A 57,671-nucleotide genomic window follows, 5' to 3' on the forward strand; every position below is an offset into this window, starting at 1 on the left:
TCTTTTATTTCTGGAATAGCATCTGCTACAAATTCCTGATAAAACACCGTAATTGGCTTGTCATTAAAAACGGTTTCTATACTAAAATCATTATTACTTAAAGGTGAAAAATTAAGTTGTTTTTTAATGGTTTTAGAATTCGTACCATTAGATAAATGAATATGTAAATAATTATTATCCGAAATAATAACATTCGACGATGTTCCTTCACGCACTCGCATAATACCTCCATAAGAAACATAACGTGTAATACCTGCACCTAATAAAATAATTACAAATGCTAAATGAAACAGTAATAGTGCCCATTTATCTAGACGCCATAGCTTGTATTTATAAATATTCATAATAAAACAAACTCCCAACCCTAACATAACAAGTTCAAACCACCAAGCATCATAAATCATTTTCCATGCCGTAGTCGTACCAAAATCGTTTTCTATAAAAGTAGCTACAGCCATAGAAACCCCGAATATAAATAAGAGTAAAACTGCTAAAATGGGAGATGCAAATAGGCGTAAAAGTTTATTCATTTTAATTATTTAGGAGATTAAATAGATAAGAGGTTATCTAAAAAATCGTTTTTAATATCATGACAAGAAGTAAACTTTAAATCTAATTATCTAGTAAAAAGATAACTTCGCTCTCGTATATAATGACATTATATTTGACTTTTAAACAACCTCCTAACTTTAGTATTTTTGTTATTTATTTTCTACAGAAGACACTGTTTTAATATCCATTTTATCTTCTCGCGCTTTAGCTTCTTCTAACCATTTTGGCAATAAGGTTTTCTTGAATTCTTCTTTTTCTGCCTCTAATTTTTCAATATCTAAACCTATAAACTTTTGAGCTTTCTCTTTTGTTGAAATATCTGGCATTTCTATAGGCTTATTGTGTCCTAAATCAGCTAACAAACGTGCCAATTTAACGCGTGATTCTTGAACAATTACTAATCCACTACCAATAACTCTGGCTGTTTCAACTGGTGAGTGAAAAGATGCTCCATGCGAAGCTGCAGAGTAATCCCAACGCCATTGTCCATGACGAATGTCTGTTAAAATAGGTTTCATTTGAGCTTCTGTAGCTCCTAGATCCCAACATTTTTTAGCTTCTAAATGTGCTTTTACTAAAAGATCTTCTAATTTTAAACGGTTTTCGGTTGCTTTACGTTGTCTTTCATAAACATTAGCTATAAGTTTACTTGACTCTTCTCTATGGCATACTTGACAAGCATTAGATGTATTATTTAAAGGTGATTGGATATGATGATCTGTAAATTTCTGTCCACCTTCACTCTTATATGGCATATGGCAATCTGCACAAGATACACCACGATCTGCATGTACTCCAGTTTTGAAAGTTTCATATCCTGGATGCTGAGCCTTTAGCATAGGCGTTCTGCTTAACTTGTGAGTCCAATCTGAAAACTCTAAATTATCATAATAATTCTCCATATCTTCTACAGTCATACCATCTTTCCATGGAAATACTAAATACGGTGTCCCTTCTTTCCCTGGTAACTTTTTATCAAAATAATATTCGACATGACATTGTGCACAAACCAGAGAACGCATTTCATTATGTGTCGCTTGGTTAATATCTTTCCCCATAGCATCAAAGGCTTCTACTAAAGCAGGTCTTGTAATACGAAGCTTCATCGTTTCCGGATTATGGCAATCTGCACAGCCAATAGAATTTACAATCTGCTCGCCTTTATCTGCCCATTTTCCGCTATAAAACTCGGCAATACCAATCTCATTCATTAAACGTGGTACATCTGGACTTTTACAAGTCCAACAAGTTGCTGGCATTGATCCATCCCCTTTTCCTTTTGGTCCTCCTGTTCTTAATGTGTTATGAATATCTTCTACAGCATAAGCATGTCCTCTACCTTGGTTATAATCTTTAGAAAACCCATAACCTGCAAATAAAACAACTAAACGTGGATCATCCTCTAAAATATCTCGCATTGCAGATCCGCCTTGGTATGATTTAAATGTTGTATCTAATGTCTGTAAAGACGATTGATATTCTAATGGAAAATTTTCTCCCCAAACGTCATTTCTAGGTTCATTCTCGATAATATCTACATGAGGCACATATTTGTACTTTGCTTCAGACTTTCTATTAACTATACTAGAAGCTAAAAGCCCTAGTAGAAAGACAACGATAATGGTTACTATAAATAATACTTTGTTTTTCATATTAAGTGAATGATTAATTTTATTAGTCTTTAATTTCTTTATCTAGCCAAGAAGGTATTACGAGTTCATCTTCTTTATCTGTTGGTAATGGTGCTATGTTATATTTTATCGTACTTAAACCATGTATTTTACCATGAGGTACTTGCTTATGACAACTCCAACATTGCCGCTCTGTTCTATTCTCTCTATGATCTTCTAACCAACCATCATATTTTACTTGAGTCACTTGTTGTACATGGCAACGAATACAATTGTTTTGTACCACTTCTTGAGAAGCTTCTTGCATTTCAATAACGTCTGGTTCTGCTCGTGCTGTAAAAATAGTAGCATGATACAGCCCATCTTTTGCTTTAAAATAATATTTATTAAAGGTATTATCGTGAGGTACATGACAATCGTTACATTTTGCCCACTCACGATGAGAACTATGCATCCAACTATTATAAACAGGTGTCATAACATGGCAATTTACACAGGCTTGTGGATCATCAGACAGATAAGAGACTATTTTAGATTCTCTAGCCATAAACAAACCTAAACCAATAACAACAGCGATAAAAAATACTGCAGTTGTTCTCCATCTAGACTTTTTTTCAGGTAATATTCGTCGTTTTACTTCCAATAGTTTTATTTATCAAATTAATATTCTATATCTTCTAATATATATTATAGTATACAAATTGCTTAAGCGAAATTAGTATTTGCCCTTCTTGAAAAATATGACAATTATCATATAAATAATTTATTCTTAAATTATTTATATGTTTTATACCATTGATTTCTAAAAGTATTTTAAAGCTTTGTTATCTTTATAACCTAAATTCTAATTAATAAATAAATTTTAAGAGAACTAAACCTCTGAAAGCGATTTATTATCGCCTCTAAACTTCCAGTGATTTTCTGTTTAGCTTATTACTATTGTAAAAAAGCAACCAAAAAGTTAATAAATACCTTTTTAAAAAACCATCAAAATATTCCTCTATCATATCAAAAAAGGAAATAATTATCATTCTATATTTTTATACTTAAAACACATGAAAAATACTTCCTGCAGTACTATTTATGATAATAAATTTACTAATTCATTTATTTAACAGGAAACAGTTGTTGTAAGTCTTTAATCATTAAAACCTATATACATGATTAAAAACTTATTTATATTTCTAAAACTATGTTAACTTTTTATTGATCACAATTCAAAAAATAAAACCGCCCTATCAACTATATATAAAAAGAAGAGTTTTTGATTCAATAAAAAAAATAATTGATGGTCAATAGGATAAGAACAATATCATTTATAATGTTACTATTTTATTTAATAAAAATACAAGCTCAAAATAGAAAGTATATTTTAACTAAAACCTAAAATTTAATAATGCCATATATTACAAGCGCATTAACAAAAGGTGATAAAATTTTAATCAATTAAAAGAAATTGTTATAGAAAGTTCTTAGTCTCTAAACAAAAGTTTCAAATACAGAAAGATATAAAGTATATTATTATTGATTCTAAATTATATTCTGAATTAAAAATTATAAAAGAAAATGTAAAAATACTTTTCAAATAATACGATTTTTCTTTGAGATCTTAATTATTTAAACAAACTCCAATAAACAAAAGTAGTTTTTAACTCTTACCAGTTGTATCTTGAATTCTCTATAAACTGCCCTTTTCTTATTATAGATTTATTCTAAGACATAGAAAGTACTCGAATCGACTAAAAGTCAATATTTTTACTAGAATTAAAAAAGGTTAAATCACTTCAATAAATAATGCTATTTCACTTTTGAATTTAATATAAAAAACACTCTTTTTATAAATTAGATTCAAAAGTGAAATAGCAATAGAACAAATAATAAATTATAAAATTTATTGTTTAATAACCTTTACATTAAAGTTATCGTTAATATTTAAAATATATAAGCCTTTATTTATTTCTTCTATATCTATCTCTGTTTGAGTTCCAGATTTAATAATTTGCCCTGTAATATTGTATAATTTCCAAGTCAACCTATCTCCTTTAGATAAATTAGTTATCGTTATTAAGCCTCTTGTTGGATTTGGATATACTTTTATTTTAGTATTATTAATATCTAAATCACCTTTACTAAGTCTAAGATCTGAACCATTAGTAGCTCCTGGGGTTGGTGCTGAAAAAGTAATATATTCTGTATCTCCATCAAATGTTGCTCCATAAGAGGTATCTGTATCTATATCTATAAAAGAAATTTGTTGTATTAAAGTGGTGGCATCTGGTGATGTTAATAATACTTCATCTGTTCCTTTTAATTTAAAATCTAAATGATTTGCTCCTTGGCTTAATTCTTTATCTGCCCATAATAATAAATAACCTTTACCTGCAACCGTTGTTTTACTAGCATCAGTATCTGTAATTTTCCATTTTAAAGGTTCGGCAGTGTCGTCAGAAATATAATAACCTGCTAAATTAACGGCTGTATTTTCTGGATTGTAAATTTCTATCCAATCGTCATATTCTCCATTTTCATCTGCAATAGTCGCATCGTTTTTCCCTTGTATTTCATTAATAACTATATTAGTTGACCCTATTGCTATTGGCTCAAAAACAGCTTTAATACTAGCATTTGTGGAAAAAACAGGTGCTATTTCAGCATCGGTACCAGAAACATCGCCTTCCCACCTTACAAACTTATATCCTGGTAAAGCTTCTGCAGAAAAACGAATAGGAATATTTTTAAAATAAGTTCCTGTAAAAGTTTCTTTTATAGATTTCACATTGTGTACTCTTACTAGCCCTTTATTTATATCTGAACTTTCATAAGTTACCTGTATAGGATCCTCTAATCCATATTCATTTTTAATTCTAGTGAAAATGGCTGCGTCTAACCTTCCTTCAACATCTTTCCTGAGTGCATTTACATTATTTTTCCATTCTGTTACATTAGCAAAGGGCGGTATATTAGATCTATTATAATCCTGATCTATTGCTAATTGAGAATTTATAATAGCATGCGCAGGTATCTCACTTTCTAATTCACTTTCCATCGTATTTATTATAGAAATAGTGCGTTCCTTATTATAAATATGGTTTAAAGTAGCGGCAATGAATTGTAATGCTTCATTTTTATACGGTTCATGCCTTCTCATTTCAGAAGGAACAATAGATGATACTGACATTGGACCTACTAATGGAACATGTTCTTCTCCAAACAAACCGAAAGTAGCATCATAATCATGCATATAATAATGGTTTTCATGTGCCGTTTTTCCAGATAAATCTTTCCAACTTCCAAACCCATATTCATTAAGATCAGCATAACTAATTAAAAATTGTACGTTTACATGATCGTTAAAATTTAATTTATTTTCTAATTCTGTCCTGTCTGTTGTAAAACCGTAGATAATTTGATCTCTACCACTTTTTTCAAACTCATTCTTTTTTAATCCAAAATTATGCTTTACATAATCGCTATCATCATCTTCTCTAACGTTAATAATACCTTGATATCTAGCGTTTACATATAATACGGCTGGTCGATATCCTTCAAAAGGGAAATCTGCTAAATTATCTTGTCCTAATAATCTTGACATAAAGGCATCTCTCATATGAGTTTCAGACCAATCTTGACTTGCATTTCTTAATAAAAAACTATCAAATTTACCTATATTTTTATTGGGATACATTTTATAATCAAAATCATCATCGCCATATATCTTATCTGCTTTTATTTTGCCATTTAATTGTGGTTGACTTAGAGAGGTCTTTCCTGATGCTCTAAAATTTGCATATTGATTTATCACAACTCTTCCATCCGTTTCTATAAAACTAAATGCAACCCGACCATCAATAACCTCTTTATTTCTATGGTTAAAAGATGAGTTATCGGATGTTAACAATACTAAAGGGAGATCGTGAGAAGCTCCTATAATATAAGATCTATTTTCAATAATACTAAATTCTGAAATTGATTTTATTGCAATCGCTTTTAATATTGTATTCTCATTAATACTTATAGGTGTAGTATATACCAAAGAAGATGTGCTTGGTATTGTGCCATCTATAGTATAATAAATTTCACCTTCTCCTGTGTTTGTTATTTCTACAGTTTGTCCTGAAGCATAAAGTCCTGATGCTACACTAATTTTTATATCTGAATCTAATAATTTAAATGCAGTAGTATCTAGATTTTCAGCATTAGGCGTTGGGGCATTCATAAAAGAAAAAGAACCATCATTAAGACGTGCATAAGAAATATCATTCTGCATTGGAGGATATTCTATTTTATGTATTTCAGAACCATCTACATTAGAAAGTATAACGCTTTCTCCTAAAGGTGAAAGTTTAAAATTTGTGTTTAAATGGGTACCAGCTGCAGCTGAAGTTTTATTAATATTATCCCCTCCTGCATGTATTAATAAAAATCCATTTGCTGAAATAACTGTGCCTAGTGGAAAAGTCCATTTTTCTATATCATCACTATCATTACTTAAAAAATAATTTCCAATATCAATTTCTGAAGCCGTTGTGTTTTTTAATTCAATCCAATTTAAATAAGTGTCAAGCGGGAAAGGTCCGACGTAAGTTCTAAAATTTTTTGCTTGAACTTCATTTATAACTATATTTTGAGAATATAGTGTTGTTGTTACTAATGCTAATAATAAAAATATTTTTTTCATTTGCTTCTTTTTAGAGATCATAGTTATAAAACAATTTAATATGGAAATTTCCTACCCTCTCTTAAAACAACTTAAAATGATCTAAATTTTTTATTCTTTTTTATTAAACTTATATCTTTATAAATACCAGTCAATTATAACGGTTTTATCTTTAAAAGTATTCACAAAATAATAGTGATTTTTTTACTTTTTATTTTTAATAAAAAGTGGAGTGGCTTCTTATAGCAATTATAATTTAAAACAAGCTTAAGAATTTTTATATAAAATTCAGATTTTACAATGTTGATTATATTATTGTTAATTTGTGTTTTTACCGTTTGATTTAACCAATGTTTAAGATCTTTGATATTTTCAAATGTTCTGTTTTTTAAATCGTTCTTTTAAATATTGCCATACTTTTTCGCAAGGATTTAATTCCGGGATATATGGCGGTATTCTAATAAGCTTAATATTGTCTGGAATATTTATATTTTTAGTAGAATGAAAACTGTATAATTCTTTCTAATTAGACTTACCAGAATATTTGCCTAAACACAACAATTGGGCTTTATCCAAAATTTGTATAATTATTTTAAAACAATGACAAAAAAAAATCCTCAACAAAGAAATGTTGAGGATTAATTAAACACTGAGTTAATATCAGTATCAAAAAAGGCAACGACCTACTCTCCCACAAATGCAGTACCATCGGCGCTAATGGGCTTAACTTCTCTGTTCGGAATGGTAAGAGGTGAGCCCCATCGCTATAACCACCTTAAGTTATAGCTATGGTAATAAGTGATTAACTTATCACTACAGCGTTCATCTTTACGATGAACAAATATCTTAACATATTGAAAAACACCCGTAGGTGACATACTTAAAAATTTTATAATATAACTTTTTGTAAACTTTTAAAAAAACAGGCGTACAATAAGCCTATGGGTTATTAGTACTACTCGGCTATGACATTACTGCCTTTACACCTATAGCCTATCAACGTGGTAATCTCCCACGACCCTTTAAAGAAATCTCATCTTGTGGTGGGTTTCGCGCTTATATGCTTTCAGCGCTTATCCCTTCCCAACGTAGCTACTCTGCAATGCTGCTGGCGCAACAACAGATACACCAGAGGTTAGTCCAACTCGGTCCTCTCGTACTAGAGTCAGATCCACTCAAATTTCTAACGCCCACTGTAGATAGAGACCGAACTGTCTCACGACGTTCTGAACCCAGCTCGCGTGCCACTTTAATGGGCGAACAGCCCAACCCTTGGGACCTTCTCCAGCCCCAGGATGTGACGAGCCGACATCGAGGTGCCAAACCCCCCCGTCGATATGAGCTCTTGGGGGAGATCAGCCTGTTATCCCCGGCGTACCTTTTATCCTTTGAGCGATGGCCCTTCCATGCGGAACCACCGGATCACTATGCTCTACTTTCGTACCTGATCGACTTGTAGGTCTCTCAGTCAAGCTCCCTTATGCCATTGCACTCTACGCACGATTACCAACCGTGCTGAGGGAACCTTTAGAAGCCTCCGTTACTCTTTTGGAGGCGACCACCCCAGTCAAACTACCCACCAAGCACTGTCCCTTCATTTGAAGGTTAGACTCTAGATAAGCAAAGGGTGGTATTTCAACAATGACTCCACAACGCCTAGCGACGCCACTTCAAAGTCTCCCACCTATCCTACACATTACTTATCCAAAACCAATACTAAGCTATAGTAAAGGTGCACGGGGTCTTTTCGTCCCACAGCGGGTAATCGGCATCTTCACCGATACTACAATTTCACCGAGCTCATGGCTGAGACAGTGTCCAGATCGTTGCACCATTCGTGCAGGTCGGAACTTACCCGACAAGGAATTTCGCTACCTTAGGACCGTTATAGTTACGGCCGCCGTTTACTGGGGCTTCATTTCAGATCTTCGCTAAAAGCTAAACCCTCCACTTAACCTTCCAGCACCGGGCAGGTGTCAGGCCATATACGTCATCTTTCAATTTAGCATAGCCCTGTGTTTTTGATAAACAGTCGCCTGGACCTTTTCACTGCGGCCACCCCAAAGGGTGGCGACTCTTCTCCCGAAGTTACGAGTCTATTTTGCCTAATTCCTTAGCCATGAATCTCTCGAGCACCTTAGAATTCTCATCCCAACTACCTGTGTCGGTTTAGGGTACGGGCTGCTTCACTCGCTTTTCTTGGAAGTCGCTTCTCTGGATTATCACCTTGACCGAAGTCGCAGTGTACTATCGGGGTATTACTACTCCCTTCAACGTACTATTCCGTCAGTACGCACCAAATTTACGCCTCCGTCACTTTTAGTGTGAGCAGGTACAGGAATATTAACCTGTTGGCCATCCACTACCCCTTTCGGGTTCGCGTTAGGTCCCGACTAACCCTCAGCTGATTAGCATAGCTGAGGAAACCTTAGTCTTTCGGTGTGCGGGTTTCTCGCCCGCATTATCGTTACTTATGCCTACATTTTCTTTTGTAGATTCTCCAGAATACCTCACAGTAATCCTTCGACGACACTACAATGCTCCCCTACCACAATTAATTGTCCATAGCTTCGGTAATATGTTTATGCCCGATTATTATCCATGCCGAACCGCTCGACTAGTGAGCTGTTACGCACTCTTTAAATGAATGGCTGCTTCCAAGCCAACATCCTAGCTGTCAAAGCAGTTCAACCGCGTTATTTCAACTTAACATATATTTGGGGACCTTAGCTGATGGTCTGGGTTCTTTCCCTCTCGGACATGGACCTTAGCACCCATGCCCTCACTGCTGATAAACATTTTATAGCATTCGGAGTTTGTCAGGAATTGGTAGGCGGTGAAGCCCCCGCATCCAATCAGTAGCTCTACCTCTATAAAACTATTAATCAACGCTGCACCTAAATGCATTTCGGGGAGTACGAGCTATTTCCGAGTTTGATTGGCCTTTCACCCCTACCCACAGGTCATCGGAACACTTTTCAACGTATATCCGTTCGGTCCTCCACTGTATGTTACTACAGCTTCAACCTGCCCATGGGTAGATCACACGGTTTCGCGTCTACCACTACTAACTAAGCGCCCTATTCAGACTCGCTTTCGCTACGGATCCGTGACTTAATCACTTAACCTTGCTAGCAACGGTAACTCGTAGGCTCATTATGCAAAAGGCACGCCGTCACAGATCTAGTCCGCTCCGACCGCTTGTAAGCGTATGGTTTCAGGTTCTATTTCACTCCCTTATTCAGGGTTCTTTTCACCTTTCCCTCACGGTACTAGTTCACTATCGGTCTCTCAGGAGTATTTAGCCTTATCGGATGGTCCCGACTGTTTCATACAGGATTACTCGTGTCCCGCACTACTCAGGATTACACTAGATTCACACGCTTTACTTATACGGGACTATCACCCTATATTGTTACTTTTTCCAAAGTATTCTAATTCATTGTGCTTCAAATATCGTGGTCCTACAACCCCACTATTGCCGTAACAATAATGGTTTGGGCTAATCCGCGTTCGCTCGCCACTACTAACGGAATCACTTTTGTTTTCTTCTCCTCCGGGTACTTAGATGTTTCAGTTCTCCGGGTTTGCTCCTATTACTAGGTGACATATCTTCAATATGCCGGGTTGCCCCATTCGGATATCTGCGGATCTAATCATGTGTGCTGATCCCCGCAGCTTTTCGCAGCTTATCACGTCCTTCTTCGCCTCTGAGAGCCTAGGCATTCCCCATACGCCCTTATTTAGCTTATTGTACTTTTTGCTTTTTTAATGAGTTACTATAATTTATATAAAAATCTTATATAAACTATCTGTGATTAATTAGAAATCGCTCGTGATTCTAATTAATCCTTTATATTATTTATTATTAGATCAATCTAATCTTAAATTTTTATGTATCTTTTTTCAATATGTCAATGAACTTCTTTCCTTATATGGAATCGTGGAGAATATCGGAGTCGAACCGATGACCTCCTGCGTGCAAGGCAGGCGCTCTAGCCAGCTGAGCTAATCCCCCATTGTAATTCTTCGTTTAGAATCCTTAATGTGAATTTAGAATTCTCAGTTCTAGAATTTCCTCTTTTTTTTAGTAGTCTCAGGCAGACTCGAACTGCCGACCTCTACATTATCAGTGTAGCGCTCTAACCAGCTGAGCTATGAGACTCTACTATTTTATATTCTTAAATTAACAGCTGCGAGAATAAACTATTTATCATTATAGTTATAATACTTCTTAATCGTCTTTCTCTAGAAAGGAGGTGTTCCAGCCGCACCTTCCGGTACGGCTACCTTGTTACGACTTAGCCCTAGTTACCGATTTTACCCTAGGCCGCTCCTCTCGGTGACGGACTTCAGGCACTCCCAGCTTCCATGGCTTGACGGGCGGTGTGTACAAGGCCCGGGAACGTATTCACCGCATCATGGCTGATATGCGATTACTAGCGATTCCAGCTTCACGGAGTCGAGTTGCAGACTCCGATCCGAACTGTGATAGGGTTTATAGATTCGCTCCTTGTCGCCAAGTGGCTGCTCTCTGTCCCTACCATTGTAGCACGTGTGTAGCCCAGGACGTAAGGGCCGTGATGATTTGACGTCATCCCCACCTTCCTCACAGTTTGCACTGGCAGTCTTGTTAGAGTTCCCATCTTGAAATGCTGGCAACTAACAACAGGGGTTGCGCTCGTTATAGGACTTAACCTGACACCTCACGGCACGAGCTGACGACAACCATGCAGCACCTTGTAAATTGTCCGAAGAAAGGTCTATCTCTAAACATGTCAATCTACATTTAAGCCCTGGTAAGGTTCCTCGCGTATCATCGAATTAAACCACATGCTCCACCGCTTGTGCGGGCCCCCGTCAATTCCTTTGAGTTTCATTCTTGCGAACGTACTCCCCAGGTGGGATACTTATCACTTTCGCTTAGCCACTCAGTCGAAACCGAACAGCTAGTATCCATCGTTTACGGCGTGGACTACCGGGGTATCTAATCCCGTTCGCTCCCCACGCTTTCGTCCATCAGTGTCAGTATATTATTAGTAATCTGCCTTCGCAATTGGTATTCTATGTAATATCTATGCATTTCACCGCTACACTACATATTCTAACTACTTCATAATAACTCAAGATAAACAGTATCAAGGGCAATTCTACAGTTGAGCTGCAGACTTTCACCCCTGACTTAATTATCCACCTACGGACCCTTTAAACCCAATGATTCCGGATAACGCTTGGATCCTCCGTATTACCGCGGCTGCTGGCACGGAGTTAGCCGATCCTTATTCTTACAGTACCGTCAAATCTCTACACGTAGAGCAGTTTCTTCCTGTATAAAAGCAGTTTACAACCCATAGGGCAGTCATCCTGCACGCGGCATGGCTGGATCAGAGTTCCCTCCATTGTCCAATATTCCTCACTGCTGCCTCCCGTAGGAGTCTGGTCCGTGTCTCAGTACCAGTGTGGGGGATCCCCCTCTCAGGGCCCCTATCTATCGTTGCCATGGTGTGCCGTTACCACTCCATCTAGCTAATAGAACGCATACTCATCTTATACCGTAACCTTTAATGTCTAATTGATGCCAATTAAACATACTATGAGGTATTAATCCAAATTTCTCTGGGCTATCCCTCAGTATAAGGTAGATTGTATACGCGTTACGCACCCGTGCGCCGGTCGTCATCTGTAGCAAGCTACAATGTTACCCCTCGACTTGCATGTGTTAAGCCTGCCGCTAGCGTTCATCCTGAGCCAGGATCAAACTCTTCATCGTTATTTTTTTAATATCTTAACAATTAATTAGATCAATCTATATAATCTAAATGGCTTATTCTCTTTGTCTAATCTTAACCGTTTCCAATTAAAATCTTACGCTGTCAATTCAATATGTTTATGAACTTGTTTTCTTTGTTCTCTTATCGCGTTTCCTTGATAAGCGGGTGCAAATATAAAACCCTTTTTTATTCTCACAAAACTTTTTTTAATCTTTTTTGAAAGTTTTTTTTCAACTTCTAAAACCGATTAGTAAAACTTCTTATGAACGTATGCCTTCAACAACTAATGCCGTTTTTAGCGGATGCAAACCTACAACCCTTTTTTGTTTATTCAACACCTTTTTTAACCTTTTTTTAATGATTTAATCATAACTCTTTTTAAATACATATACCTCAAGTATTTAAACGTGAAAATAAATAATACCCTAGTACAATATTTATCAGACTTTGGCGTTTCATCAGCTTTTAAGTCTCAATGCATCATCATATAATAGACTTAACTACTTCATATCTTTAATTAAAAAATACCTTAATTAAGAAATAGAAATTATACTTAACTTTGAACTGACTTTAAATCTTTAGTTTTATTACAAACAAATAAATGCGCATTATAAAAAATAATGTACAATTGAATAGCACAAAAAAATGAAAGTTAGTTTTCTTATCTATATTAAGGAATTTATATTTCTAGCTTTGAGTATTCTACAAGAATTTATTTAATGAATTGAGATAATTTAAAGCTTAATTGCATCATTTTATTATACCTTATTCCCAGTCTCCTTTTTTTTAATATTCTTGTAAAGAAAGTAAATGTTTGTTAAAACAATAAAAAAGTTTAACAAAATTACAGGTACAGAACTAATAAACACCCCGTATATTCCTAACAAAAAAGCTCCTATAAGATTAACTACTCTAAGTTTGACTATTGAATTCATCATTATACTTATAGCTATAAACAAAGAAGCTACATAACCTAATATTTCTATCCAATTTATTTGATTCATCATATTACATATATTTTATAAAACTTAATAATTATTCAAATTTCTATATTTAAAAGTAAAAAAAATATTATTTTAATTGTAAGTTTTTATAGTTACATAAGACAATAGTGTAAGAAAAGCTCTGTTTTTAAAAAAAAGACAGTATTGCTGTTAATTTACAAACCCCTAAAAACTAAAAAAATTATGTCTTTAGTAACAAAACCTACTATTATGTTCCCTGAACATCAAATCAACCAAGAAGAAATGATTGATGTATTAAAGGATTTATTTCCTTATCACCCAAAATGGAGTACCGTTGAGCGTATGATTAAAAACACTCAGGTAGAATCTAGAAATTTACTTTCTCCAATTAAACAAGTAACTACTCACCCTGGATTTGAGTATAGAAACAATTTATATAAAGATGAAGGCTTAAGAATGGCTTCTGAAGCTACACAAAAAGTACTGTCAGAAAATAAAATGAAACCCGAAGATATTGATCTTCTTATTGTTGTTTCTTGTACAGGTTTTTTAATGCCTTCTCTAACTTCTTATTTAATTAGTGATTTAAATTTTAGATCTAACACGAAACAACTTCCAATAGTTCAATTAGGGTGTGTTGCTGGTGCATGGGCTTTAAATAGAGCTCACGAATACACGAAGGCTTATCCTGATCACAATGTTTTATTAGTATCTGTTGAGTTTTCATCTTTATTATTTCAACCTCAAGATGATAAAATATCTTCTTTAATCTCAAATTGTTTATTTGGAGATGCTGTTTCTGCATGTGTTATAAAAGGCACCCCAGAAGAAGGTGATGAAGGATACTTAATTGAAGGTATCGATTCTTATTTAAAAAAGGATTCTGATCACTATATTAAATATGATGTAAAATCTACTGGTTTCCATTTTGGCTTAGATAAAGATGTTATGCACAGTATAAAAGATGTTGCTCCAATAATGAAAGATTTTATTCAAAAAGATTTTAATGCAAATGTTAATGATCTAGATTTTCATATATTTCATACTGGGGGTAGAAAAATTTTAGACGAATTAGTTTCTAATCTAGATTTAATAGAAGAGAACGTATCTAAAAGCAGAGAAAGTCTTAGAATCCACGGAAATATTGCTAGTGGAGTTGTTCTTGATGTTTTGAATGATGAATTTATTGCAAATAACAGAAAAAATGGAGACAAAGGTATAATGGCTGCTTTTGGCCCTGGATTTACTGCAGAAATTAATCGTGGAACTTGGATTAAAAATTAAAAAATATGGTGATTCATATCGTAATTTTTAAGCTCATTAAAACAGATACTACATCTATCGACAGTTTAAAAGAACAACTTTTTAGATTAAAAGATTTACCTTATTTGGCAGATTTTGATATTATTGAGAAATCTAACTTACTAAAAAGTTATATTGATGGAGATCTTGTTTTATTTTCAAAATTTAAAAATAAAAAAGATTTAGAATTGTATATGACAGATGAAACACATCTCGAGGTCATAAAAAATACTTCGATTAATATTCAAGAAAAGTATATACTTGATTTCGCTTCTAACAATATTAAAGTTTAAGGAACTGGTATATTTGTTTACCATAATATTATCTTAGACCTCTAATTTTTCTACACACTTTTATTTTTAATAAATTTAAAAATAATAAAAAAACACCCTTTAAGATTGTTATTTTAAAGGGTGTTTATTCCTAAATAACATAATTGTAATAACAAACGAGCCTAAATTATTGATAATGATACCTAGATTTATTCGTATACAAATTTTTTACTACAAAAGAAATGCATCAAAGCTTACTAACTTCAAAAAAACATAATACACAACTATACCTTGAAGACAACTCTAAAATAAAAATTATACTTAATATAAAATTGTATGTATTTGTTTATACCATTATCTTTGTTCTCTTAATTTAATTTATTTTAATGATACATATAACATTACCCGATGGCAGTGTTAAAACGTTTGAAGAAAACGTTACACCAATGGATGTTGCTAAAAGCATTAGTGAAGGATTTGCAAGAAATGTGATTTCGGCGAATTTTAATGGTACAAGCGTAGAAACTGTGACGCCTTTAACCACCGATGGTTCTTTAATTTTATATACCTGGAAAAATGACGAAGGTAAAACTGCTTTTTGGCATTCTTCTGCTCATGTTTTAGCTCAGGCTATTGAAGAGTTATACTCTGACGCTAAACTTACTATTGGTCCTGCTATTGAAAATGGGTTTTATTATGATGTAGATTTTGGCGAGCATAACGTTTCTGAAAAAGACTTTAAGACTATTGAAAACAAAATGTTAGAGATTGCCAGAGGTAAACATGATTTTAAAATGCGCTCTGCGACTAAAGCTGAAGCATTATCTTTATACGAAGGCAATCCTTTTAAAACGGAGTTGATTGAAAACCTTGAAGATGGTACGATTACTTTTTGTGATCATTCTTCTTTTACAGATTTATGTCGTGGTGGACATATACCTAATACAGGTATTATAAAAGCTGTTAAGATTTTAAGTGTTGCAGGTGCTTATTGGAGAGGTAATGAAAACAACCCTCAACTTACTCGTATTTATGGTATTTCTTTCCCTAAACAAAAGGAGCTTACCGAATATTTAACTTTACTTGAAGAGGCAAAAAAACGTGACCATAGAAAATTAGGCAAAGAATTAGAGTTGTTTACTTTTTCTAGAAAAGTAGGGCAAGGTTTACCGCTTTGGTTACCTAAAGGTGCTGCTTTACGTGAGCGCTTAGAAAACTTTTTAAAGGCTGCACAAAAGAAGGCTGGTTATGAAATGGTCGTTACGCCACATATTGGACAAAAGGAACTTTATGAAACTTCTGGTCATTATGCTAAATATGGTGAGGATAGTTTTCAACCTATTACTACACCTAAACAAGATGAAGAGTTTTTACTAAAACCTATGAACTGTCCGCACCACTGTGAAATATATAATAGTTCTCAATGGTCTTATAAAGATTTACCAAAACGTTATGCTGAATTTGGTACGGTTTATAGATATGAACAAAGTGGTGAGTTACATGGTTTAACTCGTGTTAGAGGGTTTACTCAAGATGATGCTCACTTATTTTGTATGCCTGAACAATTGGATAAAGAATTTAAAGATGTTATCGATTTGGTTCTTTATGTATTTGGTTCTTTAGGCTTTGATAACTTTACCGCTCAAGTATCTGTTAGGGATCCTGAAAATCCTGATAAATATATTGGTGATATAAAAAACTGGGAGAAAGCTGAACAGGCTATTATTAATGCTGCAAGAGATAAGGACTTAGATTATGTTATAGAAACTGGCGAAGCTGCTTTTTATGGCCCTAAACTAGATTTTATGGTTAAGGATGCTCTAGGAAGACGTTGGCAACTTGGCACTATTCAAGTTGATTATAATTTACCAGAACGTTTTGATTTGACTTATAAAGGTAGTGATAATGAATTGCACAGACCTATTATGATTCATCGTGCTCCTTTTGGTAGCATGGAACGTTTTATAGCATTATTACTAGAACATACTGGAGGGAATTTCCCGCTTTGGCTCATGCCAACACAGGCTATTATACTGTCAATTAGCGAGAAATATGAAAAATACTCAGAAAAAGTTTTAAATTTGCTAGAAAATGACGAAATTCGCGCCCTTGTAGACCATAGAAATGAGACCATTGGTAAAAAGATTAGGGAAGCAGAAATGCAAAAACACCCTTATATGATTATTATTGGTGAACAAGAAGAGAAGGAAGGTAAAATTACTGTTCGCCAGCATGGTGGAGAGGATTTAGGAATGATTAGTATCGAAGATTTCTCTAAAATTATTAAAGAAGAGATAAAAAAAACGTTAAAAACGTTCTAAAATAATAAGTTTAATTTAAAAAATATAACGCCATAGCACTTAGAAGACGACAACAACCTAGAAGAGTCTCACAAGAAGACAAACACAAAATAAACTCTAAGATTACTGCTCAAAAAGTACGTCTTGTTGGAGATAATGTGGAAATTGGTATTTACACCAAAGGAGACGCCTTAAGAGCAGCAGACGAGCAAGGGTTGGATCTAGTAGAGATTTCACCTAATGCAGATCCGCCTGTTTGTAAGATTATGGATTATAAAAAGTTTCTTTATGAGCAAAAGAAACGAGATAAAGCCTTAAAATCAAAAGCAACTAAGGTTATTATTAAAGAAATTCGTTTTGGTCCTCAGACTGATGACCATGATTACGAATTTAAAAAGAAACATGCTGAGAAGTTTTTAAAAGAAGGTGCAAAACTTAAAGCTTTTGTATTCTTTAAAGGACGATCTATCATATTTAAAGAACAGGGGCAAATATTACTATTACGTTTAGCTCAGGATCTTGAAGAATTTGGTAAAGTTGAACAAATGCCTAGATTAGAAGGTAAGCGTATGACTATGTTTATAGCTCCAAAGAAATAAGTACTCGATTTCTTTAAGAAAATAAAAATTAGTAAAATACAAGGTGCTAAAATAATTTTAGCATAGAAAGCAATTAAGCGAAATAATTAAAACTAGGAGAAGAAAATGCCTAAAATGAAAACAAAATCTAGTGCCAAAAAACGATTTAAGTTAACAGGTACTGGTAAGATTAAAAGAAAGCACGCTTTTAAGAGTCACATCTTAACAAAGAAAACTAAGAAGCGTAAGCTTGCTCTAACTCATGATGCCTTAGTACATAAGGCTGATGAAAATAACATTAAAACAATGTTACGTTTAAAGTAATATTACTTTAAACCGGTTAAAACAATTTATAAACCCTGGAGTTAGGCTTATTAATTAACTATTGTAAATTTTACAATTAAAAAATAAAAAAGTGTCAATTTTACTGACCGCCTACTACAAAAACAATTAAAATTATGCCAAGATCAGTAAATTCTGTAGCTAAAAGAGCTAGAAGGAAAAAGGTACTAAAACAAGCAAAAGGTTACTTTGGAAGACGTAAAAACGTTTGGACAGTAGCAAAAAATGCGGTTGATAAAGCGATGCAATATTCGTATAGAGATCGTAGAAATAAAAAGAGAACATTCCGTGCTTTATGGATTACGCGTATTAACGCAGCAGCCAGAGAACATGGTTTATCTTATTCTCAATTTATGGGAAAATTAAAAGCTAACGATATCGAATTAAACCGTAAGGTTTTAGCTGATTTAGCTATGAATAACCCTGAGGCTTTTAAAGTCGTTGTAAACAAAGTAAAATAAGGCGTTTTCGCCTATTGTAAAACATATTTCGCTTAATTAAAAAATCTGATTCTTAATTGAATCAGATTTTTTTATTTTATAGAAACTGTACTATATTTATATTAAAGAGCTATATCTTAGAAAAAATCTTTTTTTAAAAACTTCTAACCTAGCATATTGCTTTTTACAATGAACTCATTTAAGGTTTTGAAAAAAGAAAAAGGTTGTAGAAATTTGTGTTGCAAAACATAAAAAATCACAACCCTATGTACTAAGCAAAGATATGATAGAATTAGAAATACTCCCCTATTTACCAATAGGAAAACAAGAGCCAAAGCCAAAAGCTCCATTAGTTGAATTTATAAACCGTATCCTTTATTAAGTTAAAAACAGGTGTTCAATGGGAGTTTTTACCAATAAGTAGCTTATTTGAATCAGAAACATTAAGCTATCAGTATGTATTTTATCATTATCGTAAATGGAGTAAGTTAGATGCATGGAAATCTTACTGGATTCCTTGTTATCTAGTCATAAATCAAAGCTCGATTTGTCAAGTAGTGATCTAAATGGTAGTCATACTACAGCCTTAAAAGGTGCAGAACAAGTAGGCTATCAAGGTAGAAAAAGTGTAAAACCACAAATGCTTTATACCTTACCGATCTGCAAGGTATACTTTTAGTTATGTCTGAGCCTGTTAGTGGCAACCATAACGACTTATTTGATATCGAAGTACATTTCAAAGAAGTCACAGCAACTTTAGAGTGTTCTGATATCTGTGTAGATGGATTATTTCTAAATGCTGATGCAGGATTTGATTCTCAAAAACTTAGAGATACATGTGAGGCTAAAAGAATCATAGCTAATTTTGCAGAAAACAAACGTAATAGCAACAGTGATAATCGAGATTATTTTGATCAAAAATTATATCTAGAAAGATATTCCATTGAAATAACTAATGCCTGAATGGATAGCTTTAGGTCTTTATTAAATAAATTTAATAAAACTATAACAAGCTGGAAAGGTTTTAATTTTATTGCTTTTATAGTGATTGCTCTAAAAAAAATATATCTTAAGAAAAACCTTAAATGAGTTCATTTAAAAAATCTACTATTGTTATTAATTAGCTCGTTATATTTTTACTTAGTGCTCTTTTAAAAACAACTATATCTGGACTAATTTTGACTCATTTTCGGTTAAAAACAAAAGTCAAGATGAATTCTCATTCAAAATATACTAGACCTTATTTTAAACTTCTACGTTTTCTGTTTCTTTTTTCTTGCTGCTGGGAATAATACATTATTTAAAATTAACCTATAACCTGGAGATGTTGGATGTAAGTCAAGTTCTGTCTTAGGGTCTCCTACTCTATGTTGATAATCTTCTGGGTCATGCCCTCCATAAAATGTAAAAAAACCTTTTCCTTTTATACCATGAATATACTTTGCTTCGCCATTTACTTTTGTTTCTCCTAGCACTAATACATTAGATTTTATTTGATCTCTATTAAATGAAGTTGTTTGCCCCATAAATCCTTTTACTAATGCGGTATGGTTTTGACACAGCATAGTAGGAATTGGATCCCATTTTGCGGAAAACTCCATGAGCGAAAAATAGTCTGTGATTTTTGGAATTCTACGCTTACTAGTCATATCAATAGATGAAAACTCATAAACTTTTGGGCTTCTTTCTAAAATATAGTTTGAAAAAGCAAATGTTTTATTGTAATCTATTTTATTTTGATATCCTGGATCGCTGCCATCTCCATCAAACATTGGTTCACAAATATCAATGCTTTCTGCAGACAGGGCTATATCAAAACTATCTGTTGCACTACACATAGCGAACATAAATCCTCCTCCAATTACATAATCACGAATTTTTAAAGCTACTGCTCCTTTTTCTTCTGAAACCTTAGCATATCCTAATTTAGCAGCTAAACTTTCTGCTTTCTTTTTATCTTCAATATACCATGATGCTGCTCTATAAGCTCCATAAAATTTCCCATATTGCCCTGTAAAATCTTCATGATGCAAATGCAACCAATCAAAAAGCAGTAAACCATCATTTAATACTTCTTCATCATAAATAGTTTCATATGGAATTTCTGCATATTGTAAGACCATAGTTACTGCATCATCCCAAGGTAATTTGCCTTTAGGTGTATATACTGCTATTTTAGGTGCTTTTTCTAAAACTACTGCTTCCATATTTTGGCTAGGACTACTAATTTCTTCTAAAATACTTTCCGCTTTAGTATTGGAAAGTATCTCGAATGAAATGCCTCGTATTTGGCATTCTCGCTGAATAGCTTCGGTGTCTGGTAACAAGAATGAACCTCCTTTATAATTAAGTAACCATTTTACTTTCAACTGCTTATTAAGAACCCAATATGTTATACCATACGCTTTTAGATGATTTTTTTGACTTTCAATATCCATTGGTATTAGGATATAAGATGCATAGGTTTTAAACCCTAAACATATAAATAATAGTGTAATAAATATCTTTTTCAATTTGAGATAAGCTTTATAAGTTTTCTAAATCCTTTCTTTATGGGAATAACTACATACTTAACGATTCATGATGAAAGATAGTTAAAATTTATTTTTATCTAATACTGTTTAACATGAGTTTAATTCTTAAAACGGCACATCATTATCGTCATCATCATTAAATGAACTTCCAAAAGCTTGATCTGGGCTTGCTGCAAAGTTCTCTGCTTTAAATGTATCATCATTTGCGGCTGCATTCATTTTAGAATGAAATTCGAAAGGAGAATCAAAGTCTTCCAAGTTATCAAACTTACCTAAGTGACCAAGGAATTTCAATCGAATATTTTCTAACCCCCCATTTCTATGTTTTGCAATGATGAATTCTGCTTGCCCTTCTGTTGGTGAACGTTCATCATCATCCCACTCTTCTATTTTGTAATATTCTGGTCTATAGATAAAACTTACAATATCGGCATCCTGCTCAATTGCTCCAGATTCACGTAAATCTGATAATAATGGTCTTTTACTTCCACCACGGGTTTCCACAGCACGTGATAATTGAGATAATGCTATTACAGGTACCATTAACTCTTTTGCTAAAGCTTTTAAGTTTCGGGAAATCATCGATATTTCTTGCTCACGATTACCTCCATGACTAGGTCCCCCAGTCATTAATTGCAAATAATCAATCATGATTAATTTAATACCATGTTGAGATGAAAGACGACGTGCTTTTGCTCTTAAATCGAATATAGATAATGATGGTGTATCATCAATAAATAAAGGCGCTTTTTCTAAGCCTTTTACCTTTACGTTAAGTTGTTCCCATTCATGTTTTTCAAGCTTACCTGTACGTAATTTTTCTGAAGACAATCCTGTTTCACTGGATATTAAACGCATTATTAACTGTACCGATGCCATCTCTAATGAGAAAAAGGCAACTGGTATATTTTGATCTACAGCAATATTTCTTGCCATCGATAAGGTTAATGCGGTTTTACCCATACCAGGTCTAGCTGCCACAATAATTAAATCTGATGGTTGCCAACCTGATGTTAATTTATCTAATTTATTAAACCCTGTAGGAATACCACTTAACCCTTCTTTATTTGAAATTTCTTCAATTTGTTTCTTAGCTTGTATTACTAAGTCTTGCGCAGTTTCACTAGATTTTTTAATATTTCCTTGTGTAACTTCGTATAATTTAGATTCAGCTTTATCTAACAAATCAAAAACATCTTTAGTTTCATCATAAGAGTCTTCTATAATTTCGTTAGAAATTTTAATTAAACTACGTTGAATAAATTTCTGTAAAATAATACGTGCATGAAATTCAATATGAGCGGAAGATGATACTTTTTGGGTTAAAGATATAAGATAAAAATCCCCTCCTGCCTGCTCTAGTCTTCCATCTTTTTTTAACTGCGTAGAAACCGTTAATAAGTCGACAGGTTCACTATTTTCAAATAATGTAAAAATAGCTTCAAATATATATTGATGTGACTCTTTATAAAACGCATCTGGACTTAAAATATCAATAACTTCATCAACACCTTTTTTATCAATCATCATCGCACCAAGAACAACCTCTTCTAAATCAGTAGCTTGAGGCGGTATCTTCCCTCTTTCAAGGTTAATTATTGTACTTTTATCAACTTTATATCCTTGAACTTGATTTGGTTGCTTCATGACTACTAAAGTAATTAAAAAAGAGTTTTTTTCAGAGATAAAATGTCATGTGATTGTTAACCAATCATTAACAATTTAACTGTTAATAACTTATAAATATTGTGAATAAGAATAAAAAAATCTGAAAATTTAAGGTTTCAGATTTTTTATTATGCGGTTTATTTAGCTTTAGTCTTTAAAGACTCCCATTTTTTCATATTTTTCCATACGTTGGGATACTAAATCTTTTGGTGATAAGTTTTTAAGAACATCATAAGATTTAACAATAGCATCTCTAACGGCTAAAAATGTTTTTTCACGATCTCTATGTGCCCCTCCTAGCGGTTCTTTTATAATTTCATCTACTACTTTAATTTTTTTGGCATCACTTGCTGTAAGTTTAAGCGCTTCTGCAGCTTTTTCTTTATGCTCCCAACTTCTCCATAAAATAGACGAACAGTTTTCTGGTGATATCACTGAATACCATGAATTTTCTAGCATCATAACTTTATCGCCTACTCCAATACCTAAAGCACCTCCTGATGCTCCTTCACCAATTACAATGGTAATTATTGGTACTTTTAAACGAGTCATTTCTAAAATATTTCTAGCAATGGCTTCTCCTTGTCCACGTTCTTCTGCTTCTAGTCCAGGGTATGCACCAGGTGTATCAATTAAGGTTACTACAGGTAATCCAAACTTTTCAGCAGATTTCATTAAGCGTAATGCTTTTCGATATCCTTCTGGATTTGCCATTCCAAAATTTCGATATTGCCTTGTTTTAGTGTTATAGCCTTTTTGTTGCCCGATAAACATGAAGCTTTGATCTCCTATTTTACCTAAACCACCAATCATCGCTTTATCATCTTTGACATTACGATCTCCATGTAATTCCAAAAAGCTTTCTCCACAAATCGCATTAATGTGATCTAGAGTATAAGGTCTATTGGGGTGACGTGATAATTGTACACGTTGCCATGGCGACAAATTTTTATAAATATCTTTTTGAGCTTCTTTAAGCTTCTTTTCTATTTGAGAACAAGTTTCAGTAACATCAACTTCACTTTCTTCACCAATAACTTTACATTTTTGGAGTTGATCTTCTAATTCTTTTATAGGGAGTTCAAATTCTAAATATTCCATAAGAATTTTTTATTTAATACCGATTACATTTTGGTTAAGCTACAAATATAAAAACTTTAATTTTGTTAAACCCAAATTCTGGGTTAGAAAATCCATTCTAATTTTAAAATTACAAATAGAATTCAAGTAAGGTCTATGATTACTTTCTTTTTAACTTTCTAGTATTCTTAAATATTGCGTTTAACATTACGACTCCTATAATAACTATAGCTCCATAATAAAAAGAGGTACTCATTATTTCTTTCTCAGGAAATAATATTATAGCCATAATGATACCATAAATAGGTTCTAAATTATAGGTTAGCACAACTGTATATGGGCTAATAAGCTTCATTACATATGTAGAGGCAATGAAAGCATATGCTGTACAGATAGAAGCTAGTATGAAAAGATATATATAATCTGACTGATTCAAACTAAAAAAGTCTTCTGAAAAACCGCTATCAAAACACATTATATATAGAGAGATAAATAAAACACCACTCAAAAATTCATAAAATGAAATAACGGTTGCTGTGTGCTTTTTTAAAAAGCTTCCATTCAATACTGCAAATAATGAAGAAAAAAACGCTGATGAGATACCTAAAAGAATACCTGTTAGGTATTTAATTTCACTTTTCGTAATTATAAAAATACCTATAATCACTATTATTCCAAAAAGAATTTCGTACCATATTATGGTTCTCTTATAAATTATAGGTTCTATTAAAGAAGCAAAAAAAGCTCCTGTAGAAAACATAGCTAATGTAATAGATATATTAGACTCATCTATAGCTCCAAAAAAAGTAATCCAATGCAATGCTATAATAATACCAGCTATTGAAAGTTTGAAAATAGATTTTAAATTTACTATTAATTTAACCTTCGCTATTTTAACGTAAAAGAAAATTAAGATTAAGGCTATTGCCATTCTAAACCAAACTAATGAAATGGCTTTTATGGTTATTAACTCTCCTAATATAGCTGTAAAACCAGCTATAAAAACTAAAAAATGAAGGTGTAAATAATTTTTAAGTTTAGCGTTTGGCATTTTGTAATAAATAAACTGCTAAAACACCAAAAATAATATTAGGAAACCACACTGCTACTAATGGTGGGAAATCTGATTGTTCTGCCATAACACCAAAAATTTTATCAAAAAACACAAAAACCATTGCTATACATATTCCAACAGCTAAGTTAACTCCCATACCTCCACGTCTTTTTATTGACGAAACAGCTACTGCTATAATAGTTAATATAAAAACAGACACTGGTAAACTCCATTTTCTATATAAAACCAATTTAAAACGTCCCACGTTTGAAGAACCTCTAGCTTCTTCTTTAGCTATAAAACGTTTTAAATCACCATACATTTTAGTTTCCGCAGCATATATAACAGGTATTAAGTCATCTACTTGAAAAGAAAAAAGGGTGTCTTTCTTTTTAAGAATTTCTAATTCATCTTCATGATCCAATACCTTACGCTTAACATAGTTAGTCAACTCATAAGTAGATGTTGAATCTTTTTCAATATACTTAATATTATCTGCTGTTATTCTATGTACAAGTTTGTCATTTTCAAAATGCTCTAATGTAAAATTACTTCCTTTTTTATTTTTAACATCAAAATTACTAACGTAAATAATATCGTTATCATTAATTTGTCTGAACACATTTTCGTTATCAACAGCTTTCCTTCCTCTTTTTAGATATTTATAGCTAAAATCGTTAAAACCTTCACTTGCTTTAGGAGCTAAAAATAAACCTAAAACAATTGATAATAATGCTACTATAGAAGCTCCAATCATGTAGGGTCTTAAAAAACGAGAAAATGAGACTCCAGAACTTAAGAAGGCTACAATTTCTGTATTATTTGCTAGTTTAGATGTAAACCAAATGACTGATAAAAATAAAAATAACGGAAAAAGTAAGTGCGCAAAATAGATTGTAAAATCTAGAAAATAAAGTAATACTTCTCCTAAAGGGACTTCGTTATCAAGAATTTTTCCGATTTTTTCTGCAAGATGTACAGTTATCCCTATCGGAATAAACAGTAATAACATCATAAAAAATGTAAATAGATAACGCTTTAATATATACCAGTCGAGTATTTTCAATTTTATTTAATATTTTTTTTACTTAGATATAAGAAAAGTAGACTAAATTATGACTAGCTTAAAATCAAAATTTTCTATCGAAAACTTAAGTTTTATTATTCTCTATTTATCTTCTTTCTTATAGAACTTATCTTGACTTTTCTATTTCCTGAAAAATGTCTGAAATTCGCTCATATTTCATTCTTTTTTTTAATGTATCAATGCTATGTCTTTAATATGTGCTCTATCTGAACAAATTTCAACTCATTTTTCGGTTAAAAACAAAAAGTCAAGATGAGTTCATATATTTTAAAGACGATTATCCATTTGTTTTACCATTTTATCTTTCCAAGATCTAAAATCTCCTGCTAATATATGTTTTCTTGCTTCTCTAACCAACCATAAATAAAAACCAAGATTATGTATGGTTGCTATTTGCTTGCCTAACAATTCATTAACCGTAAACAAATGTCTTAGGTACGCTTTACTATATTCTGTATCTACAAAGGTTATACCCATTTCGTCTATTGGTGAAAAATCTTCGGCCCACTTCAAATTTTTAATGTTTATTGTACCATGTGCTGTAAATAACATCCCATTTCTTGCATTACGTGTTGGCATTACACAATCAAACATATCTACTCCTAACGCAATATTTTCTAAAATATTGATTGGTGTTCCCACTCCCATTAAATAACGGGGCTTATCTTCTGGTAAAATTGAGCAAACAACATCTGTCATTGCATACATTTCATCTGCTGGTTCACCTACAGATAGTCCTCCAATGGCATTACCAACTGCTCCTGAATTTGCAATATACTCCGCAGATTGTTTACGTAAATCTTTATATGTACTTCCTTGAACTATAGGAAAAAAAGCTTGATTATAGTCGTATTTAAGAGGTGTTTTTTCTAAATGATTAATACATCTATCTAACCAACGATGCGTCATATGCATTGAACGTTTCGCATAATTATAATCACAAGGGTACGGCGTACACTCATCGAAAGCCATGATAATATCTGCTCCAATACTACGTTGAATTTCCATCACATTTTCTGGTGTAAATGTATGATAACTACCATCTATATGTGATTTAAATTTTACGCCTTCTTCTTTTATTTTTCTATTAGCAGAAAGTGAATATACTTGATATCCTCCTGAATCTGTTAAGATGTTTCTATCCCAATTCATGAATTTATGAAGTCCACCTGCTTTTTCTATAATTTTAGTTTGCGGACGTAAATATAAGTGATATGTATTACCTAAAATAATATCTGGATTTATATCATCTTTTAACTCACGTTGATGCACACCTTTTACTGTAGCAACTGTACCAACAGGCATAAAAATAGGTGTTTCTATTACACCATGATCTGTTGTTATTTTGCCTGCTCTAGCCTTACTCTGAGCATCTTTTGCTTTTAATTCAAATTTCATCTGTTGTTTTGTTGCTCTTTAATAGAATTAGATACAATTGCTCACATTTAAATAATTTTATGTTTTAACTTTGTGAACCTTTCATTTTACATATTAAACATCTCTTTTAATATCTAAACATTTAGAGATACCTTAATTTATAAAATAAGCTATTAAGTTGGCAAAGATAAATAACTGAGAAAAGATAATGATTGTAATAAAAGAAAATAATATTCTTTTGGCAACGTTTTTGATATTATATCATGAATCAAAAAAACAAACATTATGACAAGCTTCAAAAACATTCACAAAGACTTTAAATTTGAAGGTCTAGTGAATAAAAATCTTTTTTTTATTTTATTAATTGCTACCCTTATACCTGCCTTGTCAATAGCACAAACTGAAAAAGGTATTGGTATTAAAGCAGGTTTGAATTACAACTCCAATGGTGATTATTTTGAATCTATTAATAGTAATTCTCAAAATCCAGATAGAAATATTGGATATCATTTAGGTGTATTTGCAAAAATTGGAGGTAATTTATACCTTAAACCTGAACTTGTTTACACCAGAACAAAAAGTGATTATAGAGATAATAGTTTTAAAATGCATAAAATTGATGCTCCTATATTGGTTGGCACCAAAGTAATAGGTCCTCTTAGTGTATTTGGAGGTCCTTCATTTCAATATATTTTAGATTCTAAGTTTGGTGCTATTTCTATTAATAATATCGAAAATGATTTTTCTGTAGGGTTAAATTTTGGTATTGGTTTTAACTTAAAAAAAGTTGGTATTGACTTGAGATACGAAAGAGGCTTCGGTGATAATGAAGCTACTTTTATAAATAACAATATTATTAATACTCAAAGCAAAATAGATACTCGACCTAATCAATTAATCTTGAGTTTATCAGTAGTACTTTAATACTCCTCTGGTTATTAAAAAACAAAAAACCTCGCTAATGCGAGGTTTTTTGTTTTAAGTATATTATCTAAATATAGTTATTCCGCATCTAAATAATCTGCTTTTCCATCTGCATCTGTATCTGTAAATGTTATAATAGTTCCTGTAAAAGTACCATCTTCCTCCTCATTTATTTTATTTAAAAGCACTTGATTCGATTCTAAAGTCATCATTTTAAGCTCTTCAACAGTAGCTTTTTTTTCTGTTACTGTTATAGTGATTTCATCTTTAGTTAAAATTCCATCTCCATCGTCATCATTATCGACATAATTAGGTATATTATTTCCATCTGTATCATCATCTTTAACACCAGATGCTTCAGTTGTTACTGTAAATAAACCATCTTCTGTTATATCTTCTAAATAAGAAGGAATCCCATCATTATCATGATCATTTTCAAAACATTTTAATAGTTCAAATTTGAAAATTAAAGGTGAAAGTTGAAGACGATTTTCTGGATTAAACAAATAAGCTAAACCAGTAGGCAAAAACATCATACCTACTCCTGCATTATTATAAACTGTAGTTCCATCTCCTTGATCAACTTGATCTGCAGCTGCATTAAACTCTGGAATCACTAATTTCCACCCTCTTATTGTATTTGTTAAATCTATAATGCTTGGGTTTGGGTGTAATGCACTATCAAAAATATCTTCATCTAACTCAATACCTTCATATGCTATTAAAACATTATCTGAAAAAGCTGGAGAATTAACACCTCCTCCTTGATTTAGTTTTAAAATATAGTATTCAAAAGTAACATCTCCTATAGTTAACGTTTTAGATTCTACTTTATCGTTTAGCAATGTATTACCTGTAGGTACTGGAGCTCCCTTTTCAATTTTAGTAATTACCAAATTTTTAATTTTTGGATCACTCTCTATTGTACTAGAATTATAATAATGTGTTTCTAAATAATTTACAATTGAATCATTATCTTTTATTTGTTGTTCTGATATATTTATATTCTGCGGAGCTTGTATTCCATCATCATCTTTTTTACAAGATAAAAAACCAACTGTTAAACATAGTATAGATATACTTACTTTCTTTAATTTCATTTTGCAAATGTTTATTTTTGAAGTTATAAGAGATTCATAAACACATTCCATAGTATTTTATGATCGTATTTATGCATAAGAATCTTCAATATTCCTTATTTTTGAGGTCGCAAGATACAATTTTAATATAATCTTGCACAAAACATTAACGTAGTTTTCATCTGTTTATTTTTATTGTTTTTTAATTCCCAGGTGTAATCCTCGTCCATTATGTTTTTAGTTAAATTTTATTTTTTCAGTTATTTTCATTTTACAAAAATTGTATGCGAGTAGACAAGTATTTATGGAGTATTAGATATTACAAAACAAGAACATTAGCTACTACTGCTTGTAAAAAAGGACATGTACGTGTAAACAATGATGTTGTAAAACCTAGTAGAGTGGTTTATCCTTTAGATATTATTGAATTAAGAAAGGATCAAATCAATTACAAACTTAAAGTTAATGATATTCCTGAAAGCAGAATTGGTGCAAAATTAGTCGATATTTATAGAACGGATATTACTCCTAAAGAACAGTTTGAAGCCAGAGAACTTTTAAAATATTCTAAAGATTATTATAGAAAAAAAGGTGTTGGTAGACCTACTAAAAAAGATAGAAGGGATATCGATGATTTTACAGATGAAGCATCCATAACGGAAATTTAATCCTATTGAAAATAATTTTTACGGGTGTTAAATCTGACTTTTGAAAAAAAAATAAGATCCCCAGATAAAAATGAGTAATTTTATACTTTAATTTTACAAATAACTATTATGACTGTTGAGAATAATGTAATACTTAATCATAACGAGATTAATCATAAAATAAGACGAATTGCATTTCAAATATATGAAAGCAATGTAAATGAAAAGGAAGTTATTTTAGCGGGTATAGATAAAAACGGTTATATATTTGCTAAAAAATTAAAAACTGTACTTCAAAAAATATCAGATATTAGTCCTATACTCTGTAAAGTTAGTATTGATAAAAAGAGCCCTTGGTTAGAGATTAAAACCTCTATGTCTTCTAATGACTATAAAAACAAATCAATTGTCCTTGTTGATGATGTTTTAAATTCTGGAACGACATTAATTTACGGTGTCAAACATTTTTTAAATGTCCCCCTAAAACAATTTAAAACTGCCGTATTAGTAAATAGAAACCATAAAAAATACCCTGTTAAAGCAGATTTTAAAGGCATTTCTCTATCTACGTCTTTACATGAACATATTAATGTTATTTTAGAGGGAAAAACATTTGAAGCCGTTTTAGAATAACAAAGAAAAGATTTCTTTTACGATATCCTTTTTAGTTTTACCATCTGTAGTTATCTTAATTTCTGCGTTATTATAAAACTGTACACGCTCAAACAAGTGTTTACCTATAAACTCTGTTAATTCTTCTTCAGATTCTATATGAGCAATTAAAGGACGTTTACTTTTCTTCTTTATAAGTTTACTTACCAGTGTAGGTATTGAAGCTTTTAAATATATACTCTTGACGTTATTCGCATTTAATATCAAATCCATATTATCACCATAACAAGGCGTACCTCCTCCAACTGATAATATTATATTATTATCTCCTTTTAATAATTCTTTTAAATAAAACGCTTCTTGCTTTCTAAAATAGATCTCTCCTTTTGTTTTAAAAACCTCACTAACAGATGCATTTTCTTTCTTTTCAATAAAATCATCTAAATCGAGGAAATCATAATTCGCTTTTTTAGCTAATTTCTTTCCCAAAGTCGACTTTCCTGAAGCCATATATCCAATTAAAATAATTTTCATTTTGCGTTATATATTGATTATTAAAAATATACGTTTTAGTGATGCAAAAAAACAAAAAAATCTTTAAAAAAAACATTGTTTAATTAATAAAACATTTTATATTTGCACCCGCTAACAGCAACATATGTTAGTTATTGAAATTAATGACCTGGTAGCTCAGTTGGTAGAGCATCTCCCTTTTAAGGAGAGGGTCCTGGGTTCGAGCCCCAGCCCGGTCACTAAAAAAGTCTGAAAATAATATATTTTCAGACTTTTTAATTTAAAATACTTTTAGCCCTCACACAAATCTTGCCTCTCTTAATTACACAATAAAACTTTATTCTTAATATTTTAAATTATCTAAGAGTATCTCTGACTTCATTTCATCTATTCAATCTCTCCACCTTCTTATTTAACTTGATTTTAAATATTAAAAGAAAATCAATCATAATATGTAGGTAATTAATATAAAAACAATATGTAAGTAAAATTTATCACCTGAAATAACAAGGAAATGGATTACGTTTTATAAATTTGAAATGTCATTTAAAACCTTAAATATGAGTAACCGAGTTAACAGAATAGAAGAAGAAAAAAGTAAATCCACTACTACTAGTAGTTCTCAAAAAAATAATAACCAATCTTCTTTTCAGTTTACCAACAATCTACCAAAAGCTATACAAATGCAAAAACTTCAGGAGACGGCAGACAATAGCTCAAAAGTAAAGCAACTAAAGGCTACACAAGAAATGACAAGCAACGCACCTCAAACACAACGTTTATTACAAGCACAGGAGCGTACACAAAAACATACCATTCAAAAAAAGAGCAACAATACAGGCTTACCCGATACACTTAAATCTAACATAGAAAACCTTTCTGGCTATACTATGGATGATGTAAAGGTACATTACAACTCCGATAAGCCTACTCAATTAAAAGCTCATGCCTATGCTCAAGGAACAGATATTCACTTAGGATCTGGTCAAGAAAAGCATTTAGCCCACGAAGCTTGGCATGTGGTACAACAAAAACAAGGACGTGTACAACCCACCACGCAAATGAAAAGCAAAGTGAACGTGAATGATGATGCTGGTTTAGAAAAAGAAGCCGATATAATGGGAGAAAAAGCTTTACAAATGCAAACAACAAACACAAGCTCTAACCTTAAAATGAAATCCTTAATTTCATCTCACCACTCCCCTGTGCAAGGTAAATTTGTAAAAAGTGAAGAGGATCCTACTCCTGTTGTTGAAGCTGTTGGACAGTTACAATCATATCTCCAGCGTACTTTGAAAAAATGGGTACCTTTAGCTTTAGCAAAAAATATTCTTGAATCCAATGTAATTTACTATCAAGATGAAGACTTAGAACCAGAAGGCATATTAACAAAAATAATTAATGATGAAGATGCACGCCGAAAAAAAATAAAAGAAGAAGACCTAGATTGGAATGACGATAGTGACAAAGACCTTATGGGATTAGAATCTAAAAGGTTCACAGGTAGATCTGGTAAATTAGGTACACATGAAAGCCCTATAGATTTAACAACATACCAAAAGGATAAAGGAGGAGAACACAGGAAAATACGCTTTGAAGAGGCTGAAGGAATTCAAGCTATTGGTTATAGAGCAGAAACTAGAACTCCTAAACAAATTAAAGAAGCTAACGGCTTTAATGCCTTTGACCCTATGACTGGCGGAGAATCTAAACGACTCGTTAGAGAAATGTATGGTGTAACCTCTGATATTACTCCAAACGGTGTAAGCCGAGCTTGGATTAGCAAACAACCTTCTGTACCCAGACCTCGTTTAAGCTCTTTAGGATTTTATCCTGATGCACAAGGGTTTGCTTCACAACGCTGGGTTTACAAAGTAAGAATGCCTTCTTCTATGCGACATGTAATCCCTACCGAAGAAATGGTAGGAGGAAATGTAAAAGTTAAAGGGTATAGTTCTTCTGATTCTTTATTAATAATGGATAACCCTAATTTGAGTCAAGCTAGATATATTGCACTATTAGAAAAAGATCTAGACGAAATACACTTTCTAACCCCAATACCGCTTAATTGGATCGTAGGCTTTAAATTTAATAGTACCGGCCGTAAATGGTATCCTTTAGATGAATATCCACAAAACGATACCAATGTATCCCCAAGCGATTATAGTGAAGATGATTTAGATACTGATGAGCAACTTCTTCCTGACCAATCTGAAAAACGAGTTGTTAAAAATATAGAAAAAACCCATATTGAAAAAGGTGTAGGTGGTGTTGGAATTGGAACTTTAGTTATAAAAAATTCCGATAAAAGCGAATGGAAAATTGTTTATATGGAAGATGACAATGTAGTTGTAGAAAATAGTAATGACGCTCAAGAACTATGGAAACTAAGTAAAAAAGATGATCTTTGGAAGAAGAAAAACACATAACCTTAATAATATAAATAATTACTTCTAGTTAATATTTATAAAATACACTAAACATCTTAGCTCTTTTATAATTTGTGTTGTTTTCTAGCAATCGGTATCATCAACCAACCTAAAAAGTAAAAGAATTATCATTAATCAACTACTTTATGAATTAAAACTAATTTTTAAAAAAATAATTAGCCTAAAACATAGAAAATCAGCAGGATAAAAAACCACAATTCATTTAACTTAAACTTGAGTGTTTTTTTTATTGTTTAATTAATAAAACATGTTATATTTGCACCCGCTAACAGCAACATATGTTAGTTATTGAAATAATGACCTGGTAGCTCAGTTGGTAGAGCATCTCCCTTTTAAGGAGAGGGTCCTGGGTTCGAGCCCCAGCCCGGTCACTAAAAAGTCTGAAAATAATATATTTTCAGACTTTTTTTATTTAATTTTCTTTTCAATACCTCAAGTTCGAATCAAGCATTATTAGATCAATACCAATTGTTTTGTTTATGAAATATTCTGTTCTGGTTAATCTATAGAGGAAGGAATTTAGAAGAAGTTAAAATCCTCGCTGCTTAAAATAATATAGTGGAAGCATTCCTCCTTTTTTAAACTCTTATAACTATAATAATGGAATTCATTATTAATAAGCTTTATTATACGCTTTAAAACAATATTCTTTTAACTCATTAAAATCTAACTCAGCTTCATATTTTTCAAAAAAAAAAGACTGTCTTCTCAGACAGCCTCTTTCAACCAATTAATTAAATTTTAATTAATAATCTTTGAAAATTCTCGATCTTCAGTTTTAACGACAACTTTATATGTGTTCTTTTCTATGCCTAATAATTTATAGGTTTTTTGAATGTGCTTAGTATCTTTAATTTCATCTGAATGAATTAGCTCATAATTTGTTAAAAAAGCAGAGTTTTCAAGATAAATATCAACACTTAAAGGTTCTTTGTTTAATGCTAGTTTAATAACAAAAACTAAATCATCTTTAACTTTTATAAGAGGCTTAAAGATTGTTTTTTCTAAACTCTTATCAAACATAACATTACCAGAACTAACAATAAATGGTACAGTATTAATTTCTAAGTCTTTATCAAGTTCGAATATATAAGAACCATCTGGAAGTGATGTTAAATCAAATCCATTAGTGTAAACACCAACTTGTTTTACAGCTTCTTTATATAATATGATACCGTGATTATCTTTAATAGATATTAGGTTTCCTAGCTTTGCATTTGTTAAAGTAATAGAAGTTCTTTCAGAATCATTCTTAATTGTATAGAATGGAACTTCTTTAGCGAAACTTAACATGGTAGTAAACATTATTACCATTAAGATTCCTTTTTTTGTGTGTTTAAATACGTTTTTCATGATTTGGTTTTTATAACGTTTAACACTACAAATATATAACAGGACTCAAATCATTAAAACATTGATATTAATATATTTATATGCTATTTTATCTGTTATCTTAATGTTAAATCAATATAGAATAACAAGGAGGTAATTAAGCATATTTATTAAGAAAAAACTACAAATTCATTTTTATAAATCTTGCATTCCAAAGTATAATTATACATTTTTAATTATTTATTAATACGTCTAAGTTTCTAAAATTTTAAATTAAAAAGTATTATTCAAGTTTAGCAAAAACATCACAAAAAGAAACAAATCAAAAATAGTTTTCATCATTTTAAAAGCTGCACTTATATATTGAATAAAAAGGAAGAAAAGTAATACCATAAAAAACCCCTGAAACTTATACTGTTTCAGGGCTAATAATTTTCGGACTCATATTTGATTCTAAAAGAATAAGCTATTTTTTTATAATCTCAACAAAATACAACTCATTTGGCTCTAAAGTTGGGTTAACGCTTACAGGAATCCCTTTTAACAGGTCTTTACAAATAATTCCTCCACTTCCATTTAATGCAATTGTTAAAGTCGCATTAGATTTCCCTACATTAACTATAGACAAAACCTTATTACCAACCTCGTTTTTAACAGCTCTCCAAATGCACCCTTTGGTTCCTATTGAGTTTACCTCAGAAACCGTTACTTCTGGCATTAAATTTTTATCTTTTAAAATAGTTAAAGCCTTTGTTTTTATTTCTAAAACTGAATTTAGTTTTATTAAAGTGTCATGATCTCCTTTTAAACTCGGTAATTCATCTCCATATTCATTTTTCACTAAGCTCTTATCATCTATAATTACAATTCCTCCTTTATTTATATATGCTTGAATAGATTCTAATTCTGCTTTCGTAACAAACGGTGTATCATAAATTAAAACCACATTCCAATTTTCGTTATCTTGTTTTCTTAAAATATCTTTTGTTACAAAACCTAAAGACGTTCCTTCAAAATTTAACGCTTCATAAAGTTTAAAAAGATCATCCATATGTGTCTTCTTATTTATTGCAGATGTTTTAGAATAAAAAAGACGTAACGGTTTTCGCTGTCTTTGCATAGACATAATCTCTTCTGAATACGCATTTAAATCTATAAGCGTTGTGGCAACTTCATTAGTTACTCTAGGTTGCTGATTATTAGATCCTGCATAGCCTTTCCCTCCTCTACCTGTAGCTGCACCATTCGATTTTCTTGGCCAAAACCATATTTGACTAGCTGTCATACCATAACTATGTGCTAACCAAAATGTTGCTCTTGCATAGTTTGGGTCTAAATATAAATCTCTAGATCTTACAGTTGATAAGTAATGTAATTCTGAATTAAAATTAATCTTATTAGGACTCACAGATTTCATAAAATCATACCCCATACATAACTCTCTCCATTCAAAAGCGTAATACTTTTGCCATTCATGTGCTTTTCCCCAAATAAGCTTATGGGTTGCTCCAGAATCATTACCTATAATACCACTTAAATCTGTTAAAGCTTCTAAATCTATACCGTGAACTCTTTTATTTTCCGTCCATAAATTGGGCATGATTTTTAAATGCACTTTAGCTTCTGAATCATGTTTAGTCACTTCATCCTTTAAAAAAGTATACCATTCTGTTACTCTATCCATATTGAATGCAGACCAGTCATACCATTTTGGAGATCCTTTTAAACTAATATCTATAGGCATACTTACAGAAACCTCATCAAAACTATTAAAGCTGGTTTTCCATAGTCTATTTAATTCAGATATTCTACTGTGTTTAAGTTTTAGCCAAGTTTTAAATTTCTCAATAGTATATTGAGATGCTGGACCAGATGCCCATGGTAATTTTTTCTTTTTTAAATCTGTATAGGTAAAAAAATGTGGTTCATTACACAACATATACCCCAGTTGGGTATATTTTTCTCCTGCCATTTTTGGAACTAACCCTCCTAATAATTTCTTTTGTATTTCTCTAGCTCCTGGATGATCTATATCGTAAACTGTATAAGTATCTTCACGCATGCTAAATTCTTTTCCATATTTGGATCTCGCCCATTTTGGTATTGTTTTATGATTTAAAAAAACAAATCCTATAGATGGGTTCGATTTATCTTCTATTTTTTTTAGTATTCTAGAATTAATTGTTCCGTCTTCTTTAACTACATACGATGGAGTTACAAAAAATCCATCTAAATTACCATGATACTCATTAAGTTCTTTTGTTCCCGGTTTCCATGTATAGTCTGCTAAAAAAACAGGACGATTTTTAAAGGTTAATTGATCGCCTTCTAACGTTACTTTAGTCCAGTCTACTTTAGGGCTTGGTTTTCTAAATGCTTTTTTAGCTATTAATAATTCCAAAAAAGCAGTAGCATCATCCAGCATTACAATCACATCTTTTCTTTCAAAATCAGCTAATTCTTCTGCTTTTTTTTGACCTTCTTTTTTATATGCATGGATCATTTTAAAGGTTTTAGTGTTTTCCTCTACATGTTTTTCATCCCAATTAGCATATTTTAAAAATATTTCGGCAGTCCTTACAGTTGTTTTTTCTTTTAAAACATCAATTCCTTTTTTTTCTGCGGTTTTAATTAGCGTTTCAAGTTTTTTAATTTTTTGTTGTGCTTGTTTTTCTAAAGTCTGCGCATATACAGAAATTGATAATAGCCAAACCAAAAGGAAACCTAAAAATTTTGATATAATTGATTTACGTGTTCTCATTAAATATATTATTCTGTTATATATGGTTTATTACTTTTAAGCCCTGGTTCTTTATATTTTTCTAATTGTTTAAAGAGCTCTATTTGCAGTGTTTTTACAATGGATGCATAAGCTTTATGGTTATAGAAATTGATTAATTCGTCTGGATCTTTTTCTAAGTCAAATAAATAAGGTTTCTCTCTTTTATCGATAACCAATTTATAGCGATCATTTACAGCAGTAACCCACCAACCTCCAGACTTAGCGTAATATGTTATTCTATCTGAAGTTATTTCTTTTTTCTTATTTATAAAATCTTTTGACGTGTCTAAACCATGAAACTTAGTATTAGTCTCTACGCCCATTAAACCTAAAATTGTAGGGGTAAAATCTACATTTGTATATGCTGTGTTTATTACTTTACCTGCTTTTATTTTTTTAGGATAACGAATTACAAAAGGAATTCTTGCTGAAGCTTCATAGGGTACACCTTTATTTCTTCTGTTGTGCTCAAAAAACATATCACCGTGATCTGATGTAAAAACAACGATAGTGTTGTCTGATAAATTATTTTCTTCTAAAAATTTAAGAATACGTCCTACACTATCATCTACATGCTTTACCATTCCAAAATATTGCTGTAAAGCTACCTTATCAAACTCTTTTCCTTCATTTTTATCTTCTTTTTTACCTTTTGCCCATTTAGGTTTTATAGCTGTAAATTCATCTGCCATTGTTTTTGGTGCTTGTACATCCATATGATTATACATTGTATTATAAGGTGGACGTGCATGGTCTGGAGTATGCGGGTCTGGTATAGAAAGCATTAAACAAAATGGCTTGTTTTTATCACGTTCAAGAATTTCAAGAGACTTATCTGTAAAATAATCTGTTAGATGCGTAATTTCATTTTCGGGTAGTCTTGCTGCTTGTTTATCGCCAATACCTTGTATTCCGTTTGAGGTAATATGAAAATAAGGCGCATGTCCACCTGTCATCATATATTTATTATCTGTAAATCCAGCATTATCCTGTACATTAAACTTATATTTTGAGTGTCCTGCTAAATGCCATTTACCAACATAAGAAGTTGCATAACCTTGGTTCTTTAAAATTTTAGCAAAAGTAACAACATCCTTATTTAGGTGAAGTCCGTTTTTTGGAGCTCCTGTAGCTTGAGGGTATAGTCCTGTTACTAAAGAAGCGCGTGATGGTGTACATACAGGAGATGAAGCATAGTAGCTTGTACAAATAGCGCCTTCGTTTGCTAATTTATCAATATAGGGTGTCGTTGTATTATTCCCTTTTCCCCAAACAAAAGCTTGCTCTTCTGGTAATAATTTTTGATAACAACTTAATGTTCTAAAATTATGCTCATCGGTATGTACTATTATTAAATTTGGTTTGGTTTGGGCTAAACTTGATAATGTTATTAAACATGTTGCTAAGTGTATTAACTTCATTTTTTATTTTTTAATTAAAACATGTGTTATACCAGTTTTCACAAGAATTCCTATGATAGCTAGTATTGCTATGACTAACAGAATCTCTTAAAGTTTAATGCAATATTAAAATTATAAAGTAATACTTTTCATCTAAAAGGGGTTTATTTTTTTAATGTTGCAGCTATTTCTGTATTGGTTGTTTTCAACCCGCTAGACTTTGCATGTAAAACAATTTTACCTTCTTCTCCTTTTTTAGACCTAATAACAACTAAAGCTAGTCCATTAAACACTTTTCGTTTTGTTGCTTGAAAAGATTCATGGTTTGTGGGATCTCCATTTCCTATGGCGATAATTTCTCCTGGCCCAGAGACACTATATTCAACTATATTATGTGTTCTAGGTACAGTTAATCCGTTCTTATCGATAATTTTTACTGTAACAAAAGAAAGGTCTTGTCCATTTGCAGTAATACGCGTTCTATCTGGAGATAGCTTAATATGGCTTGCTTTTTTTGTAGTTTTTATTTCGCTTTTAGCCCAAACTTTCTCGTTTTTATAGGCTACTACTTTTAATGTTCCTGGTTTATAGACAACCTCATTCCAACGTAAACGGTATTTATATTTTTCTTTCTTTTTTCTGCCTAAGGATTTTCCATTTAAAAATAATTCGGCCTCATCCCCAGATGTATATACAAAAACAGGCGTAACTTTACCTATGCGTTCTTCCCAATTCCAATGTGGTAAAATATGTGCCATTGGGAAATTAGGACGCCAATGTGCTTGATATAGATAGAAACGATCTTTAGGAAATCCACACAAATCTACAATACCAAAATAAGAACTCCTTGGTGGTATGTTTTTTCCCAACTTTTTTAAAGCTTCTTTCATACGCGTTTTTTCAGCTGGATCTGTAAAATTAAGTAGGTTAGTTTTATCTTTGTTATATGGTGTTGGTTCTCCTATATAATCAAATCCTGTCCAAACAAACTCTCCAAAAACATAAGGGTTCTTTTCTTGAGCTTCAAATTCTAAATCTGCACGATATGCCCAATTAGGTGCTGAGAAATCGTAGCTGCTCACTTGAAAATAGCCACCTGAACCTTCTTTTTTATTTTCTGAAACAGGAAAGAAATATTCCCCTCTTGAACTTACTGTAGATGCTGTTTCACTCCCATAAATGGGTAAGTTTGGGTTTGCTTTATGTACCTCTGCGTATAAATGCGGTTTATAGTTTAAACCAAATACATCTGCTGTTTTTTCGAAACCATTTGTTGTGGCTTCTGGTCTACTGTTTCCAAATGTTGTTGGGCGTGTATTGTCTTCAGAACGAATTATATCTGCTAACATAACTGCCATAGGCGCATCTTGAGCATCTCTTAATTCTATCATTTCGTTACCTGTACTCCACATGATAACAGAGGGATGGTTACGGTCTCGTTTTACCATGGCTCTTAAATCTTTTTCATGCCATGCTCCAAATAATGATGCATAGTCATTTTTGACTTTCTTTTTTTGCCAAACATCAAAAGCTTCTACTTGAACAAGCATCCCCATTTTATCACACAGATCAAGAAATTCTGGTGCTGGTGGGTTGTGAGCTGTTCGTATGGCATTGGTTCCAAATGATTTTAGAATTTCTATTTGGCGCTCCATAGCTCGTACATTTACAGCCGTTCCTAATGGTCCTAAATCATGATGCTGACAAACTCCATTTAAATGTACTTTTTTACCATTTAATAAAAAGCCACTATTTGCAGTAAATTCTATAGTTCTAATTCCAAATGTAGATGAATAGGTATCTAGAACCTTACCTTTTTTTATCAAAGTTGTCTTTACTTCATAAAGATTAGGAGCATCTAAATCCCATAATTTCGGTGAATTGATTATAATATCACAGTCTTGCTTAAATGCTGTTTTTTGCGCTTCTACTTTTGTTGGGTTAGCCCCTTTAGTGTAAATTTCATGAAGAATTTCAAGATTACTTATTTCTTCATTTATATCTGTTTTAATATGAACTGTTGCTTGTTCTTTATTAACCTTTGGTGTTGTTACGAAGACACCCCAATGCGTAATATGTATTGGATTGGTTTTCACTAGACGTACATTTCTATAAATTCCCCCTCCTGGATACCAACGGGAAGATTCTGCTTTGTTATTTAATCGAACAGCAATTGTATTTTCTTCTCCTACTTTTAAGTGGTGTGTTAATTCTAATCTAAATGATGCATAACCATAAGGCCACTCTCCTACGTATCCTCCATTTAACCATACTTTAGTACCAGACATTGCCCCATCAAATTCAATAAAAACTCGTTTACCTTTGTCTTCTTGAGGTGATTTATATGTTTTTCGATACCACCCAATTCCTGCCCAAGGTAATTTTCCTGTTTGATTAGGCAAATTGGCACGAAAAGGGCCTTCTATTCCCCAATCATGTGGTAAATTTAATAATCTCCAATTTGCGTCATTAAAACCTATTTCGTCTATGTTTTTTGGTTCTTCAAGTGTTGAACCATCTGACATAGATCCAAATCTTGCAAACTTCCAATCATCATTAAAAGATTTTATAATTCTTTCTTGTCCGTAGGTATTAAAATTACATATGACAATAAAACATATAAAAATGAATTTTATAAAACTTAATCTATTTATCATAAATGAATTACGTTGATTTTGTCTATTTAAATTGATCGTATTCTGGATTTACCTTAGCGTTTTTAAATCTTGGACGTTCTTTCCATAAATTATATGTTTCCCTAAGCTGAACAAATTGTTCTGGTTGCTGTCCTTGATCGTTAGTTTCTTTTATCCACTGTTCTAAATACTGCCTGTGTTTTTCTAACTCTTTTGCATAATTTAAATCTTTAGCTAGATTATTTATTTGATGTGGGTCTTTATCTAAATCATATAACTCTTCAACTGGTCTAACACCAAACCAATGTGCTTCTTGGTATGCTGTTAATTTACCATCTTTTCGTGCTTTTTTTAAATCTTTTACAATAGGTCTGTTATCTCTATATCCAGCTTGAAGCATTGGTCTTTCGGGGAAATAGTTCTTTATATATCTATACTTTTTTGATGCTACGGTACGTATTTTATCAATTGTAAAATCACATCGATCTCTGGCTCCAACAATATATTCTTCTTCTCTATACTTTTTTTCAAACAAATTTTGTCCATCTAAATATTTAGGTGTTTCTGCTTTTCCTAAAGCCAAAGTTGTCGCAGATACATCTAATAAAGATACTAAATCGTTTCTAACAGTTCCAGATTTTAGGTTTGGATGATTTCCATTTATAATTAGTGGCACTAACATCCCGCCTTCGTAACAAAATTGCTTATGTCTTAAGGATGTTGGACTTCCATGATCTGAGAAGAAAAATATAATGGTGTTTTCTAATTCTCCATCAGCTTCCAATTGTTTTAAAAGTTGCTCTACCCTCACATCCGATCCTCTATTTGCATTATAATGTCCTGTCCAAGCAGCTCTCTGTGATGGTATGTTTGGAAAGTAAGGTGGTAATGCGACATCATTAATAGCTAATTTTTCGCCTGCACGTACATATTTGGCATCTTTTTTACCTCCCATAATTTGCATTTGTCCAAACCATGGTTGGTTTTTATCTTTACGGGCATTCCAATTATCTACAGTAAAAGATAAATAATCTTTAGCTTTATTACCTTGCCATCCATTCATTCCCGGCTTATAATTATCTTCTGTTCCTACACTATACATAGCTGTACGGTCGTAATGAAAGTTATAATCGTCTTTTCCACTGTTAAATGTAAAATAACCAGCATCTCGCATTAACTCTGGTATTGTTTTTACACCATGAGGTAATTTTATACGTAAACTATCTGGCACAATAACGCCATCTGTTGTTCTGCTAGATCTATGGTGATGTGTTCCTGTTGTTGTTTGCATTACTCCTGTAATTAATGCCGAACGACTTGCCGAACATACTGGTGCTGTGGCGTAGGCTCTTTTGAAAAGTACGCCCTCTTTTGCTAACTTATCTATTACTGGCGTGCTGTTTTTATTTATACTATCCCCATAACACCCCATAAAAGGGGATAAATCTTCTGCAATAATCCATAGGATATTGGGCTTTTTATTTTGATCTTCTTTAGGTTTTGTTTGTGCTTTTTGACAATTTGCAATTGTTACAAAAAGTAATATAAAGCTAAGGCTTCTTATTTGGTTTTTCATTAAAATTATTTTTTTTGTAATGCCATCAATTTTTCTCCAAAGGTAATCCCTAAACGCTTTTGCCCTTCGGTGTTGTAATGCACATTATCTGTATGTTTGGGGTAATCATTCCAAGTTCTATCTGTTGTTGTTTTTATAACATCTACAAAATTATCTGCATTTGCTACATCTACATAGGCCTTTCTTACCATATCTGGCCCTTCTGGAAAATTACCATATTTTGAATTTATTTGCCCTACAACAACAGGCATTTTTTTAACTTTAAATGCTTTGCGATAACTTTCTATTAATGTTTTAAGGTTTTCCTTATAACTTCTTGCACTTATTTCTCTTGATGCATCATTTTCTCCTTGCATCCACGCTAAACCTATAATTTTATAGGACTTTCCTTGGTCTTTTAATTTTGATAGTTCTTTGCGAATTTGATTTATATGTTTTTCATATAATTTCATATTTTGCTTCTTTTCTCCTTTTTCTAGGGTTTTTGCTTTTTTAGCAGACCAATTAGGATTCCAAGCGCCATATAAAGATGTGCCTCCTTGAGACGTTTTAATTAACAAAAACTCTTGTTTTGGATTTTTCTCTGCAAGTATTAAGCCTATGAATAATTCTGGTCCAAAACGTTTTGTGAAGTTATACTTTTCACTAGGTTTATTATCTGAATAAGACAATGGTTTTGCTGGTTTTCGATTAATACTAACCTGTACTCTATTCGATACTTTTGCTATTCTTTCTTTTATAGAATCATCTAAATCATCATAATTACCTCCGCCTGCCATATTAGATTGACCTGCCAATAATACGACTTGTACTGTATTTTTTTTTATAGTACATGTTTTAAATGATTTTGAATACCCAAAACAAATAGTTACTACTAATACTAAAAGTAATATAGCTAAGTAAGGTGTTATTCTTTTCATAGGTTTAAATACTATAATTTAACTCTTTTTTATATGAAGTTAATTTTATCGAAAAAACTCAAACTATATCATTAATAAGATAGTCCTTTGTTATTTCTAACCTTTAATGTCTTTTTTGATTTTTTATCTGTTCTTATAAAAGTCTTCACATTACCTTCATAAACATTATTAATAATTTCAACATTTTCGCAATTAATTAGATCAAACATGTGCGCATCTGGAAATTGTGGTTCTTCTGTTGTTGTTTGTTTAATTATATTACCTTTTATTATTAAACCATCAACTCTATCTGCCCATACAATTCTATTATCAAACGTTTCTATGTTATTGTTTTCGAAAACAATATTTCTATCGTAAGTTATTGTTTGATCAAAAGCTTTCCCTAATCTGGGTGATACTTTTAAAATAGCATGTTCTGAAGATCCTCCATATGCACAGTGTACAAATCGATTATTACGGATAATTACATCTTCGACATTGCCTGATTCAAACCAATAGAAGGTCTCCCCTCTTAACATTACAGAAGACATCATAGATGACAAATCATTATCTTCTATAATAATTTTCTTTGGGGTTTTTATAATAATATTTCTTGCTCTATGATCTCTTATTTTACAGCCTTTCATAGTAAAATTAGGATTCCATGTTTTGTTTTCAACAATATCTCCTTCTTTTAAATCTGCTGGTATTTCATTGGTAAATGTTAAATCTATATACCTATCATTAACAACTTTTACAGAAGCTACTGTATTTATTTCTGCTCTCTTAGGATTTGGTACTTTAACAAACCATACCTCATCTCCTACTCCTACAAATTCAAACCCTAATTGCTGAAAATGCATTAATCTTACTCTTATACTTTTCTTATTTAAAATCTTATTGACCTCAACATAGGTACCATGTACATTAGTACCATCGTCAAGCATACCTTCAAAACGACAATTTTCAATTAAAATATCACCTTTACAATTTGCAAAATGTGTCGCATCTGCTATTATAGATATAGCTCTATCCGAGCCTTCTTTAATATAAATACCTGAGTTTAAAATTTTAATATTTTCGGTTCTTTCAAATAAAAACCCCATCCCCAGAGCATGATGTATCGTTACATTATCAAAAACAACGTTTTTAGATGATAAAACCTGAAATGCTGGTGCATACCTATTACTTTCTTTATCTCCTTTTGAATGTATTACAGTTCCTATAGTTGGGTAACTTTTCATATTATCTCCATAAATACGTAAAATTCCATGAGGTCTTTTTTCGACTTTGTTAGCTCGCAAACTCATATCTAAAGCTCCATAAGCAACCTGCTTAGTATCTTTGTCGAAAGTTAATGTACTACCCAATGACGAAAATTTAAACCCATCTATATTAGGGAATACTATTTGTCCTTTCTTTAACTCCCATGAAAACCCTTCTCTATAAGGCTTTATTTCATACCATTTTTCTTTTTCATTAACTGCAGTAACATCTCCTTGAAAGCTAAATGGAATATCCCAATCCATTTTTAGGTTACTTATTTTAAGTCTTTTACAATTATTTATTTGAAAAGGTGCTACTTGGCCATGAAATATAAATTCAGAATTGTTTCCTTCTATTTCAATAGTATCAAAATTTTCTAATAAAAAGACAATACTCTTCTCACCATTGCTATGATTTGTTATATATGAAAATTTATTAATTGCATAATCTGGCAAAAATTTATAGGTTCCTTTTTTAAAAACCAGTTTTATATCTTTTTGCTTAACATTTTCTATAGCATTTCTAACTACAGAGGTCATGTCTTTTTTAGATGGATAAAATTCTATTACTTTTTGAGCTTGAACACTCAAAACATTAAAAAATAGAATTAGGCAGATTAATTTCAGAATATTATTTATCATTTTTAATTTATATCTTCTTTTTATTTTTGTTTTATATTATATATACCGATCCATACTAGTACTTACAACGTATTTGTTTAATTTAAAAAAAGCACGAATCTATTCATATTAAAACAAATAACGGATAACAAAACATAAATTTTGTATTTCTGAATTTACACTATGTCCTTATGCGTAAAATTGTTTTATTATTATAGATTTAAGACCATATCTTATACTAAACATGAAAAAATGGTTTAATAACAATTGTAAATAATTATAAATTGAAGTTTATTTTTGAACAGATTTACTCTTTATCATAATTTGATTGAGCTTTAAATATTTTAAAATATAGCATCGTTTAGTTAATTAATTATAAGAAGTAATTAATTATAAGCTAACTTTTTCTATTTTTGCCTAGCTTAAATTAAAGCGCACGTGGCGGAATTGGTAGACGCGCTGGCTTGAGGGGCCAGTATCCGTTTTAGGATGTGGAAGTTCGAATCTTCTCGTGCGCACAATAATTAAATCCTCAAAATATTTATCTTTAAGAATCTTATACTTTATTTAATCTTAAATCCCCTCAATGATTTAATTTTAGAATAATTGCATACAATATGCATCTCCACCTGTATGGCATAAACATGATATTTTTCTCTTAATTATAAGAGCTTCCCTTTTTACAACAATCACTAAAAAGATTTTATATATTAAGGTCTCATTACTCCTTTTATACTTGTTTAATTAAGCAAAAAATGTATATTTAAGATATTACTTTCAATTAATGTAATACAATATTACCAAAATATAATTAATCAACGTATAGCGAAGTACTTAAATATATAAAAAAGAAAGATTTAAAAATTATTATGAAATATATAAATGATGAAAGCCTATTTTTTGAACAAGGCACTCAAATAAATATTACCAGAGATCTTAATTTTCTACTACAGGATATTCCAAATTCTTTAAGAACGCTTATTGATAATCACACACAAAAACCAAAAGACCCTGAATATTTAGAGCAAATAAAAACAGCTATAAAAGAGTATCCTAAAATAGGTTTTCTTTATAAATTACTTGTTGATGAATATAACGATGATGATGAATTACATGCTAAATACACTATTAGTTATTATGAAAAATTCCCTGATGACTTTTTTGCAAAATTAAACATGGCTCGTGTGTTTTTAACACAAGAAAATTATAATGGCATAACATCTATTTACGGTAAAAACATAAGCGTTTTATATGCATTTCCTGATAGAGAACAATTTCATTATACAGAAATAGCAGACTTTATATATTTTATAATTAGATACAAAATATCGGTAGGAGATATTAAGGGTGCTTTAGAAAACGAAAAAAAATTAGCTGCAATTACTTCTGATAAAGGCTTCCTTGAACATGTTAATGAAATGATTGAATTTTATAAAAACGAATTATTAGAATTAAATAAAATCACAGTACTGCTCTCCTATAATTTTAACGATGTATATCCTGAATTAGGAATTACGCCTGAAGAAATAGAGATTTTAGACGATTTAAGAGATAGGCTGTACGACATCGAATCGCCTTCTCCTAATTTTGTTGTAGAGTTACAAATATTAGTAGATAAATACCCTAAAAACCCATACTTTAAGTTATTTATTGCCGATTATTATACTAAACTTAGTAATCATGAAGCTTTTATTGAGAATATTAATATTTTACTTAAAGCGCATCCTGATTTTTTAATGGCTAAATTAGAAATGGCACAATTGCTACTTACAATAGAAGCTAAAGACAGAAGTGAATTAGAATTAGTGAACGATGCCGTAAGATTACTTGATGATAATTTGGAATTTCAACATATAAAGCCCTACAGGAAATTATACCATATAGAAGATGCTCTTATGTTTTATTTTGTTGTACTTCAAATACATTTAAAATATAATAAACTTGATTTAGCTCATAATTGTTTAAATATAATTAAGCATATTGAAGAAGGCTCAAGAGAACACTTTTTGGGTAGAAAACTTATTGATGATTATAATAGAGGCGTCGTTTTTAATAATTATAACTAATGCTTTTTTAAGGAAGTCCTGCTTCATTTACTTAGCAAAGTAATGAAGCAGAAATTCTTTCTGTTTTACATTATATATTCTAAACTATTAATTAACTCCATTAAAAACGGCAAATATTTATAACAGCATAAAATATAAATCTTTAGTTTTCTTTAGTTAATAAAAAATAGTATTACTTAGAAGCTATGGAAATATGCCAACAGAAACATTCTGGAAAGCACTATGAGACGATAAAGTTTTGTTTGAAATTAGACCCCTTGAATCTGCCTGTCTTAAATAAATACAAGCCTTAAACGATGTTCAAGCTTCTAAAATGATGGTTAATGAACTCATGAACCAACACTAATAGAATTACATGGTGTAAATGTTGAAATACCAGAACCATATATAACTTATTTTAAAGATTGAACAAACACTCCTTTTGGAGCAGGATATCATGCATAGAAAGTAGGTTTTTCTGTAAAAGATGTTATGCCTTATATGAGAAAACCTCTTGTCAATGAGCAAATACACATTTATGGAAAAGCATACTCAGATCAACAAGGATGGGTAGAAGGCACTTTTTGCGAAGCTAAAAAAATGCTACAAGAGTATTTTGGTTTAGTGCGCCCATTATGCTGAGTGAAACATATTATTTAGGCTGGTAACTCCTATTAATTTATCTCTTTTTTCTCTACTAGACAAACTTTTATGTCCTTTTTATTTATTACTAAATAGCACTCACCACTAATTACAAATAATTTACTTAGCTTTTAACTGATTTAAAAAAGTTACATATTGAGAATTATTAGGATATAATTGCACCAACCTTGAAGCCGTGTTAACAGCTTTTTCTATTTGATTTCCTTTATAATAAACAAATGCTAACACATACAATAAACTATCGTTTTGAGGCGCTTGCTTTAATCCCACAAGAGCAGCTTCTTTGGCTTTCTTTAAATCCTTTATTTTATTATACAAAAGACTTAAATTATAGTATAACTTTATATTATCTGGCATATGCTTAATAGCCAAATTCATCTGGATAATGGCCTCTTCATCTCTATTTAGTTCTCCCAATAATAAACTATAAGAATAGTACGTTTGTCCGTATTCTGGTTCTTGCTTAATAATCGTTTTAAATGCCTCTTCAGCTTTAATAAAATCTCCATTTCTATAATACAGATTAGCAAGGTTAACTCTTGCCATATTATTGATATTATCAATTTCTAAAGCACTTTCATAACTTTTAATTGCACTGGCTAAATCCCCTTTCTTTAAATAAAAATCTGCTTTCTTTATTCTACCACCCGCAAAATCTGAAGTAACAGCCAAATTAGTGTTAAACTCTTTTTTAACTTTTCTATAAACATCTTTATACTCTGTAGGTATTTGAATTTCATCTAAAAAAGCTATTGCAAAAAAAGCTTTAACCCTAACTGTTCGCTTCTTATCTTTTAATAATGGTAAAAAATAATTTATATAATCTTTAGAATTAATATTACTTAAAACATCTAAAGTAGCTCCTCTTACCAATGCCGAATCATCATCTAAAAAGCTTAACATTTTATTAATAGCCTCCCTATTTAAATAATTAGCCATTCCTTTAACAGCAGAAGCTCTAGCTATATTTGGATATATAGTATCTCTCGCTAATTCTAATAAAGTATTTAATCCATTTTCTTTACCTATTAAACCTGGCACTAACAATTCCGAAAAATGCTTATAATCAGGTTCTCCATGGTTCTTTTTAAAGTTCTCCCATGCCCACTTATCGTTTTTATCTTTATGGCATCCCACACATGCATTTGGTATTCCGTATTTAATACTTAAATCTGGTCTTGGAATTCTAAAACTATGATCACGCCTAAAATCGTTACCCATATAAAACTTACCAGCCATATGGCAATTAATACATTGAGCCCCTTCTGAATCTTTTTCATGAAAATGATGAGAAGGTGTATTGTATGTTTTAGGTATATGGCATTGCAAACACAAATTATTACCTTCAAACTTAAGTTTTAAAGAATGGGAATCATGGCAATTAATACAAGTAACGTTATTATGATACATTTTGCTCTGTACAAAAGACCCATAAACATAGACTTCATCTAAAATTTGTCCATCTGGATGATACGTCCTTTCATTAATTAACTCTGGAAAATAATGATCCAACATAGTTCCTTCAAAATTAAAACTTTTAGAAATCTGTTCTCTCCTCATGTGACATCTAGCACATTGATCTACTAATTCTTTTGGCTTCGTATTAGCACTCATCTGTAATTCATTTGAAAACTTATAATCCCTACCCAATAATTTTACCTGATCTACATGTTTTTTTCCTGGTCCATGGCAAGCCTCACAACTCACATTAATAATAGCATATTTTGTATCATAACTATGTGAATTAAAATCATAATTTTTTCTAACATTTGTTGAGTGGCAGTCCGAACACATCGTATTCCAATTTAAACCACCTCTAGACCAATGCAACCACTCAGAATGTACGACTTTAAAATTCGGATATAAATCAAACCATTTCTCTTTTTCGGTATCCCAAGCTGTCCTTAAACATTGGTAATGACCATTAGGAAATTTTACAATGTATTGTTGCAATGGTTTAACTCCAAAAACATATTCAATCTTATAATTATGATTTTCACCTTCTGGACCTTCTGTATTCACATAATAATCATTTTCTTTTTTAAAAAAATGAGAAGAGACTCCTTGACTTGAAAATTTTACATTATTAAAATCACCAAGAACACTAGAATCTGAAACCTCTTGCATTGCTTTATCATGGTGAGACCCTTCCCATGTTTTAAACTCTGCTGCATGACATTCTTTACAATTGTTATCTCCTAAAAAATGACTATCTGGTATTACTTTTGTTGAAGTGAATATATTGTTCGTTTTATTAGTAACTGGTAAATACTTTGACTCTTCTTTTTTACAAGAAAAAAAAACCAATACTATAATGATAAATGTAATTTTGTGAAATTTCAATTTTTAAAATGATTTTAGATTTAAAGGGCGGCATAAAAATAGCCGATTTATTATTTATAAAACCTAAGTAAAATCATGTTTTAACAAGAAAAATTTACTTATCCATAAATGTATTTTTGATAGCTTTTAGGAATGTTACAACAAATGTTATACTTTTGTTTAACGAAAATTCATTTTTAATGAACAATATTCAAGTCAACTTTAGTATAAAAGACTTAGAAAACCTTACAGGAATAAAAGCGCATACTATCCGTATTTGGGAAAAACGCTATAATTTACTTAGCCCTAATAGATCGAACACTAATATTAGAAATTATAGCTTAACAAGTTTTCAAAAATTATTAAATATATCTTATTTAAATAATAATGGATTAAAAATATCCAAAATCGCTAAGCTAAAAGAAGAAGAAATTCCTATTAAAGTTAAAGAAATGGCTTCTAAATCTAAAATTGAAGATCATGCCATTAATGCTTTAAAAATGGCTATGATTAATTTTGATCAAGTTCTATTCTATTCTACTTATAATAACCTACTTGATAATAAAACATTTAGCGAAATTTTTTACTCGGTGTTCTTGCCTCTTTTAAATGAAATTGGTCTCTTATGGCAAACTAACACCATTACTCCTGCTCATGAGCATTTTTTATCGATTCATATAAAGCAAAAAATACTCCTAAATATAGAAAAATTACAACAATTAGAACCAAAACCTTCATCTAAAACTTTTGTTCTTTTTTTACCTGAAAACGAGATTCATGATATAGGATTACTCTTTATAAATTACCAATTGCGCAGTAAAGGTTATCACACTATTTTCTTAGGAGAAAGTGTCCCAATGGAAAGTCTTTCAGATTTACTTGAATTTTTTGATGAAATTATTTTTATATCCTTTTTTACTGTTTACCCTCTAGAAAAAGACATACCAGATTACATAAGTAAATTCAATAAGTTACTTTTAAACAAAGAAAATACAGAACTCATATTATTAGGTAGAAAGCTTTTAGAGGTTAAACTTAGTAATATTCCTAAGAAAATTAGTACATTTAATTCCATTAAAAACTTAGTTAAACAGTTATAAAACATTTTTATTTTGTTTAACTTTTACATATATTTGTTAAACAATATGAAATCAATCATAAATATAATAGGGTCTGGGTTTTCTTCATTAGCAGCTTCTTGCTATTTAGCTAAAGCTGGATATGATGTTACAATTTTTGAAAAAAACGAAACTATAGGTGGTCGTGCTAGGCAATTAGTAAAAAATGGGTTTACTTTCGATATTGGTCCAACATGGTATTGGATGCCCGATGTATTTGAACGTTTTTTTTCAGACTTTGATAAAAAACCTTCAGATTATTATAATTTAGAAAAACTAAATCCTGCCTATAGTGTTTATTTTGGAAAAAACGATTTTATTACTATTGAAGATACTTTTGAAAAAATTAAACTTGCTTTTGAAAAAGAAGAAACTGGAAGTTCTAAAAAGCTTAATAAATTCATTAAAAAGGCTAAAGACAACTATAATATAGCTATAAAAGATTTGGTTTATAACCCAGGAGTATCCCCTTTAGAGTTAATTACTCCTGCCACTATAAAAAAAATCAATCAGTTTTTTAGCACTATTAAAAAGGATGTTAGAAAAGAGTTTAAAAACGACAGATTAGTTAAAATTCTTGAATTTCCCGTATTATTTTTAGGAGCTAAGCCGAGTGATACACCTTCATTTTATAATTTTATGAATTATGCCGATTTTGGCCTAGGTACATTTCACCCTAAAAAAGGGATGTATCAAGTTATTTTAGCTATGGAGTGTCTTGCTAAAGAACTTGGAGTCCATATAAAAACCGAAGCTAATATTGAAAAAATTATAGTAGAAAACGGTAAAGCAAAAGGACTTGTATCTAATGGTAAAGATTATAAATGTGATATTATAGTAAGCGGTGCAGATTATCATCATACCGAAACACTATTGGAAAAACCATATAGACAATACTCTGAAACCTATTGGACAAAGAAAACCTTTGCTCCTTCCTCACTCCTATTTTATGTTGGTTTTGATAAAAAGTTGAAAAATGTAAACCATCATACTCTATTTTTTGATGTAGATTTCGATCTGCATGCAGAAGCTATTTACGACCAACCAAAATGGCCAGAAAATCCATTATTCTATGCTAGTTTCCCTAGTAAAACGGACAATAATTCTGCTCCAGAAGGTAAAGAGGCTGGAATATTTTTAATTCCATTAGCACCAGGTTTAAAAGATACTACAGAATTAAGAACTATGTATTTTAAAAAAATAATCTCACGTTTTGAAAACTTAACATCTCAAAATGTTAAAAAACATATTATCTTTAAAGAAAGTTTTTGTGTTAATGATTTTATAAAAGATTATAATTCATACAAAGGAAATGCTTATGGCATGGCTAATACCTTAATGCAAACAGCTTTTTTAAGACCTAAATTAAAAAGTAAACTTGTAAAAAATTTGTTCTTTACAGGGCAACTTACAGTTCCTGGTCCTGGAGTTCCACCTTCCTTAATATCGGGAAAATTAGTAGCAAACTTAATAACTAAGCACCATAAGGTACTTGTATAACATAACAAACGATAACTAATGAAGTCTTTATTTGATACCGTCTCTTACAATTGCAGTAAACTTGTAACAAAATCATATAGCACTTCTTTTTCATTAGCTACCAAAATGCTCTATAAGACCATACGGAATGACATTTATAATATCTATGGCTTTGTTCGATTTGCAGATGAAATAGTAGATTCTTTTCATAATTATAATAAAGAAAAACTATTTAATAAATTTTCTGATGATTTAGAATTAGCCTTAAAAGGTAAAATTAGCCTAAACCCAATATTAAACTCATTTCAATATACATTTCACAAATACGACATTGATAAATCTTTGGTAGATGCTTTCATGAAAAGTATGCGCTTAGATTTACATAAAACAGATTATCTAACAACTGAAGAATATAACGATTACATATATGGATCTGCAGATGTGGTCGGCCTCATGTGCTTAAAGGTTTTTGTTAGAGGAAACAAAAAAAAATACGGCGAACTTAAAGATACAGCAATGGCTTTAGGTTCTGCATTCCAGAAAGTAAACTTTTTAAGAGATTTAAAAGCAGATCACGACGTTTTAAACAGAACATATTTCCCAAATACGGATTTAAACAATTTAGATGAATTATCAAAACAAGATATTATCAGTGATATTGAAAAAGATTTCGAAAAAGGATTAAGTGGCATTAAAAAATTACCTATTGAAGCTAAATTTGGAGTTTTTATGGCATATAGATATTACAAACAATTACTAAAAAAACTAAAAAGAACACCAGCTTTAAAAATAAAAGACTCTAGAGTTCGCGTTTCTAACCCAAAAAAAATAGAACTATTAATGCGTAGTTATGTAAAATATCAATTAAATTTAATCTAAATTTTAAGCGATGTATATTTTCCTTTGGATATTAATATTTTTATCGACTTTCCTTTTTATGGAATTTATGGCGTGGTTTACACATAAATACGTCATGCATGGCTTTTTATGGAGCCTACATAAAGACCACCATAAAAAAGATCATGATAGTTGGTTTGAGCGCAATGATGTCTTTTTTATTTTCTATGCAGTGGTAAGTATTGTTTTTTTCTTATTATGGAAATACACTAGTTTTTGGGCTGGATTGCCTTTAGGTCTGGGTATTTTTGCATATGGTTTATCTTATTTTTTGGTTCATGATATTTTTATTCATCAGCGCTTTAAACTTTTCAGAAATACTAATAATTGGTATGCAAAAGGTGTTAGACGCGCTCATAAAATGCATCATAAGCATTTAGGTAAAAAAGATGGGGAATGCTTTGGAATGCTCTTTGTTCCTTTTAAATATTTTAGGAAATAACTTAATATATGACAAATAATTTCCATTTCGATTATATAATCATAGGAAATGGTTTAGCTGGTCTACAGCTAGCTTTAAAAATGGTTTCAGACTCTTTTTTTAAAGATAAAAATATAGCTTTAATTGATCCTTTAGAAAAAAATACCAATGATAAAACCTGGAGTTTTTGGGAAAAAGAACCTTCCAAATGGAATCATATCTCCTATAAATCTTGGAAAAGCGCAACGGTACATACTTCTAAAAAAACAATTCATTTACAGCTAGCTCCCTACACTTATAAAACAATTAGAAGTATCGATTTTTATACTAATGCTAAAACGGAGTTACTTAAATATAATAATATTTCTTTCATTAAAGACACTGTTATATCTATTCCTGAAGCAGATGGTGTAACTGTAGAAACTACAAAAAATATTTATACTGCTTTACATGTTTTTGATAGTAGATTACCTGAAAAATTCTTAAAAAAAACTACAAATCACATAACACTCATTCAACACTTTAAAGGCTATATTATTAAAACTGAAACCGAAAGTTTTAATGAAAATAATTTCACTATGATGGATTATCGACTTAAAGATGGTGAGCAAACTACATTTACATATGTTTTACCATTTTCTAAAAATGAGGCTCTAATTGAATTTACTTATTTCACAGAAGACCTTGTAAATGATAAGGTTTACGATGACTATATAAAAAGATACATTAAGGATTATTTAAAAATCAACAAATACTCTATTCTTGAAATCGAAAAAGGTCAAATACCTATGACCAATTTCCCTTTTGACACATTTAATACAAAGCACATTACTAAAATAGGTGCTGGAGGTGGTTGGGTGAAAGCCTCTACAGGGTATTCCTTTAAGCATACCGAAAAAAAAGTAACTAAAATTATTGATAACCTTAAAGTAAATAAAATACCTTCAAGTAACTTATTTAATAATAAGTACAAGTTTTATGATACCGTTTTTTTAAAAGTTTTGAAAGATGAAAATCATAAAGGTGAATGGATTTTTCAGCAATTTTATGATAAAAATACCATACAAACTATGTTTAAATTTCTAGATGAAGACTCTAACTTTTTTGAAGAACTTAAAATTATGCGTTCATTATTTTCTTGGAGTTTTATTAAAGCCTTTTTTAAAACGCTTTAAACGGATACATAACTCCTTCTTCTATTTTAACAACCCATCAATAGTCTTTCTAACCATATCACTATTCCAATTAGCTGATCCATTTTTATCTATTACAATATTCCCTTTTTTATCTATCAAAAATGTTCTAGGAATACTTGTAATATTAAATGCTTCAGGATAATTAGTGATTGGATTATACACATTAAAAGTATAATTATTATCCATTAAAAATTGATTAATCACAGCATGCGTTTCACTAGACACAAAAATAAATTCTATTTTATTCTTATAATCATTGTAAAGTTCTTGCATACTTGACATTTCTGCAATACAAGGTGGACACCAAGTTGCCCAAAAATTTATTAATACAACTCGTTCTTTAGTCTCTTCAAAATTTAGAACGACATCATTTTCATCTTTTAATTTCCAATCATAGTTTGTTACAGTAATTTGTTCTGATTCATTTATTGTAGATGGACTAAAAAGAGCCAAACCTTTATGTAGTAAAATCTGTATAGGTCGACGAGTTTGTGGAACAATCAATAAACCAATTACAATTAAAAAAATAATATTTTTTATTTTAGATTTAGAAACTTTCATAGTTTAATAATCTCTTTTCTTGAGTTATACAGTTTAAATATTCTTATTAAAAAAGGCTAATATCGTTTTCTTATAATTAAATATAAAAAAAGGTATAGTTTCTTTGCAAAGAAACCATACCTTTTAAATCAAACAAAAACAGTTTTAAATATATTATCTAGTAACTGTAGCTTTTAAGCTAACTACAGGCCCTACTCCCATTGAAATTGGAGTATGATCCATTGCATCTGCCGGCACCATGTGCGCTAAAGGCTTTAAAGTAAAAGGTGCTGGACTGTTATCTGGACTTGGCTCAACAGAAATAACGATAGTTTTTTCTTTTAAATCTAATGGAAATGTTAATCCCTCTGGAGCATTTTCTAAAAAATCTTCTCCTGGAAAAAATCCATCTGCACCATTAGGCATTGGCAATGCAACCGAACCACTGTAAGGAGCTCCATCATCTGTTGCAGAAACATTAGTAAATGTTCCAGTACTTAAAGGCGTACCATTAACTACAGCCCATCCTTCATATTTCCATCCTGCAGGAAGTACAGGTAATCCTTCTAAACCTGCTACTGGTGGTGGAGCATTTGTGTTATCTAAAAACCATACACCACTAGCTTCATTAGTCATATCATTAT

General features: G+C 31.2%; 40 protein-coding genes, 5 tRNA genes, 3 rRNA genes and 1 pseudogene (2 of these 49 only partly in view). 21 read left to right on the top strand and 28 right to left on the bottom strand.

The features are described 5' to 3' along the window. The 10 genes from A8C32_RS16330 to A8C32_RS16370 all read right to left on the bottom strand — a co-directional run. On the bottom strand, nucleotides 1-530 hold the 5' portion of the coding sequence (locus A8C32_RS16330) for a cytochrome c biogenesis protein CcsA (protein WP_069831475.1). The gene continues 2,599 nt to the left of window position 1, outside the view; 530 of the gene's 3,129 nt are visible here — the first part of the coding sequence; it begins with the start codon at nucleotides 528-530; its stop codon lies off the left edge, out of view. 171 nt (nucleotides 531-701) lie between these two features. Beyond that, entirely contained in the window at nucleotides 702-2,204 is a 1,503-nt protein-coding gene (gene nrfA / locus A8C32_RS16335; protein WP_069831476.1) for an ammonia-forming cytochrome c nitrite reductase, read from the bottom strand. 22 nt (nucleotides 2,205-2,226) lie between these two features. After that, entirely contained in the window at nucleotides 2,227-2,826 is a 600-nt protein-coding gene (gene nrfH, locus A8C32_RS16340) for a cytochrome c nitrite reductase small subunit (protein WP_069831477.1), read from the bottom strand. A 1,248-nt stretch (nucleotides 2,827-4,074) separates the two neighbouring features. Next, entirely contained in the window at nucleotides 4,075-6,861 is a 2,787-nt protein-coding gene (locus A8C32_RS16345; protein ID WP_069831478.1) for a lamin tail domain-containing protein, read from the bottom strand. Nucleotides 6,862-7,212: 351 nt separating this feature from the next. Beyond that, the gene (locus A8C32_RS20050) at nucleotides 7,213-7,329 is read right to left on the bottom strand and encodes a transposase (RefSeq protein ID WP_083253446.1); all 117 of its coding nucleotides are present in this window, start codon (nucleotides 7,327-7,329) and stop codon (nucleotides 7,213-7,215) included. A gap of 181 nt (nucleotides 7,330-7,510) precedes the next feature. Next, a 5S ribosomal RNA gene (gene rrf, locus A8C32_RS16350) occupies nucleotides 7,511-7,618 on the bottom strand. A gap of 151 nt (nucleotides 7,619-7,769) precedes the next feature. Then, nucleotides 7,770-10,594, bottom strand: a 23S ribosomal RNA gene (locus tag A8C32_RS16355). Between the two features lie 190 nt (nucleotides 10,595-10,784). Further along, nucleotides 10,785-10,858: transfer RNA gene (locus tag A8C32_RS16360), tRNA-Ala, on the bottom strand. Between the two features lie 73 nt (nucleotides 10,859-10,931). Then, nucleotides 10,932-11,005, bottom strand: a tRNA-Ile gene (locus tag A8C32_RS16365). Nucleotides 11,006-11,092: 87 nt separating this feature from the next. After that, nucleotides 11,093-12,610 (bottom strand): 16S ribosomal RNA (locus tag A8C32_RS16370). The 16S, 23S and 5S rRNA genes sit together here with 2 tRNA genes alongside, the layout of an rRNA operon. A gap of 1,188 nt (nucleotides 12,611-13,798) precedes the next feature. On the opposite strand from A8C32_RS16370, the gene A8C32_RS16380 reads away from it, so the two are divergent. From A8C32_RS16380 to A8C32_RS16410, 7 genes and pseudogenes are all read left to right on the top strand, one after another. Then, entirely contained in the window at nucleotides 13,799-14,860 is a 1,062-nt protein-coding gene (locus tag A8C32_RS16380) for a type III polyketide synthase (protein WP_069831479.1), read from the top strand. A 5-nt stretch (nucleotides 14,861-14,865) separates the two neighbouring features. Continuing rightward, a complete protein-coding gene (locus A8C32_RS16385; protein WP_069831480.1) occupies nucleotides 14,866-15,171 on the top strand; it encodes a Dabb family protein in 306 nt (101 codons plus the stop codon). 365 nt (nucleotides 15,172-15,536) lie between these two features. Continuing rightward, a complete protein-coding gene (thrS, locus tag A8C32_RS16390) occupies nucleotides 15,537-17,471 on the top strand; it encodes a threonine--tRNA ligase (protein ID WP_069831481.1) in 1,935 nt (644 codons plus the stop codon). Nucleotides 17,472-17,503: 32 nt separating this feature from the next. Further along, entirely contained in the window at nucleotides 17,504-18,049 is a 546-nt protein-coding gene (infC, locus tag A8C32_RS16395; protein ID WP_083253395.1) for a translation initiation factor IF-3, read from the top strand. A 105-nt stretch (nucleotides 18,050-18,154) separates the two neighbouring features. Continuing rightward, nucleotides 18,155-18,352 carry a 50S ribosomal protein L35 gene (rpmI, locus tag A8C32_RS16400; protein WP_069831483.1) on the top strand — a complete coding sequence of 66 codons (198 nt, stop codon included), beginning with the start codon at nucleotides 18,155-18,157 and terminating at the stop codon, nucleotides 18,350-18,352. Nucleotides 18,353-18,486: 134 nt separating this feature from the next. Beyond that, nucleotides 18,487-18,831, top strand: a complete 345-nt coding sequence (rplT, locus tag A8C32_RS16405) for a 50S ribosomal protein L20 (RefSeq protein WP_069831484.1) — start codon at nucleotides 18,487-18,489, stop codon at nucleotides 18,829-18,831. Nucleotides 18,832-19,093: 262 nt separating this feature from the next. Continuing rightward, nucleotides 19,094-19,899 (top strand): annotated as a pseudogene (locus A8C32_RS16410) (transposase family protein). Between the two features lie 164 nt (nucleotides 19,900-20,063). Here A8C32_RS16410 and A8C32_RS16415 read toward each other — a convergent pair. The 6 genes from A8C32_RS16415 to tgt form a co-directional block, all read right to left on the bottom strand. Beyond that, the gene (locus tag A8C32_RS16415; protein ID WP_069831485.1) at nucleotides 20,064-21,248 is read right to left on the bottom strand and encodes an asparagine synthetase B; all 1,185 of its coding nucleotides are present in this window, start codon (nucleotides 21,246-21,248) and stop codon (nucleotides 20,064-20,066) included. A 201-nt stretch (nucleotides 21,249-21,449) separates the two neighbouring features. Then, a complete protein-coding gene (gene dnaB / locus A8C32_RS16420; RefSeq protein WP_069831486.1) occupies nucleotides 21,450-22,991 on the bottom strand; it encodes a replicative DNA helicase in 1,542 nt (513 codons plus the stop codon). A gap of 168 nt (nucleotides 22,992-23,159) precedes the next feature. Continuing rightward, the gene (locus A8C32_RS16425; protein ID WP_069831487.1) at nucleotides 23,160-24,113 is read right to left on the bottom strand and encodes an acetyl-CoA carboxylase carboxyltransferase subunit alpha; all 954 of its coding nucleotides are present in this window, start codon (nucleotides 24,111-24,113) and stop codon (nucleotides 23,160-23,162) included. Between the two features lie 139 nt (nucleotides 24,114-24,252). Further along, a complete protein-coding gene (locus A8C32_RS16430) occupies nucleotides 24,253-25,143 on the bottom strand; it encodes a DMT family transporter (protein ID WP_069831488.1) in 891 nt (296 codons plus the stop codon). Beyond that, a complete protein-coding gene (locus A8C32_RS16435) occupies nucleotides 25,130-26,212 on the bottom strand; it encodes an LptF/LptG family permease (RefSeq protein WP_083253396.1) in 1,083 nt (360 codons plus the stop codon). The genes A8C32_RS16430 and A8C32_RS16435 overlap by 14 nt, the downstream gene beginning before the upstream one ends. A gap of 288 nt (nucleotides 26,213-26,500) precedes the next feature. Further along, nucleotides 26,501-27,631: a tRNA guanosine(34) transglycosylase Tgt gene (tgt, locus tag A8C32_RS16440; protein WP_069831490.1), complete on the bottom strand. Its 1,131-nt coding sequence runs from the start codon at nucleotides 27,629-27,631 to the stop codon at nucleotides 26,501-26,503. Nucleotides 27,632-27,895: 264 nt separating this feature from the next. On the opposite strand from tgt, the gene A8C32_RS16445 reads away from it, so the two are divergent. Beyond that, the gene (locus A8C32_RS16445; protein WP_083253397.1) at nucleotides 27,896-28,534 is read left to right on the top strand and encodes an outer membrane beta-barrel protein; all 639 of its coding nucleotides are present in this window, start codon (nucleotides 27,896-27,898) and stop codon (nucleotides 28,532-28,534) included. A gap of 77 nt (nucleotides 28,535-28,611) precedes the next feature. On the opposite strand, the gene A8C32_RS16450 is transcribed toward A8C32_RS16445, so the two are convergent. Further along, entirely contained in the window at nucleotides 28,612-29,634 is a 1,023-nt protein-coding gene (locus A8C32_RS16450) for an FKBP-type peptidyl-prolyl cis-trans isomerase (RefSeq protein ID WP_069831491.1), read from the bottom strand. Between the two features lie 263 nt (nucleotides 29,635-29,897). Between A8C32_RS16450 and A8C32_RS16455 the strand changes: the two genes are divergently transcribed. Beyond that, a complete protein-coding gene (locus A8C32_RS16455; RefSeq protein WP_069831492.1) occupies nucleotides 29,898-30,281 on the top strand; it encodes an RNA-binding S4 domain-containing protein in 384 nt (127 codons plus the stop codon). 108 nt (nucleotides 30,282-30,389) lie between these two features. Continuing rightward, nucleotides 30,390-30,893, top strand: coding sequence for a phosphoribosyltransferase domain-containing protein (locus tag A8C32_RS16460; RefSeq protein ID WP_069831493.1), 504 nt, complete (start codon nucleotides 30,390-30,392; stop codon nucleotides 30,891-30,893). Here the strand turns inward: A8C32_RS16460 and A8C32_RS16465 are convergent. Continuing rightward, nucleotides 30,885-31,406: a shikimate kinase gene (locus A8C32_RS16465; protein WP_069831494.1), complete on the bottom strand. Its 522-nt coding sequence runs from the start codon at nucleotides 31,404-31,406 to the stop codon at nucleotides 30,885-30,887. The genes A8C32_RS16460 and A8C32_RS16465 overlap by 9 nt on opposite strands. Before the next feature lie 145 nt (nucleotides 31,407-31,551). Here A8C32_RS16465 and A8C32_RS16470 point away from each other — a divergent pair. From A8C32_RS16470 to A8C32_RS16480, 3 genes are all read left to right on the top strand, one after another. After that, nucleotides 31,552-31,624: transfer RNA gene (locus A8C32_RS16470), tRNA-Lys, on the top strand. A 321-nt stretch (nucleotides 31,625-31,945) separates the two neighbouring features. Next, entirely contained in the window at nucleotides 31,946-33,814 is a 1,869-nt protein-coding gene (locus tag A8C32_RS20055) for an eCIS core domain-containing protein (RefSeq protein ID WP_083253398.1), read from the top strand. Nucleotides 33,815-34,133: 319 nt separating this feature from the next. Further along, a tRNA-Lys gene (locus A8C32_RS16480) sits at nucleotides 34,134-34,206 on the top strand. 370 nt (nucleotides 34,207-34,576) lie between these two features. Here A8C32_RS16480 and A8C32_RS16485 read toward each other — a convergent pair. From A8C32_RS16485 to A8C32_RS16515, 7 genes are all read right to left on the bottom strand, one after another. Next, entirely contained in the window at nucleotides 34,577-35,188 is a 612-nt protein-coding gene (locus A8C32_RS16485) for a hypothetical protein (protein WP_069831495.1), read from the bottom strand. A 445-nt stretch (nucleotides 35,189-35,633) separates the two neighbouring features. Beyond that, nucleotides 35,634-37,928 carry an alpha-amylase family protein gene (locus A8C32_RS16490; protein WP_069831496.1) on the bottom strand — a complete coding sequence of 765 codons (2,295 nt, stop codon included), beginning with the start codon at nucleotides 37,926-37,928 and terminating at the stop codon, nucleotides 35,634-35,636. An 8-nt stretch (nucleotides 37,929-37,936) separates the two neighbouring features. Continuing rightward, entirely contained in the window at nucleotides 37,937-39,370 is a 1,434-nt protein-coding gene (locus tag A8C32_RS16495) for a sulfatase family protein (RefSeq protein ID WP_069831497.1), read from the bottom strand. Between the two features lie 143 nt (nucleotides 39,371-39,513). Further along, nucleotides 39,514-42,006, bottom strand: a complete 2,493-nt coding sequence (gene galB, locus A8C32_RS16500; RefSeq protein ID WP_069831498.1) for a beta-galactosidase GalB — start codon at nucleotides 42,004-42,006, stop codon at nucleotides 39,514-39,516. Nucleotides 42,007-42,028: 22 nt separating this feature from the next. Continuing rightward, nucleotides 42,029-43,561: a sulfatase family protein gene (locus tag A8C32_RS16505; RefSeq protein WP_069831499.1), complete on the bottom strand. Its 1,533-nt coding sequence runs from the start codon at nucleotides 43,559-43,561 to the stop codon at nucleotides 42,029-42,031. A gap of 5 nt (nucleotides 43,562-43,566) precedes the next feature. Next, the gene (locus A8C32_RS16510) at nucleotides 43,567-44,481 is read right to left on the bottom strand and encodes a sialate O-acetylesterase (RefSeq protein ID WP_069831500.1); all 915 of its coding nucleotides are present in this window, start codon (nucleotides 44,479-44,481) and stop codon (nucleotides 43,567-43,569) included. Between the two features lie 71 nt (nucleotides 44,482-44,552). Further along, on the bottom strand, nucleotides 44,553-46,367 hold the full coding sequence (locus tag A8C32_RS16515; RefSeq protein WP_069831501.1) for an alpha-1,3-galactosidase-related protein: 1,815 nt from the start codon (nucleotides 46,365-46,367) through the stop codon (nucleotides 44,553-44,555). A gap of 411 nt (nucleotides 46,368-46,778) precedes the next feature. Between A8C32_RS16515 and A8C32_RS16520 the strand changes: the two genes are divergently transcribed. From A8C32_RS16520 to A8C32_RS20970, 3 genes are all read left to right on the top strand, one after another. Continuing rightward, nucleotides 46,779-46,864: transfer RNA gene (locus A8C32_RS16520), tRNA-Leu, on the top strand. Nucleotides 46,865-47,215: 351 nt separating this feature from the next. Next, the gene (locus A8C32_RS16525; RefSeq protein ID WP_069831502.1) at nucleotides 47,216-48,412 is read left to right on the top strand and encodes a hypothetical protein; all 1,197 of its coding nucleotides are present in this window, start codon (nucleotides 47,216-47,218) and stop codon (nucleotides 48,410-48,412) included. 480 nt (nucleotides 48,413-48,892) lie between these two features. Next, a complete protein-coding gene (locus tag A8C32_RS20970) occupies nucleotides 48,893-49,033 on the top strand; it encodes a hypothetical protein (protein WP_205635409.1) in 141 nt (46 codons plus the stop codon). Nucleotides 49,034-49,153: 120 nt separating this feature from the next. Here the strand turns inward: A8C32_RS20970 and A8C32_RS16530 are convergent, their stop codons facing one another. Then, on the bottom strand, nucleotides 49,154-51,397 hold the full coding sequence (locus tag A8C32_RS16530) for a tetratricopeptide repeat protein (RefSeq protein WP_069831503.1): 2,244 nt from the start codon (nucleotides 51,395-51,397) through the stop codon (nucleotides 49,154-49,156). Between the two features lie 179 nt (nucleotides 51,398-51,576). Here A8C32_RS16530 and A8C32_RS16535 point away from each other — a divergent pair, with 179 nt between their 5' ends. The 5 genes from A8C32_RS16535 to A8C32_RS16555 are packed head-to-tail and all read left to right on the top strand — an operon-like array spanning nucleotide 51,577 to nucleotide 56,466. Continuing rightward, entirely contained in the window at nucleotides 51,577-52,476 is a 900-nt protein-coding gene (locus tag A8C32_RS16535) for a MerR family transcriptional regulator (protein WP_069831504.1), read from the top strand. Nucleotides 52,477-52,521: 45 nt separating this feature from the next. Then, nucleotides 52,522-53,994: a phytoene desaturase family protein gene (locus A8C32_RS16540; RefSeq protein WP_069831505.1), complete on the top strand. Its 1,473-nt coding sequence runs from the start codon at nucleotides 52,522-52,524 to the stop codon at nucleotides 53,992-53,994. An 18-nt stretch (nucleotides 53,995-54,012) separates the two neighbouring features. Then, nucleotides 54,013-54,852, top strand: coding sequence for a phytoene/squalene synthase family protein (locus A8C32_RS16545; protein WP_069831506.1), 840 nt, complete (start codon nucleotides 54,013-54,015; stop codon nucleotides 54,850-54,852). A gap of 10 nt (nucleotides 54,853-54,862) precedes the next feature. Beyond that, nucleotides 54,863-55,312 carry a sterol desaturase family protein gene (locus A8C32_RS16550; protein WP_069831507.1) on the top strand — a complete coding sequence of 150 codons (450 nt, stop codon included), beginning with the start codon at nucleotides 54,863-54,865 and terminating at the stop codon, nucleotides 55,310-55,312. A gap of 8 nt (nucleotides 55,313-55,320) precedes the next feature. Then, nucleotides 55,321-56,466 carry a lycopene cyclase family protein gene (locus A8C32_RS16555; RefSeq protein WP_069831508.1) on the top strand — a complete coding sequence of 382 codons (1,146 nt, stop codon included), beginning with the start codon at nucleotides 55,321-55,323 and terminating at the stop codon, nucleotides 56,464-56,466. Nucleotides 56,467-56,487: 21 nt separating this feature from the next. Here A8C32_RS16555 and A8C32_RS16560 read toward each other — a convergent pair whose 3' ends face one another. Together A8C32_RS16560 and A8C32_RS16565 are read right to left on the bottom strand one after the other, a co-directional pair. Then, nucleotides 56,488-57,048 carry a TlpA family protein disulfide reductase gene (locus A8C32_RS16560; protein ID WP_069831509.1) on the bottom strand — a complete coding sequence of 187 codons (561 nt, stop codon included), beginning with the start codon at nucleotides 57,046-57,048 and terminating at the stop codon, nucleotides 56,488-56,490. 153 nt (nucleotides 57,049-57,201) lie between these two features. Continuing rightward, on the bottom strand, nucleotides 57,202-57,671 hold the 3' portion of the coding sequence (locus A8C32_RS16565; RefSeq protein ID WP_240491772.1) for an anti-sigma factor. It continues 442 nt past the right edge of the window; the window shows 470 of its 912 coding nt (coding positions 443-912); the start codon falls outside the window, past its right edge; it ends in the stop codon at nucleotides 57,202-57,204.

The sequence above is a fragment of the Flavivirga aquatica genome (assembly GCF_001747085.1).
GTDB lineage: Bacteria > Bacteroidota > Bacteroidia > Flavobacteriales > Flavobacteriaceae > Algibacter_C > Algibacter_C aquatica.

Excerpts from the sequence above, each read along its gene's own strand:
- A8C32_RS16550 (WP_069831507.1), top strand. The coding sequence starts at position 54,863 with ATGTATATTTTCCTTTGGATATTAATATTTTTATCGACTTTCCTTTTT.
- A8C32_RS16450 (WP_069831491.1), bottom strand. The coding sequence starts at position 29,634 with ATGAAATTAAAGAAAGTAAGTATATCTATACTATGTTTAACAGTTGGT.
- A8C32_RS16430 (WP_069831488.1), bottom strand. The coding sequence starts at position 25,143 with ATGCCAAACGCTAAACTTAAAAATTATTTACACCTTCATTTTTTAGTT.
- A8C32_RS16415 (WP_069831485.1), bottom strand. The coding sequence starts at position 21,248 with ATGGATATTGAAAGTCAAAAAAATCATCTAAAAGCGTATGGTATAACA.
- A8C32_RS20970 (WP_205635409.1), top strand. The coding sequence starts at position 48,893 with ATGAGAAAACCTCTTGTCAATGAGCAAATACACATTTATGGAAAAGCA.
- A8C32_RS16510 (WP_069831500.1), bottom strand. The coding sequence starts at position 44,481 with ATGAAAAGAATAACACCTTACTTAGCTATATTACTTTTAGTATTAGTA.
- A8C32_RS16560 (WP_069831509.1), bottom strand. The coding sequence starts at position 57,048 with ATGAAAGTTTCTAAATCTAAAATAAAAAATATTATTTTTTTAATTGTA.
- A8C32_RS16345 (WP_069831478.1), bottom strand. The coding sequence starts at position 6,861 with ATGAAAAAAATATTTTTATTATTAGCATTAGTAACAACAACACTATAT.
- galB (WP_069831498.1), bottom strand. The coding sequence starts at position 42,006 with ATGATAAATAGATTAAGTTTTATAAAATTCATTTTTATATGTTTTATT.
- A8C32_RS16555 (WP_069831508.1), top strand. The coding sequence starts at position 55,321 with ATGACAAATAATTTCCATTTCGATTATATAATCATAGGAAATGGTTTA.
- A8C32_RS16505 (WP_069831499.1), bottom strand. The coding sequence starts at position 43,561 with ATGAAAAACCAAATAAGAAGCCTTAGCTTTATATTACTTTTTGTAACA.
- A8C32_RS16535 (WP_069831504.1), top strand. The coding sequence starts at position 51,577 with ATGAACAATATTCAAGTCAACTTTAGTATAAAAGACTTAGAAAACCTT.
- tgt (WP_069831490.1), bottom strand. The coding sequence starts at position 27,631 with ATGAAATTTGAATTAAAAGCAAAAGATGCTCAGAGTAAGGCTAGAGCA.
- A8C32_RS16455 (WP_069831492.1), top strand. The coding sequence starts at position 29,898 with ATGCGAGTAGACAAGTATTTATGGAGTATTAGATATTACAAAACAAGA.
- A8C32_RS16490 (WP_069831496.1), bottom strand. The coding sequence starts at position 37,928 with ATGAGAACACGTAAATCAATTATATCAAAATTTTTAGGTTTCCTTTTG.
- rplT (WP_069831484.1), top strand. The coding sequence starts at position 18,487 with ATGCCAAGATCAGTAAATTCTGTAGCTAAAAGAGCTAGAAGGAAAAAG.
- A8C32_RS16425 (WP_069831487.1), bottom strand. The coding sequence starts at position 24,113 with ATGGAATATTTAGAATTTGAACTCCCTATAAAAGAATTAGAAGATCAA.
- nrfA (WP_069831476.1), bottom strand. The coding sequence starts at position 2,204 with ATGAAAAACAAAGTATTATTTATAGTAACCATTATCGTTGTCTTTCTA.
- A8C32_RS16525 (WP_069831502.1), top strand. The coding sequence starts at position 47,216 with ATGAAATATATAAATGATGAAAGCCTATTTTTTGAACAAGGCACTCAA.
- thrS (WP_069831481.1), top strand. The coding sequence starts at position 15,537 with ATGATACATATAACATTACCCGATGGCAGTGTTAAAACGTTTGAAGAA.
- A8C32_RS16515 (WP_069831501.1), bottom strand. The coding sequence starts at position 46,367 with ATGATAAATAATATTCTGAAATTAATCTGCCTAATTCTATTTTTTAAT.
- A8C32_RS16485 (WP_069831495.1), bottom strand. The coding sequence starts at position 35,188 with ATGAAAAACGTATTTAAACACACAAAAAAAGGAATCTTAATGGTAATA.
- A8C32_RS16540 (WP_069831505.1), top strand. The coding sequence starts at position 52,522 with ATGAAATCAATCATAAATATAATAGGGTCTGGGTTTTCTTCATTAGCA.
- A8C32_RS16460 (WP_069831493.1), top strand. The coding sequence starts at position 30,390 with ATGACTGTTGAGAATAATGTAATACTTAATCATAACGAGATTAATCAT.
- A8C32_RS20055 (WP_083253398.1), top strand. The coding sequence starts at position 31,946 with ATGAGTAACCGAGTTAACAGAATAGAAGAAGAAAAAAGTAAATCCACT.
- A8C32_RS16380 (WP_069831479.1), top strand. The coding sequence starts at position 13,799 with ATGTCTTTAGTAACAAAACCTACTATTATGTTCCCTGAACATCAAATC.
- A8C32_RS16495 (WP_069831497.1), bottom strand. The coding sequence starts at position 39,370 with ATGAAGTTAATACACTTAGCAACATGTTTAATAACATTATCAAGTTTA.
- A8C32_RS16545 (WP_069831506.1), top strand. The coding sequence starts at position 54,013 with ATGAAGTCTTTATTTGATACCGTCTCTTACAATTGCAGTAAACTTGTA.
- A8C32_RS16445 (WP_083253397.1), top strand. The coding sequence starts at position 27,896 with ATGACAAGCTTCAAAAACATTCACAAAGACTTTAAATTTGAAGGTCTA.
- rpmI (WP_069831483.1), top strand. The coding sequence starts at position 18,155 with ATGCCTAAAATGAAAACAAAATCTAGTGCCAAAAAACGATTTAAGTTA.
- A8C32_RS16385 (WP_069831480.1), top strand. The coding sequence starts at position 14,866 with ATGGTGATTCATATCGTAATTTTTAAGCTCATTAAAACAGATACTACA.
- dnaB (WP_069831486.1), bottom strand. The coding sequence starts at position 22,991 with ATGAAGCAACCAAATCAAGTTCAAGGATATAAAGTTGATAAAAGTACA.
- A8C32_RS16465 (WP_069831494.1), bottom strand. The coding sequence starts at position 31,406 with ATGAAAATTATTTTAATTGGATATATGGCTTCAGGAAAGTCGACTTTG.